A 54,532-nucleotide genomic window follows, 5' to 3' on the forward strand; every position below is an offset into this window, starting at 1 on the left:
CCCGCCTCGTCGGTGACCACGTCGGCCAGGCCCAGGGCCAGGGCGAGCGAGGCGAAGAAGGTCTCGCCGCCCGAGAGGGTGGCGGTGTCGCGTTCGCTGCCGGTCCAGGAGTCCACCACGTGCAGCCCCAGGCCGGAGCGGCCGCGACCGCTCGCCCGGGCGTCGGAGTGGACGAGGGTGTAGCGGCCGCCGGACATGCGCAGCAGGCGTACGGTCGCGGCGGCGGCGACCTGCTCCAGCCGGGCGGCCAGCACGTACGACTCCAGCCGCATCTTGCGCTCGTTGTCGGCGGAGGTCCCCGCGGTGAGCCCGGCGAGGCGGGCCACGCGCTCGTAGGCCTCGCGCAGCGGGCCCAGGGCGCGCAGTTCCTGTTCGACCTGGCGGGAGAGCCGGTCCAGTTCGGCGCAGCGGACGCGGGCGGCGTCCACGGCCGAGGCGGCGGTGCGCAGCCGGGCGGCGGCCCGTTCCCCGGCGGCCTCGGCCGCGGCCGCGTCGGCCGGGGGCAGGGCGGCAGCCGCGGCGGTGTCGGTCTCGGCGCGCCGGTCGGCGAGCATCGCCTCCTCGGCCTGCCAGGCGTCCAGGCGGTGCTGGAGGGCGGTGCGCTCGTACTCGGGGAGCACGGCCTCGGCGGCCGCCTCGGTGGTGTCGAAGCCGGCCTTGAAGGCGGCGTCGGCGAGCCGGTCGTCGGCCTCCTTCAGCCGGGCGGTGGTCTCCTCGGCGCGGCGCAGGGCGGCGGCGGCCGTGGTGACCATCCGGATGCGGTCCTCCAGGGTGCGGGCACGGGCCGCGACGCTGGGCGAGTCGCCCCGGACGAGGACGAGTTCGGCTTCGAGGGCGGCCTGTTCCTCGTCAAGGGCCTCGCGCCGGGAGGCCCGGGCGGCGGCCCGGCGCTCGGCCTCGAGCCGGTCGGAGCTGCGCGCCTCGTGCTCCCGTTCGGCGCGGGCGAGGCGTTCGCGGGCCGTGTGGAGTCCGGCGGCCTCGGCGTGGGCGGTGGCGTGGCGGGCGCTCAGGTCGGCGGTGAGGGCGAGGAGTTCGGCGGTGGTGGCGTCGCCCGCGGCGCCGGCCGCCTCGGCCTCGGCCTCCCGGACGGCGGCGAGGCGCCGTTCGGCGGCCGTCCGGCGTTCCTCGGCCTGCTCGAAGCGGGCGTGGGCGGCGTCCTCGGCGGCCCGGTCCACATGGCCGGGGGCGGGGCGGGCCGGAGCGGGATGCTGCGCCGATCCGCACACCGTGCAGGGCTCCCCCGGGGTCAGGGCGGCGGCCAGCTCGGCGGCGATGCCGCGCAGCCGGGCCTCCTTGAGGTCCAGCCAGCGCTCCTTGGCGGCGAACGACTCCTCGCGTGCGGAGTCCAGCTCTGCGGCGGCGGCTGCGGCGTCGGCGGCGAGGGAGTCACGGCGCCGGGCGGCGGCCAGCTGCGTCCGGGCGGGCTCCAGCCGGCCCGCGAGCTGCTCGGCGAGGGTGAGGGCCTGCTGGGCGGCGTCGACCCGCTCCTGCAGGGCGGCGCGGGTGGCCTCCCAGCGGGCCAGCCACTCGGCGGACTCCTGGTGCTGCTCGTCGGCGTCACGGGACTCGCGCTCCAGCGTGGCCCGCTCGCGGCCGATCTCGGCGCTGCGCTGTTCCGCCCGCTGGGCGGCGCCGGCCGCGCCGAGGTCCTCGCGCAGGCGCTGCTCGACGGCGCCGAGCTGCTCGGCGCCCGCCCCGGCGAGGGCGGGGGGCAGCTCCGCCCGGGCCAGGCTCTCGGCGTGCGCGGCGGTGAGGTGGGCGGCGGCCGCGGCCCCGCGCAGTTCCAGGGCGGGGGCCACGAGGGCGCCCCGGCGGGCCCGGTCCAGCAGCTCCCGCACCCGGGCGCGCTCCGGCTCGGCCTGCGCCAGCAGGTCGGCCCGGCGGGCGGTTTCGGCGTGGCGGCGCTGGAGCCGGTCGAGTTCCCGGGCCTCGTCAGCGGCGCGCCGGGCCGCGGCGTGCCGTCCCTCGGCGGCCGCCAGGGCATACTCGGCGACGGTGAGCCGCTCGCGGGCGGAGCAGCGGGCGACGGCGGCCCAGGCCCGGACGGCGCCGGCGAGGCCGGGGTCGCCGGGCTGGTGGGCGGGCAGGGGCCAGGCCCGCAGGTCGGCGCTGTCCCCGGCGGCCTGGGCGAGGCGCTGGGCGGCGGCGAGCACCTTCTCGTCGCCGGCCCGCACCTTGGCCTCGGCGGCCCGGCGGCGTTCGGCGAGCAGGGTTTCGACGGCGGCGAAGCGGCGGGTGTCGAAGAGGCGGCCGAGGAGCCGGCCGCGGGCTTCGGCGCCGGCCCGCAGGAACTGGGCGAACTCGCCCTGCGGGAGGAGGACCACCTGGCAGAACTGCTCGCGGCTCATGCCGAGGAGCTGTTCGATCTCCTCGCCGATCTCCTGGTGGGAGCGGCTGAGCGCGGTCCAGCCCGCCCCGGTGTGCTCGCGCAGCCAGGACTGGGCCTTGTCCTTGGTGGTGCCGGTGCCGCGCTTCTTGGGGCGGTCCTGTTCGGGGCGGCGGGTGATCTCGAGGCGGCGGCCGCCCACGGTGAGTTCGAGGGTGACCTCGGTCGGGGTGCCGGGGGCGGCGTGGTCGCTGCGCAGGGTGGTGCCGGGGGCCTGGCGCGAGCCGGGCACGGAGCCGTACAGGGCGTAGCAGACGGCGTCGAGCACGGAGGTCTTGCCGGCGCCGGTGGGGCCGTGCAGCAGGAAGATCCCGGCGCCGGAGAGGGCGTCGAAGTCGATGCTCTGGGGTGCGGCGAAGGGTCCGAAGGCGGTGATCTCCAGCCGGTGCAGCCTCATCGGCCGGCCTCCAGACGGCCGTCCTCGGCCCGTACGTCCTCGAACGCGCCGCGCAGGACGGCCCGTTCGGCCTCGTCGGCGGTGCCGCCTCCGCGGACGTGGGCGACGAAGTCCTCGGCGATCTCCTGGTCGCTGCGGCCCCGCAGGCGCTGGGCGTAGGAGGCGTCGCCGTCGTCCTGGCGGCCCTCGGGTTCGAAGGCGAGGCTGAGGGTGTGGGGGAAGCGGGCGGTGAGCCGGGCCATGGGGTCCTGGGGGCGGACGGGGTCGGTGAGGACGGCCTCGATCCAGCTGTCCTCGCGGCCGGTGAGCGCGGGGTCGTCCAGAAGGTCCTCCAGGCGGCCGCGGAGCCGGGCGAGCGGGCGGGGGACGGGGGTGTCGAGCCGTTCGGCGGTGATCTCCCCGGCGGGGCCGAGTTCGACGAGCCACATGCTCTTGCGGTGGTCGGCCTCGGAGAAGGAGTAGGCGAGCGGGGAACCGGAGTAGCGGACCCGTTCGTTGATCGTCTGGCAGCCGTGGAGGTGGCCGAGGGCCGCGTAGTCGACGCCGTCGAAGACGCGGGCGGGTACGGCCTCGACCCCGCCGACGGCGATGTCGCGTTCACTGTCGCTGGCCTGCCCGCCGGTGACGAAGGCGTGCGCGAGGACGACGGAGCGGGTGCCCTCGGGCCGGCCGGCCAGGTCGGCGCGGATCCGGTCCATGGCGGCGCCGAGGACGGCCTCGTGGCTGACCTTCTCCGTGGCGAACTCGTCCTTGACCAGGGCCGGTTCGAGGTACGGCAGCCCGTAGAGGGCGACGTCGCCGTGCGCGTCGGCCAGCAGCACGGGGGCGGCGCAGCCCGCCGGGTCGGTCCTGAGGTGGATCCCGGCCCGGCCGATGAGTCCGGCGCCGACGCCGAGCCGGCGGGCGGAGTCGTGGTTGCCGGAGATCATCACGGTGGGCACGCCGAGGTCGGCGAGCCGGTGCAGCGCCCGGTCGTAGAGCTCGACGGCGGGCAGCGGGGGCACGGCCCGGTCGTAGACGTCCCCGGCGACGAGGACCGCGTCGACCCCGTGTTCGCGCACGGTCTCGACGAGGTGGTCGACGAAGGCGGCCTGGGCTCCGAGCATGTTCACGCGGTGGAACGACCGGCCGAGGTGCCAGTCGGAGGTGTGCAGGAACTTCACTCGACCGCTCCGACCCGCACGTCCGCTCTCCTCCACGCCTGCCGCCCGCACCGGCGCACCCCTGCGCGCCGGCCATCCAAGGTAACCCGTCCCCGCCCCCGCCCCGGCCGCCTGCGCCCGGACTCAGCCCTCCCCGTAGGCCTCTCCGCCGAGTGCGAACCCGGCGGTTCCCGCGGTGACGTCGTTGAGCCACGCCCGGAAGGACTCCACGTCCGCCTCGGGCAGGCCGATGTCGATCGAGACGGCCTCCCCGTAGCGCACGTCCAGCACGGCGCGGCCGGTGGAGCGCAGGTCGTTCTGCGTCTTGCCGGCCCGCTGGTGGTCGACCGTGACGGTGGCCAGCCGGTAGCGGTGGCGGGTGACGGTACCGAGCGCGTCGAGGGCCTCCCCGACGACCCCGCCGTACGCCCGGATCAGCCCGCCCGCACCGAGCTTCACGCCGCCGTAGTACCGGGTGACGACGGCGACGGCGTAGCGCACGTCGCGCCGGGTGAGCATCTGCAGCATGGGCACACCGGCGGTACCGCCCGGCTCCCCGTCGTCGCTGGCCTTCTGGATGGAGGCGTCGGCGCCGATCACGTAGGCGAAGCAGTTGTGCGTGGCGGTGGGGTGCTCGCGCCGGATGCGCGCGATGAACTCCTGCGCCTCCTGCTCGGTCGCGGCGGGCGCGAGCGAACAGAGGAAGCGCGACCGGTTGATCTCGGCCTCGTGCGACCCCTCACGGGCCACCGTCTCGTACTGGTCTGCCTTCACCGCTCCACCCTACGGGGAATCGGGCTGGGGTCCTTTTCGTTGATCCGGCGGAACCGGTGGGACCATCCGCCGGGGCAGGCGGCAGCAGGAGGCGGCACGTGTACGGCGATCAGGAGACCATCCGCAGGATCCTCACCGAGCTCGGCGACACCTGGGCGGTGGTGGGGCTGTCCAACAACGAGGACCGGGCGGCCTACGGTGTGGCCAAGGTGCTCCAGCGGTTCGGCAAGCGCGTCGTGCCCGTCCACCCGAAGGCGGAGACGGTGCACGGGGAGCCGGGCTACCCCTCGCTGGAGGCCATCCCCTTCAAGGTGGACGTGGTGGACGTCTTCGTGAACAGCACGCTGGCCGGTGAGGTCGCGGACGAGGCGGTCGCCGCCGGGGCCGAGGCCGTCTGGTTCCAGCTGAACGTGATCGACGAGGCCGCCTTCGCCCGGACCCGCGAGGCCGGGCTGGCGATGGTGATGGACCGCTGCCCCGCCATCGAGATTCCGGCGCTCTAGCCCCCGTCAGCGGTGGCCGTCCGCCCCCTGCACGGGCGGGATCGAGACGGCCATGGTCATCTCCATCGCCACCGCGCCCTCGTTGCGGTAGGCGTGCGGGACGTTCGCCTCGAAGGAGACGGCGCCGCCGGCCGGCACCACGTGCCGGGCGTCGGCGACCTCGAGGGTCAGCTCTCCCTCCGTGACGTGCAGCATCTCGAACGTTCCCGCCGGGTGCGGGTCGGATGAGGTGCCGTCGCCGGGCTCCAGCCGGTAGGTCCACATCTCCACCGGGCCGCGCCGGTCGTCGCCCAGCAGCATGCGCGCCTCGCTGCCCGGTTCGCCGGACCACATCCGGACCCCCTGCCCCGGGAGCACCACGTGCACCTGCGGGCTGCGGTCGTGGTCGAGCAGGGTGGTGATGCTCACCCCGAGGGCGTCGGCCAGTTTGACCGTGGTGCCGACGCTCGGGTTCGTACGGGCCTGCTCGATCTGGATGATCATGCCGCGGCTGACCCCCGCGCGGGCCGCGAGCGCGTCCAGGGTGAAACCGCGCTCCCCGCGCCACCGCTTGAGGTTCCGGGCGAGCGCCTGGGTGAGCTGTTCGAGATCCGACACCATTCCGTCCAATATTTTGGATGACACAGTTCAACAGACTGAACTAACCTGCGGTGTATTCGATGCTGCACTCCACCGTTCACCGAACTGTACTGCGAGGTCCTGCCATGACCGCCCTCTTCGCCCTGGCCACAGCCCTGCTCTGGGGCCTCGCCGACTTCGGCGGCGGGCTGCTGACGCGCCGCCTTCCGGCGCTCACGGTGGTCGTGGTCTCGCAGATCGCCGCCGTCCTCGTGCTCGGCTCCGTCGTCCTCGCCACCGGCGCCTGGCGGGAGGCCGGCCCGCAGCTGTGGTTCGCGGTGGCGGCGGGCCTGGTCGGACCGGCGGCGATGCTCAGCTTCTACAAGGCGCTCGCCCTGGGCCCGATGGGCGTGGTCTCGCCGCTGGGCTCCGTCGGTGTCGTCGTGCCGGTCGGGGTGGGGCTGGTGCTCGGCGAGCGGCCGGGGGCGGGCCAGTTCGCGGGGATCGCGGTGGCCGTGGTCGGCATCGTGCTCGCGGGCGGACCCGAGCTGCGCGGCGCGCCCGTCCAGCGGCAGGCGGTGGTCCTGACCCTGGTCGCCGCCTTCGGCTTCGGCGCGGTGATGGCGCTGATCTCGCAGGCCTCCACCACCGTCACCGGACTGTTCCTCGCGCTGTTCGTCCAGCGGGTCACCAACGTCGCCGTCGGCGGGTCCGCCCTGTGGGCGCAGACCCGGCGCGGCGTCCCGGCACTGCCGGAGGGCACCGGCCCGCACGTCCTGTGGGGGCTGCTGCCCGCGCTGGTGTTCGTGGGCCTGGCGGACGTCGCGGCCAACGGCACCTACTCGCTCGCCGCGCAGAACGGCCCCGTCACGGTGGCCGCCGTGCTCTCCTCGCTCTACCCGGTGGTCACGGCTCTCGCCGCCTTCGCCGTGCTCAGGGAGCGGCTGCGCAGCATCCAGGCGGCGGGCGCCGGCCTGGCCCTGGCCGGCACGGTCCTGCTGGCGGCCGGCTGAGCCCGGAACCGTCGTCGGCCCTCGTCGGCTCACCACCGCTCCACGGGCCTCCCTCGGCGGTACGAACCCACGCCGCGCCCGGCCGGACCGAGGCCGGCCGGGCCGAGGCCGCGGGCCTGCGCCCCGCACCGCCGGGCCCGGCGCCGCCCGGACCGCGCCGACGGGGCGCTACTGCTCCGCGGCCTCCGCCAGCGCCGCCAGGCCGCGCAGCTGCGCCGAGGTCACCCCGTCGGGGATCGGCACCGGCGCCGGGGTGCGCAGCGGCGGCTGCCAGCCCGTCTCCGGCTCCCAGCGGCGCACGATCCGGGCCGGGGCCCCCGCCACCACGGCGTGGTCCGGCACCTCTCCCCGTACGACGGCCCCCGCGGCCACCACCACGTTGCGGCCCAGCTTCGCCCCGGGGAGGATCACCGCCCCCGTGCCCAGCCAGCAGCCCGGGCCGATCTCCACCGGGGCACTGCGCGGCCACTGCTTGCCGACGGGCTCGTGCGGGTCGTCGTAGCTGTGGTTGGTGGAGGTGATGTAAACCCCGGGCCCGCAGAACGTGTCGTCGCCGATGCTGATGCGGGCGTCCGCGATGACGTGGCTGCCCCGGCCGAGGACCACGCCGTTGCCCAGGACCAGTACGGGGTCGGGGCCGAGGTCGAGGTCGGGCATCATCCCGGCGGTCAGCGTGACCTGCTCGGCGATGATGCAGTGGCCGCCCATCCGGATCCACGGCTCGCCGAAGACGGTGCCCTGGGGGAAGGCGAGCCGGGTGCCGTCGCCGATGGCCCCGAACCGCAGCCTGCCCGGGTTCTGCGCGGTGACCGCGCCGGCCTGCTGCATCCAGCGCCAGCCCGCGTGGACCGCGCGGCTGGCGACGCGGCGGCGCAGGGCGGCCAGGGATGAGAACGTGTTCTGGTTCTTCGGCACCCGGCCACGGTAGTGGGCCGCGCGGCGGACGTCGGGACCGCGTTCCTGTGATCTTCACCCCATCGCCGCCCGAGGGCGGCCCGTGCCCTACCGTGCCGGTAGCGCGGCATCCGGAAACAGAGGGAAACGATCATGACGAACCACACGGGCCACACGGGCCACACGGGCCAAGGTGGTCAGGCCGGTCAGGGAGCTCTCATCGCGGCCGTGGGCGACCGTCGGCCGTCCGTGGACCCGACCGCGTTCACCGCCCCGACCTCGGTCGTGGTCGGCGACGTCACCCTGGGCGCCGGCGCCAGCGTCTGGTACTCGGCGGTGCTGCGCGGCGACTGCGGCCCGATCACGCTGGGCGCCGACAGCAACGTCCAGGACAACTGCACGCTGCACGTGGACCCCGGCTTCCCGGTGTCCGTCGGCGAGCGGGTCTCCATCGGCCACAACGCCGTCGTGCACGGCTGCACCGTGGAGGACGACTGCCTGATCGGAATGGGCGCGACCGTGCTGAACGGGGCCGTGATCGGTGCCGGTTCGCTGGTGGCGGCGCAGGCCCTGGTCCCCCAGGGGATGGTGGTCCCGCCCGGCTCACTGGTCGCGGGCGTGCCGGCCAAGGTGCGGCGGGAGCTCACCGCCGAGGAGCGCGAGCACATCAAGGTGAACGCCGCGATGTACACGGAGCTGGCGCAGCAGCACCGGGCCTCGGTGACCCCGGAGTCCTGACGCCGCCGGGCTCCCGGGGCGGGCGGCCCCGGGAGCCGTGGGTCAGTCCGCGGCGCCCGCCGGGGCGGTCACCCGCTGGGCCGCTTCCGCGCGGGCGGCGGCCGCGGCCTTCTTCATCCGGCCGCGGACCACCAGCGTGACGACGAGCCCGAGCAGCAGGGCCGCCACCAGGGCCAGCCAGGAGAACCGCTTCAGCCACGGCTCCGCCACGATGCCGACGGTGTAGATGACCGCCGTGGTGCCGCCGGCCCAGAGGATGCCGCCGAGGACGTTGGCGATCAGGAAGCGCCAGTACGGCATGCGCAGCACACCCGCGAGCGGCCCGGCGAAGATCCGCAGCAGGGCCACGAACCGGCCGAAGAAGACGGCCCACATCCCCCACCGGTCGAACGAGCGCTCCGCCACGGCCACCTGCTCCGGCCCGAAGTGCTTCGGGAACCGCCGGCCCAGCTTCTCCAGCAGCGGCTTGCCGCCGCGCCGCCCGATCGCGTACCCGATGGAGTCGCCGACGATCGCCCCCGCGATCGCGCAGAGCCCCAGGACCACGGGGTCGATGTGCCCTTGCTGCGAGGCCAGCAGGGCCGCGCTCACGAGGATGATCTCTCCGGGCAGCGGGATGCCCAGGCTCTCCAGTCCGATGACCAGACCCACCAGGAGATAGACACTGATCGCCGGAATCGTCTCCAGCCATTCCTGGACGTGCACCGGTTCGCCCTCCCTCGTCGTCACCGGCGCGCCCGGGGGACACGCCGAACGAGCAGCCTATCCGCTCCCCACCACAGGCTTTGCCCGCAGCACGGGTTCCCGGGGCGAACGACCGGCGAACACCTCACGACGACCTGAACCGCACGGTGGGCGCGCGGCGCGCGCCAGGCGGCCGCCCGCCCCGCTACGTCACCGCCCCGCTACCGGCCCGTCAGGCGGTGGCGTTGGGACGCAGCGTCCAGACCACGGTCATCTCGCCCGTGACGGCCTCGTCCTCGCGCTGGATCGCGATGGTGACCGGGAACTCCGGGCGGCCGCCCGCGTCGAGCTCGGCGACGACCTCGGAGGCCGGGCGGCCGAGGGTGGCGGTGGCCGTCACGACGCCCTTGGCGAGCTTCTTGTAGCCGATCTCGGCCTTGACGGCCAGCGGCACCGCGCGCGAGAGCTGGTCGCCGAAGGCGGCCAGGACGATCGCGCCGCTCGCGGACTCGGCCAGGGTGAACATCGCGCCGGCGTGCGGGCCGCCGACGTGGTTGTGGAAGTCCGGCTGGTCCGGGAGCCGGACGACGGCGCGCTCCGCGGTGGTCTCCAGGAACTCGAGGTTGAGGGTGCGGGCCATCGGCACGGTCTGGGCGAGCAGTTCGCCCACGTTCATCTGTTCTGCGCTCATGGCACGCGATGTTACCCACGAGTAGATGAACTTGGCCAGAGCCTGCGAGGGGGCGGACGTGGCTCCCGCAGGCCGCTCCCACTATGGTTACCGGCCATGTGGCCAGGACAGCAGCAGCCGCCCGGGGGACAGCAGGGCCCCCAGGACGCGCAACAGAACCCGTACCAGCAGCAGCCGGGACAGCCGAACCCGTACCAGCAGCAGCCCCAGCCGGGTTTCGGTCAGCAGCAGCCCGGCTACGGCTACCCCCAGGCGGGCGGTTACCAGACCCCGCCGCCGGTCCAGCCGTGGGGTCAGCCCACCCCGCAGCCGCCCGCACCGCGGGCTTCCGGCGGGAGCCCGTTCTCGACGAAGACCGTGGCCATCGTGGCCGCCTCGGCGGTCGTCGTGACGGCGGCCGCGACCGGAGCCTTCGTGCTCACCCGGGACGACAAGGGGAGCAACCAGGCGAGCAACAAGCCGGCCGCCGCCTCCTCCGCGCCCGCCACCTCGGCCGCACCGCCCGCCCCGAGCGACAACCCGCGCGGCGGCGGCGACGCCAAGCCCGTCATCCCGGGCTGGAAGGTGGTCATGAACCCGAAGCACGGCACCGCCTTCGACGTCCCGCCGGAGTGGAACGTGGCCGGCTCCGGGGTGATCGCCGGCTTCGAGGACACGAAGAAGGGCGACGGCTCCCCTCTCGTCACCTTCTCCGCACCCGCCTTCCTCAAGGAGGACTGGTGCAAGGTGGACTCCAACAAGGACGGCAAGGAGGAGAGCACCGGGCTGGCCGGCACCGGCACCAAGGGCGGCCAGGGCGCCAAGGACACGGCCGGGGCCGCACACAGCGAGGCGGGCACCTGGGTGTTCGCCGCCTTCTCGCAGAAGCTCCCCGAGGACAGGGTCAAGATCTCCCCGTCCAAGGAGTTCACGACCCTCTCCGGCCTCAAGGGGCACTACGCGACGGCGACCGTCAGCGACATCCCCAAGGAGAACAAGTGCTCCACGGACGGCAAGAGCATCGCCTTCAGCTTCCGCAACTCCAAGGGTGACTTCGCCAGCTGGGTCCTGTGGAGCGCGGCCGGGGTCCCCGGCGAGGTGGACCAGGCCACCGAGGAGAAGATCATGAGCTCGGTCCGCCTCCTCGGCAACTGACCTCACGCACCACCCCACCCCCGGGCCGATTATCCGTTTTCCGGTTATTCGTTTGGATTCTCGGCCCGGGGCAGGGATAGTCCCCGGGTGAGCTCTCCCCCCGCCGGCTTCCCCGCCCCCTCACGCCGCCTGCCCTCCTGGGCGGGCCGCAACTACGCCCTGCTGACCGGCGCCGCGGTCGTGACGAACCTCGGCAGCCACGGAGCGCTCATCGCCTCCGCCTTCGCCGTCATGGACGCGGGCGGCTCCGGCGGCGACGTCGGCCTCGTCGCGGCGGCCCGTACGCTGCCCCTCGTCCTCTTCCTGCTCGTCGGCGGCGCCCTCGCCGACCGGCTCCCGCGCCACCGCGTGATGGTCGCGGCCAACGCCCTCAACTGCCTCTCGCAGGCCGCTTTCGCGGTGCTGGTCCTCACCGGCGAGCCCCGGCTGTGGCAGATGATGCTGCTCACCGCCCTCTGCGGCACCGGCACGGCGTTCTTCAACCCGGCCGCCGAGGGGATGCTCCTCTCCAGCGTCTCGGGCGAGCACTCCAACCGCGCGTTCGCGCTCTTCCGGATGGCGATGAACGGCGCGGGCATCGGCGGCGCGGCCCTGGGCGGCGCCCTGATCGCGGCGATCGGCCCCGGCTGGGTCCTGGCCGTGGACGCGGCCGCCTTCGCCGTCGCGGGCGCCCTGCGCGCCTTCCTCGACGTCGGCCACATCGCCGAACGGCCCCCGGGCGGGGGCCTGCTGGCCGACCTGCGCGAGGGCTGGGTGGAGTTCCGCTCCCGGGCCTGGCTGTGGAGCATCGTGCTCCAGTTCTCCGTCGTCGTCGCCGTCGTCGGGGCCGCGGAGTCGGTGTACGGGCCCCTCGTCGCCCGCGACCGGCTGGGCGGGCCGGCCCCCTGGGGGGTGGCCCTGGCCTTCTTCGGCCTGGGCACGATCGCCGGGGCCGTCCTGATGATGCTGTGGAAGCCGCGCCGCCTGCTGCTGGTCGGCACCCTGTGCGTGTTCCCGCTGGCGCTGCCCTCGGCGGGCCTCGCGGTCCCGCTGCCCGCCTGGGGGCTGTGCGCGGTGATGCTCGTCAGCGGCACCGCCGTCGAGGTGTTCGGCGTGAACTGGATGACGACGATGCACCAGGAGATCCCCGAGGAGAAGTTCTCCCGGGTCTCCGCCTACGACTGGTTCGGCTCGCTCTCCCTGCTCCCCCTGGCCACCGCCCTGGCCGGCCCGGCCGAGACCGTCTTCGGGCGCACCCCGGCCCTGTGGGGCTGCGCGGCCCTGGTGATCGTCCCCACGGCCCTGGTCCTCCTCGTTCCGGAGGTCCGCCACATCACCCGCAGGCCGGTCCCCGACAAGTCCGCCGCGGCCGGGTCCAGCCTCGCCGGCGTGTGAACCCCCACCCGTCACTGCGCCCGTCCACACGCGTGACCCCCGCCCGTCACCCGACGCTGAACGCCCCCTCCGGCGGCTCCGGCGAAGCGACGGCATCGGCGTCCGCCACCGCGACCGCGCCCCGCATGAACCGCCGCAGCCCCTCCCCTGTCTCCACCCGCGCCGCGAACGCGTCCCCGGCACACCGCCGGGCCAGAGCGGCCACCGGCAGCGGGGCGTCGGAGGCCAGCAGCACCGCGTTGCCGAAGCGCCGCCCGCGCAGCACCCCCGGCTCGGCGATCAGCGCGAGCTCCCCGAACACGGCGGCGAAATTGGCCAGCTGGGCCTTGAGGAAGCCGAACGGCGCCCCGTCGGCCAGGTTCGCCGCGTAGAGGCCGCCGGGCCGCAGCACCCGGGCGGCCTGCCGGGCGTACTCCACCGAGGTCAGCTGGGCCGGTACCCGCGAGCCCCCGAACACGTCGGCGACCAGGACGTCCGCGCTCGCCCCCGGGGCCCGCTCCAGCCAGGCCCGGGCGTCGGCGGCGTGCACCTCCACCCGCGCCGCGGCCGCCAGCGGCAGGTGCTGCGCCACCAGCTCCACCAGCCCCGCGTCGAACTCGACCACGGTCTGGCGGGAGCCCGGCCGGGCCGCCGCCGCGTAGCGGGGCAGGGTCAGCGCGCCGCCGCCCAGGTGCAGCAGGTCCAGCGCCACCCCCGGTTCGGCCGCGCAGTCCAGTACGTGCGCGAGGCGCCGCACGTACTCGAACTCCAGGTGCTCCGGCTCGTCGAGGTCCACGTAGGACTGCGGAGCCCCGTTCACGGTGAGCAGCCAGGCCCGCTCCCGGTCCACGTCCGGCATCAGCTTGGCGGTGCCCTGGGCCGTTTCCCGGATCACCGGGATCTGTTCGTCGCTCACCCCACCATTGTCGGGCCCGCCGCAGGCCCCCTCAGGCCGACGTCCAGACGGCGGCCGCCTCGGCCACGTGCGCGGCGGCCTGGGCCAGCCCCGCCCGCGCCGCGGGGGCCCGCCGGGCGGGGTCGAGCAGGTTGCGGCCGAAGGCCTTGCGGGCCTCCGGGGACGAGACGATCAGCAGCACCCGGGCACCCTCGGCCCGCAGCCGCTCGGCCTGCTGGACGGGAGAGGGGAGCTTCCCCACGCCGACGGGCAGCGGGGCGAGGATCACCACGCGCCGGTAGCCGGCCGCCAGGTCGGCGTTGACGGCGGAGCGGACGCCGCCGTCCACGTACCGGCGGCCGTCGATGGTGACGGGCGGCCAGACCCCGGGCACGGCGCAGCTCGCCGCGACGGCGTCCACCAGCCCGGCCCCGCGCTCCCGGTCGAAGAGGGCGCTCTCGCCGGTCAGCGCGTCGACGGCGGTGACGACCAGCCGCCGCTCGGGCCACTCGTGCGAGACGAGCCGGGCCGCCAGGACCGCGCGCCGCTCCGCCTCGTCGGGGGTGTCGGCGGCGAGGGCGATGGTGCCGACCCGCCTGCCGTACTCGGCGGCGTCGCGCGAACGGACCATGGCGAGGGCGTACCGGGCGATCAGGCCCGCGCCGAACTTCGCCGCGATCTCCCCGGCGGGGTCGGCGAGCTGGCGTTCGTACAGCTCGCGCGGGGTGAGCAGCCCGGAGGCGAGCTGGGCGCCGACCACCGAGCCGGCGGAGGTGCCGACGACGAGGTCGGCGCCGGTGAGGTCCACTCCGGCGCGGGCGAGCCCGTAGAGGATCCCGGACTCCCAGCCGACGCCGGTGAGCCCGCCGCCTCCGAGCACCAGTGCCGTCTCGCGTGCCGTGTCGCCGCTCATCGCCGCCCGCCCCTCGCTCCCCCCACGGGCCACCCGTGTGGTGACGGCAGTCTGGCAAAGCCGGACCGCCGCCACCACAGCCGGGGGCCGCTACCCGAGGACCTCGGTCACCGTCCCCGCGCCGACCGTGCGCCCGCCCTCGCGGATCGCGAAGCCGAGGCCCGCCTCCAGGGGCACGTCCCGGCCCAGCTCGACGGTCATGGTGACCGTCTCCCCGGGCCGGGCCACCCCGGCCGCGCCGAGGTCCACGTCCCCGACCACGTCGGCGGTGCGGATGTAGAACTGCGGCCGGTAGCCGGAGGACAGCGCCGTCGTCCGGCCGCCCTCGCGCGCGGAGAGGACGTACACCTGCGCGGTGAAGCGCCGCCGCGGAGCCACGCTGCCGGGCGCGGCGACCACGTGGCCGCGGCGCACCCCGTCACGGTGCACCCCGCGCAGCAGCAGCGCCACGTTGTCCCCCGCCTCGGCGGCCTCCATCGGCTTGCCGAAGGTCTCCAGGCCCGTGACGACGGTCTCCACGGGCTCGCCCTCGCCCCCGAGGAGCGCGACGCGGTCGCCGAGCCGGACGGTGCCGCGCTCGACGGCGCCGGTCACGACGGTGCCGCGGCCGGTGATGGTCAGGACGTTCTCGACCGGCAGCAGGAACGGCGCGTCCGTGTACCGCACGGGCGTCGGCACGTACGTGTCCACCGCGTCGAGCAGCGCCTCGATCGCCGCGGTCCAGCGCGGGTCGCCCTCCAGTGCCCCGAGCCCGGAGACCCGGACGACCGGGGCCTCGTCGCCGCCGTAGCCGTGGGCGGTGAGCAGCTCGCGGACCTCCAGCTCGACCAGGTCGGTCAGCTCCGGGTCGCCGGCGTCGGCCTTGTTGAGGGCCACCACGATGTGGTCCACCCCGACCTGCCGGGCGAGGAGCACGTGCTCGGCGGTCTGGGGCATGACCCCGTCGAGGGCGGAGACGACGAGGATGGCCCCGTCGAGCTGGGCCGCGCCGGTGACCATGTTCTTGATGTAGTCGGCGTGGCCGGGCATGTCGACGTGGGCGTAGTGGCGGGTGCCGGTCTCGTACTCGACGTGGGTGAGGTTGATGGTGATCCCGCGCCGGGCCTCCTCGGGGGCGCGGTCGATCCGGTCGAACGGCACGAAGGAGGCGCCGCCGCGCTCGGCGAGGACTTTGGTGATGGCGGCGGTGAGGGTGGTCTTGCCGTGGTCGACGTGACCCATGGTGCCGATGTTGAGGTGCGGCTTGGTGCGGGCGAAGGCCGTCTTGGCCATGGTGTCTTTCCCGTGTCTCGAAGCTGGAACGGGACCCCTGGAGCGAACCGACCCTCCCCCTGCGGGGTCCGCCGGACGATCCGGGAAGGGTCAGCTTCGTGCGCCGTCGAACGCGGCGGGTGCCGCTGCGGCGAAGGCCTCTGCCAGGGCGAGTGCCGGGGAGGCGGGGAGGGCAGCCTTCGGCGCGTCCGCGACTGCGGACGGCGCTGCGGTGAAGGCGTACCGGGACATGCCCCTGATCCTGCCCCAGGGGGCGGGGCGCGTCGAACGAATTACCGCCGGGCCGGGGTCCGTTCGCCGGCGCGGTGCGTGCTCCGGCCGTCGGGCTCCGTTCGTCCGGATGAGGCCTGGATTACGGCGGGGTGCCGCGCCGGTCGGTTAATCTCCCCGGATGTCCCTCCTCCTCGCGCCGTGGACGCGGCTGTCGCTGCTGCTCGTGCTGCTCGTGGCGGCCGGGGTCTGCGTCCTGGTCTACGAGCCCCAGCGGCTGCTCTCCCAGGGCTGGCCGACGGGGCTCCCCGTCGGCGTGGCCGTGCTGCTGTTCGCGGCCGCCTACGGGCTGTGCACGGCGGCGTTCGTGCCGCGCCCGCTGCTGAACCTCGCCGCGGGGGCGGTCTTCGGCACCTGGTTCGGCCTGGTGGCGGCCGTCGGCGGCACGGTGCTGGGGGCCGGGATCTCCTTCGGCCTGGGCCGCGCGATGGGCCAGGAGGCACTGCGCCCGTTCCTGCGCGGGCGCTGGCTGAAGGCGGCCGACGCCCAGCTGAGCGGGCACGGCTTCCGTTCCGTGCTGGCGGTCCGGATCTTCCCCGGGGTGCCGTTCGCCGCGGCCAACTACCTGGCGGCGGTGTCCCGCTGCGGCTGGCTCCCCTTCTTGCTGGCCACGGCCCTCGGTACGGTGCCCAACGCGGCCGCGTACGTGATCGCGGGAGCCAGTGCCTCCTCCCCCGGATCCCCCGCGTTCCTCGTCTCGTCCGGGTTCATCGCCGTCTCCGGGGTGGTCGCCGCCGCGGTCGCCTGGCGGGGGCGCCACCGCCTCGCGGCCCCCGCCGTGTGCGAGCCCTCGCCGGTGCACCCCCCTGTGGTCGGTGCCGCTCCGCACGGGCCCTAGCATCGGACCCGAACTGCCCGACGATCACAAGGACGAGCACCCACCGACATGAGCTGGTTCGAATCCCTAATCCTCGGTCTCGTCCAAGGTCTCACGGAGTTCCTGCCGATCTCCTCCAGCGCACACCTGCGGCTGACGGCCGCTTTCGCCGGCTGGCACGATCCGGGTTCGGCCTTCACGGCGATCACGCAGATCGGCACCGAGGCCGCCGTGCTGATCTACTTCCGCAAGGACATCGCGCGGATCGTCTCGACCTGGTTCCGCTCGCTCTACACCAAGTCGCTGCGCTCCGAACAGGACGCGCGGATGGGCTGGCTGGTCATCGTCGGCTCCATCCCGATCGGCGCCCTCGGCGTCGCGTTCAAGGACCAGATCACCGGCCCGGCCCGTGACCTGCGGCTGACCGCCACCACCCTGATCGTGATGGGCCTCATCCTCGGCTTCGCCGACTGGCTGGCCTCGCGGGACGAGCAGGGCGGCCGGCACCGGGTGGTGAAGCAGCGCAAGACGCTCAAGGAGCTGGGCGTCAAGGACGGTCTGATCTTCGGCGTGTGCCAGGCGATGGCGCTGATCCCGGGCGTCTCGCGCTCGGGTGCGACGATCTCCGGCGGTCTGCTGCTCGGCTTCACGCGTGAGGCGGCGGCCCGCTACTCCTTCCTGCTGGCCATCCCGGCCGTGCTGGCCTCGGGCGCCTTCGAGATCAAGGACGTGATCGAGACCCCCGGCCACATCACCTGGGGGCCGACGATCTTCGCCACGGTGATCGCCTTCTTCGTGGGCTACGCCGTCATCGCGTGGTTCATGAAGTTCATTTCGAGCAAGAGCTTCATGCCGTTCGTGATCTACCGGATCCTGCTCGGCATCGCGCTGTTCGTCCTGATCGGCATGGGCGTGCTGGCGGCGGAGGCGGGCGCGTCCGGCAGCTAGCCCGGCCGCGAGGACCCACGTGTGCGCGACGGAGGGCGCCCGGGAACGTTCCCGGGCGCCCTCTGCGTCGTTGTGCCCGGTGAGACCTGAACGGCGAGCGACTGGGGGTGTCCCATGGGTCGGGTGGTACTGGAGCGTTTTCCGGCCGGAAGTCCGCGCGGCAGCTGGCCCGCGGAGGAGTACGCGGCCCAGCGGATGCGCGAGGGCGTGCCGGCGGAGGTGGTGATGGACCTGGCCAGTGACGCCTTCCTGGTCGTGATCCGGAAACGGGAGGCGCATTCCGGCCACTGAGCCCCATCCGGAAGATCCCGTGGCCGCACGCCCCTTGGCCTCGTGGTCCGCCGGCCGCACACTGACCCGATGACGCAGCGTGTGGACCTGGCGACGGTGATGGACCGGCTGGCGGTCGACGAGGTGGTCTCGGGGTACGCGGCGGCCGTCGACGACGGCGACTGGGCGGCCTACCGCGCCCTGTTCACCCCCGGCGGGCGGGCCGACTACGGCTCGGCGGGCGGGATCGAGGGGCCGGCCGGGGAGGTGGCCGACTGGCTCGCGGAGACCATGCGGCTGTTCCCGGTGCGCCAGCACCTCATCGTCAACCGGCGGATCCTGCTGGAGGACCGGGACGGCTCCCCCGGGGACACCGCGCGCGTGCTGGCCGACTTCCTGAACCCGATGCGGCTCGCGGGCGACGGCGACCAGGGCACCTCCCCCAACTTCGTCGCCGCCGGGCGCTACACCTTCACGCTCGCCCGCACAGCGGCCGGCTGGCGGCTCACCGGGGTGACCGTGCACGAGAAGTGGCGCCACATGCAGGCCTGAACGCCGGCCGGAGTTTGCGGGCGCGGCCCGCCGGATGCGGTCCCACACTGGAGGCGGAGGCACGTCATGGTCGCGGAGCTGAGCGGGCGGAGCGGGCGGAGCGGGCGGAGCGGGGCCTGCCGGCCGGGCGGGCCGGCCCGGCTGCGCGGACGGGGCGGGCGCACCGGGCCGGACCTGCCGGGCCCGCGCAGCCGGTGGTGGCGGGCTTCGGGGGCGGTCGCCGCCGGGGCGCTGCCGTGCCTGGCCTTCCCCGCCCCGGCGCTGTGGTGGCTGGCGTACGTGGCCCTCGTGCCCTGGATGCTGCTGCTGCGCTCCGCCCCCACCGGGCGGCGGGCGGCGCTGGAGGGCTGGCTCGGCGGGGCGGGGTTCATCGTCGCGGTGCACCACTGGCTGCTGCCCAGCCTGCACGTGTTCCTGGTGCCCCTCGCCGCCCTGCTGGGGCTGCTGTGGATCCCCTGGGCGCTGCTGGTAAGGGAGTTGCTGGGCGGGGCGCCGGATCCGGGCCGGGCCGCGGTGGCCCTGCTGCTCGTACCGGCGGGGTGGCTGCTGTCCGAGCTGGCCCGGTCCTGGCAGGGGCTGGGCGGGCCGTGGGGGCTGCTGGGGGCCAGTCAGTGGCAGGTGCCCGCGGCGCTCCGGCTGGTCTCCGTGGGCGGGGTGTGGCTGGTGAGCCTGCTGGTGGTGGCGGTGAACTGCGCGGTGGTGCTGCTGGTCGCCGCGCCGGGTGCGCGGGTGGCGGCGGTGGCCTCGGTCGCGGGGTGCGCGGTGCTGACGAGCGTGGTGTGGCTGTGGCTGCCGCGCCCGGAGCCGGCGGGCGGGCTGCGCGTGGCCGTCGTGCAGCCCGGCCTGGTGGACGCGGCGGACGGCGCGGAGCGGCGGTTCGCCGTCGGGGAGCGGCTGACGTCGGACCTGGCGGGCACGCACCCCGATCTGGTGGTGTGGGGCGAGAGCAGCGTCGGCGCGGACCTGGCGGCGCGGCCCGACCTGGCCCGGCGGCTGGCGGAACTGTCCGCGCGGGTCGGAGCCCCGCTGCTGGTCAACGTGGACGCCCGCCGCTCGGACCGGCCGGGAATATACAAGAGCTCGGTGCTGGTCGGACCCCAGGGGCCCACCGGCGACCGGTACGACAAGATGCGGCTGGTGCCCTTCGGGGAGTACATACCGGCCCGGTCGGTGCTGGGCTGGGCCACCTCGGTGGGCAAGGCGGCGGGCGAGGACCGGATGCGGGGCGACGGGCCGGTGATCATGGACCTGCCCGGCGGGACCCGGATCGGCCCGCTGGTGTGCTTCGAGTCGGCCTTCCCCGACATGAGCCGCTACCTGGCCGACGAGGGGGCCGGGATGCTGGTCGCCCAGTCGTCCACCTCGACCTTCCAGCGCAGCTGGGCCCCCGCCCAGCACGCCTCGCTGGCGGCCCTGCGCGCCGCCGAGACCGGCCGCCCCATGGTGCACGCCACCCTGACCGGGGTCAGCGCGGTCTACGGCCCGTCGGGCGAGCGGATCGGCAGGGCCCTGCCCACCTCGGCGAGCACGGCAGCCGTGTACGAGGTGCCGCTGGCCCGGGGCACGACCCTCTTCGTCCGGTTCGGGAACTGGCCCGGCGGCGCCTCGCTGGCCGCGCTCGGCCTGTACTGCGCGGCCCGGGGCGCCCGGGCGGTCAGGGCCGCGAGGTCTGCTCCAGCGCCGTCAGCACCACCCGCTCGCACAGCTCGTGGGTGAGCAGGGCGTCCCGGGCGCTGAGCACCTTGCCGCCCTCCACGGCCTCCAGGAAGGTGTCGACGGCCTGCTCGATCCCGCGCTGGCGGGCCACGGGGACCCAGTCCCCGCGCCGGCGCACCGTCGGCTGCCCCTTGTGGTCGATGACCTCGGCGAGGTTGACGACCTGGCGCTTGGAGTCCTGTCCGGAGACCTCCAGCACCTCCTCGGTGGAGCCGGAGAGCCGGTTCATGATGCCGAGGGCGGTGAATCCCTCACCGGACATCTGGAGCACCACCTGTGACATCAGCCCCTCGCGCACCACGGCGCGGACGTCGATGTGGTCGGCCTCGCCGGGCAGCAGGAAGCGCAGGGTGTCCACGACGTGGATGAAGTCGTCGAGGACCAGGGTGCGCGGGTCCTCGGGGAGCCCGACCCGGTGCTTCTGCATGACGATCAGATCGCGCGGGAGGTCGGCGCACTGCGCGTACCCGGGGGCGTGACGGCGGTTGAAGCCGACGAAGAGGGAGGTGCCGCGCTCCTCGGCCAGCTCGACCAGGCGGCGGGAGTCGGCGAGTTCGTAGGCGAGCGGCTTGTCCACGTAGGTGGGCACGCCCGCCTCCAGCAGCCGCTCCACGATCTCGGGGTGGACGCCGGTCGGGGCGTGCACGAAGGCGGCGTCCAGGCCCTGGGCGATCAGCGCGCCGAGGGAGGCGTGGCGGCGGCCCTCGGGGACGTGGTGGACCGCCCCGAGCCGCTCCAGCGTGGCGTGGGTGCGGGTCTGCAGGTGCAGTTCGACCCCGGGGCGGGTGGTGAGCACGGGCAGGTACGCCTTCTGGGCGATGTCGCCGAGTCCGATGACGCCGACCTTCACCGGGAGCCTCCTGGTATGTGCCGTATGCCGTATGGGACTCCGCAGCATAATCGCTGGTCGCCGATGGCGCGTTCGACCAGGATGGCGGCCATGACCACCTCCCAGGGAAACCACCGCCACGAGCCCTCCACGACCGCCGGCGAGCGCGAGATGCTGGACGGCTGGCTGGAGTACCACCGCGCCACCCTCGCCTGGAAGTGCGAGGGCCTTTCCGGCGAACAGCTGCGCGCCACCCCGCTGCGGCCCTCGGCACTGAGCCTGATGGGCCTCGTACGGCACATGGCGGAGGTGGAACGGTACTGGTTCCGGGAAATCTCCCTCGGCGAGGACCTGCCCGACCTCTACAGCACCCGGGAGAACCGGGACGGGGACTTCGAGTTCACCGGCGCGGACACCTGGGACGACGCGGAGCAGGTCTGGCACGAGGAGGTCGAGCTGGCCCGCCGGGCCGTCGCCGGCCGTTCCCTCGACGCGGTCTCGGACGCCGCGAGCCACCACCGGGGCGAGGTCTTCAGCCTGCGCTGGATCTACACGCACATGATCGAGGAGTACGCACGGCACAACGGGCACGCCGACCTCCTGCGCGAGCACATCGACGGGGCCACCGGCGAGTAGCGGGGGTGCCGGGGCGGGCGGTGTCCGCCGGACACCGCCTCCGCGTCACCCGTGCGGGGTGAATATCGGCCCAGGGTTTTCGCAACGGGGCCCTCGCACAGCAGAGTTGCGCGGGTGCATCCAACCCGAACCTCGACGAAACTGCTCCTCGGAGCCGCCTGCGCCGTTTCGGCGGTCTCGGCGGTCTCCGGCTGCGTGAACGTGAGCCCCGCGCCGATGCGGCCCGCCGGGGCGCCCTCCGGCGCGGCGGCGCCCCGGCACGAGCCGCGCGGGGGACCCGGGGCGCTGCCGGTGGTGGTCCAGGCGCCCGCCCTGGAGGCGCTGAAGGCCGTCCCCCGGGACCGTGCCGCGCGTCCTTCGGCGCCCACGGCCGCCGGCCGGGGCACGGCGCGCTCCGCATCGGGCGGGCCCGAGCGGGCCGTGCCGGCGGAGGAGGCCCCGGAGGCCGTACCCGACATCCCCGAGCCGCGCAGGCACGCCGGGCACGCCGAGCGGCTGCCCGGGGGCCTTCCGGGGGCGGTACGGCCCGACGCGCGGGTGCCGCGCGAGCTGGTGCGGGAGTTCCCGGTCCGCCCGGCCGACGTGTGCGCTCTGGGCCGCCGGCACGGTCACTGGAAGCCGGACAGCCCGGAGGCCCGCATCTGCGCGGGCGTCCACGAGGGCTGAACGGTCCCTAGGGCGACTGCTCGGGGAAAGGCCGGGGGCCCGGGCCCGCCTCCGCCACGAGCCGTCTCTCCAGGCGGGCGATGGCGTCGCGGACGCCGTCGCCGTACTCGTCGTCGGGCAGGGCCCGGGTGGCGGCGCGGGCCCGCGCGAGGTGCACGCGGGCCGCCTCGGGGCGGCCCAGCTTGACGTAGTCGGCCGCGAGGCTGAGGTGCAGCGAGGGGTAGAAGACGCGCACCGCCTCGCCGAGCCCGTCGGCGGCGCTCAGGGCCCTCAGGTCCCAGGCCAGTTCGTCGGCGGGGTCGTCCTGGGTGTCGGCCATGTAGTGGGCGAGGGTGCAGCGGTGGAGCAGGTCGCCCTCCTCGCCGATCTCGGACCAGATCTCGCAGAGCCGGTTGCGGGCCTCCTCGCGGTCCCCGGCGTGCAGCAGGATGACCGCCTGGCCGATCCTGGTCATGACGGCGTCCTCCGACGCCTCCTGCTGCTGCTCCGTCAACGGGGCCTCCGGCTTGCTCTGCCGGACCTGATTCCGGTCCGATCATCAAGAAGCTAGCCGGAGGCACCGGCTCTGACGCCGAGGCGCGGTGGGGTGTCAGCCCAGGTCCGGGATCCGCCAGTCGATCGGCTCATGGCCCTGCGCGGCGACGGCCTCGTTGATCTGCGTGAAGGGGCGGGAGCCGAAGAACTTCTTGGCCGACAGCGGCGAGGGGTGGGCGCCCTTGACGATGACGTGCCGCTCCTGGTCGATCAGCGGGATCTTCTTCTGGGCGTAGGCGCCCCAGAGGACGAACACGGACGGGTCGGAGCGGTCGGACACGGCGCGGATCACCGCGTCGGTGAACTTCTCCCAGCCCTTGCCCTTGTGCGAGTTGGGCTCGGCCTCACGGACGGTGAGCACGGCGTTCAGCAGGAGGACGCCCTGCCGGGCCCAGGGCATCAGGTACCCGTTGTCCGGGACCTCCAGGCCCAGCTCCTCCTTCATCTCCTTGTAGATGTTGCGCAGCGAGGGCGGGGTCCTGACCCCGGGCTGCACGGAGAAGCACAGGCCGTGCCCCTGGCCGGCGCCGTGGTACGGGTCCTGGCCCAGGACGAGTACCTTCACCTTGTCGAACGGCGTGGCCTCCAGGGCCGCGAAGACCTGCTCGCGCGGCGGGTAGACCGGCCCGTTCGCCCGCTCCTTCTCGACGAACTCGGTGAGCTCCTTGAAGTAGGGCTGGTCCAGCTCCCCGCCGAGGACGGGCAGCCACGACTCGGGCAGCATCTGGGTCACGTCGACAACCTCCGGTACAAGTTCGTGCAACTCCTCAGAACCTACCGGGCACCACTGACAACGCTACGCCCCGGGCGCCAGCGCACCCGGGGCCCGCCGTCACCAGCTGGTCTTGCGGTACAACTCCCACATCTGCATGGCGGTCTGGGGGTCCAGGGCCCGCTCGGCCCCGGCGATGTCCTCGCGGGCGCCGACGTAGAGCTTGCCCTGCCACAGCGGCAGCAGCCGGACGTCCTGCGCGAAGATCTGCTGGGCCTGCTCGAACTCCCGGACGCCGGCCGAGCGGTCGCTCTCGCGGCGGGACTTGGGCAGGATCTCGTTCTGGATCGTGGCGTTCTCGTACGGCGTGCCGACCGCGTTCTCCTTGCCGACGAACGGCGCGATGAAGTTGTCCGGGTCCGGGAAGTCGGGGAACCAGCCGCGGCCGAAGACCGGGTACTCGCCGTTCTTGTAGCCGACCTGGAAGTCCTTCCAGGGCTTGCTGCGCAGCGTGATCTTGAACAGGCCGCTCTCGTCCAGCTGCCGCTTGATCTCGGTGAACTCGTCGGCGGTGGAGCCGCCGTAGCGGTCCGTGGTGTACCAGAACGTGAGGTCCACGGGCGTGGGGATCCCGGCGGACTGCAGGAGCTTGCGCGCCTTGGCCACGTCGGCGTTGCCGTACATGTCGTAGAAGGGCGTCTTGTGGCCGACGACCCCCTTGGGGACCATCGAGTACAGCGGCTCGGCGGTGCCCTGGTAGACCTTGGTGACGAGCGCTCCGCGGTCGATGACCTGGGCGATGGCCTGGCGCACCGGCAACTTCGCGACCTGCGGGTCCTGGGGGTTGAAGACCAGGTAGCGGATCTCGGAGCCGACGTTCTCGACGACCTGGACGCCCTGGTTGTGCGAGGCGGTGCTCTGCAGGTCCTTGATCTCCGCCGCCGACAGGCCTCGGTAGGTGGCGTCGATCTCCTTGTTCTTGAGGGCCGCCACCATCTGGTCGGACTTCTTGAAGTAGCGGATGGTGACCGCGTCGTTACGGCGGTTGGCGAAGCCCTGGTAGCCCTCGTTGCCGTCGAGGACCGCTTCGGAGCCCTCCTTGTACGAGGCGAGCAGGTACGGGCCGGAGCCGGTGACCTTGCCGTCCGAGCGGACCTTGTCGGCCGGGTACTCCTTGGGCGCGACCAGCGAGGCGGCGGGCGAGCCGAGGACGTACGGGAAGGTCGCGTCGGGGGTCTTCAGGTGGAAGACGACCGTGAGCGGGTCGGGGGCCTCGATCTTGTCCAGGCTCTCGAAGAGCCCCTTGGGGCCGACCTGGGAGTTGATCGTCCTGATCCGGTCGAGGGAGTGCTTGACCGCCTTGGAGTCGAGCGGCTCGCCGTCGGAGAACTTCAGGCCCTTGCGCAGGGTGCACCGGTAGGCCATGTTCGCCGTGTCGGTGAAGTCGCAGCTCTGGGCGGCGTCCGGCTGGGGCTTGGTGCTGCCCGTGGGGAACGCCAGGAGGGTCTGGTAGATGTTCCGGTAGAGCTCCCAGGAGCCGTCCCAGGCCGCGGCGGGGTCGAGGGTGCTCGGCGCGCTCGTGGTGCCGACCGTGATCCTCTTCGCCGCGGCGTCGGCGTCGTCCGAAAGCAGACCGCATCCGGCGAGCAGGGATATGGACGCAAGGGCCGCAGTGATCTGCAGGCATCTGGTCCGGTTGAACACGTGCACGCTCCTCGATCAGCCACCGGGTGCGGCAGACCCTACCGCAGAGCGTCACAGTTCCAAGGGGCAGGTTTCATGAGGCTCTTGACCGATTTCGCGCGTGTTCGATACGTATTTGCCTCCCCTGGGGAGGCAAATACGTCCGGTTATCGGTCAGTGCACACCGGCATTCAGGAACATTCCCCCGTCGACGACCAGGGTTTGTCCAGTAATCCATTCCGCTTGTGCAGATGTAAGAAATGCGGCCGCTCCCCCGATGTCCTCCGGGACCCCGAGCCGGCCGAGCGGATAGGCCGCCGAGGCCTCCTGCTCGCGGCCCTCGTAGAGCGCCTGGGCGAACCTCGTCTTGACCACGGCCGGCGCGATCGCGTTGACCCGGACCCGGGGCGCCATCTCGTGCGCGAGCTGGAGGGTGAGGTTGATCATCGCGGCCTTGCTCATCCCGTACGCCCCGATGAAGGGCGAGGCGGAGAGCCCGGCGATCGAGGCGATGTTCACGATGGCCCCGCCGTTGTCCTTCTGCCAGGCGTGCCAGGTCCGCTGGGCGAAGCCGAGGGCCGAGATCACGTTGGTCTCGAAGACCTTGCGCGCCACCTGGAGGTCCAGGTCGGCGATGGGTCCGAAGACCGGATTGGTGCCCGCGTTGTTGACCAGGAAGTCGACGCGGCCGAAGGCCTCCATCGCCCGCTCCACGGCGACGGCCTGGTGGGCCTCGTCGTGCGCCTTCCCGGCCACCCCGATCACCCGGTCCGAGCCGAGCCGCTCGACGGCCTCCTTGAGCGCGTCCTCGTTGCGCCCGGTGATCAGGACCCGGTCGCCCCGGGCGACCAGCGCCTCGGCGATCCCGTAGCCGATGCCCCGGCTCGCCCCGGTGACCAGTGCGGCCTTGCCGCTGTCCGTGCCGTTGTACGTCATGCCGTACGCCCTCCCTCTCCGGGGTGTGGTCAGTTGAGCGGGCCGCCGGCCACGTAGAGCACCTGGCCGGAGACGAAGCCCGCGTCCTCGCCGGTGAAGAAGGCGATGGCGTTGGCCACGTCCGCGGGGACGCCCACGCGCTGCACGGGGATCTGCGAGGCGGCGGCGAGCTGGAACTCCTCGAAGCCCATGCCGACGCGGGCCGCGGTCTGCGCGGTCATCTCGGTCGCGATGAAGCCGGGGGCGACGGCGTTGGCGGTCACGCCGAACTTGCCGAGCTCGATGGCCAGGGTCTTGGTGAAGCCCTGCAGCCCGGCCTTGGCGGCGGCGTAGTTGGCCTGGCCGCGGTTGCCGAGCGCGGAGCTGCTGGAGAGGTTCACCACGCGGCCGAACTTGGCCTCGACCATGTGCTTCTGACAGGCGCGCGCCATCAGGAACGCACCCCGCAGGTGCACGTTCATGACGGTGTCCCAGTCGGTGTCGCTCATCTTGAAGAGCAGGTTGTCGCGGAGCACGCCCGCGTTGTTCACGAGGATGACCGGGGCGCCCAGCGTGCTCGCGACCCGCTCGACGGCCGCCTCCACCTGGGCGGCGTCCGAGACGTCGCAGCCGACCGCCAGGGCCTTGCCGCCGGCCGCCGTGATGGCCTCGACGGTGTCCTTGCAGGCCGCCTCGTCCAGGTCGATCACGGCGACCGCCCGGCCCTCGGCGGCCAGGCGCAGGGCGGTGGCCGCGCCGATGCCCCGGGCCGCCCCGGTGACGATCGCGACGCGCTGCTCGGTGGTGGACATGCTGGTTCTCCTCGCCCTTGAGAGACGGCCGCCCGAGGTGAGCAACCGCTTAGTAGCTTCAGCTGAGGAGACGCTAGGAGTCGCGGCACCGCGTGTCAACGGGGTCCCGGCCCGGCGGCGTTCGCGCCGCGGGCCGGCCGGTCCGCCGTCCGGGGCCCGGGCGCCCCGGACGGCGGACCCCGGGCGCGCGGATCAGCGGACCAGCAGGTCCAGCAGGCGCTCCACCTCCGCGGCGGGATCGGCCGTCAGGCCGGTGTGCACCGGTCCGGGCTGGACCACGGTGCTGCGGGGGGCGATCAGCCAGCGGAACCGCCGCCCCGGGTCGTCCCCCGCCGCCTGGCCCGCCCGCTCGCCGCCCTCGCACAGCCCCTCGACCCCGCGCAGCGCCGCCCGGACCCCGGCCACGTCGGCCTCCGGGTCCAGGGCGAGGAGCTTGGCCTCGTCCAGGTGGGTGCGCGCGGCGACGAAGGAGTGCGCCCGGCAGTAGACGATGACCCCGGCGTTGAAGCACTCGCCGCGCTCCATCCGGGGCACCACGCGCACCAGCGCGTATTCGAACACGTCCCGCTTGGTCACTCGTCGCCGCTCTTCTGCTTGTTCTTGCTCTTGTCCGACTGGGGAGGGAGGCGCTCGGCGAGCCAGCCCGGAGGGCCGGACCGCGGACGGACCTCGGCCTCCATGGTGATCCTCTCGTGGATCGTGGCCGCGCGCGGCAGCAGCGCCTCCACGTAGGCGCGCCGTACCGCGTCGGTGGAGTCGAAGCCGGGCTCGTCGACGAGCCACTCGTCGGGGACGTCCGCGGCGACCTCGGTGAGCAGCTCTTCGGTGACGAGGGGGGCCAGCTCGGCGGCGGCGGCCGCGATGTCCGGGCCGACGGGGGCCAGGACGTGGTCGGAGGCGTTGTAGGGCTTGGCGGCGGCGGCATGGGCGGTGGGCCAGTTGTGGTGCCAGATCATCGTGGCGCCGTGGTCGATGAGCCAGAGGTCCCCGTGCCAGACCAGCATGTTCGGATTGCGCCAGGACCGGTCGACGTTGTTGATCAGGGCGTCGAACCAGACCACGCGCCCCGCCTCGACCGGGTCCGCCGAGTAGGCGAGCGGGTCGAAGCCGATCGAGCCGGGCAGGTAGTCCATGCCGAGGTTGAGCCCGCCGCTGGCCTTGAGCAGTTCCTGGACCTCCTGGTCGGGCTCGGCGAGCCCGATGACGGGGTCGAGCTGCATCTGCACCAGCCGGGGGACCCGCAGCCCCAGGCGCTGGGCGAGCCGCCCGCAGACGACCTCGGCGACCAGGGTCTTGCGGCCCTGGCCGGCTCCGGTGAACTTCATGACGTAGGTACCGAGGTCGTCGGCCTCGACGATTCCCGGGAGCGAGCCGCCCTCACGCAGGGGCGTGACGTAGCGGGTCGCGATCACTTCGGACAACATCCGCCCAGGTTACGGGGGTCAGCGGCGCGGAGCCCACTGCGAAAGCAGTTCCTCGGCCGTGGTGACCGACGCCACCAGGACGAGCGAGTTGCGGATCACCTCGGCGGTGCAGGAGGCGGGCACCCCGGCGATGGCGTCGGCCGGGACCACGACCTCGTAGCCGAGGTTCACGGCGTCGAAGACGGTGTTCGGGATGGCGATGTTGGAGGAGACCCCGGTGACGACGAGGGTCCGGATCCCGAGGTTGCGCAGCAGGGCGTCCAGGTCGGTTCCGGCCATCGGGGAGAGTCCGTGCAGCCGGCGGACCACGAGGTCCCGCGCCTCCACCGTGACCGGGGCGGCCACCTCCACGGCCCGGCTGCCGGTCAGCTGGCGCACGGGCAGCTTCCCGGCCGCCCGGAACAGCCGCGCGTTGGCATTGGCCGCGAGCCCGTCGGGGCGCCGCTCGGCGACCGCGTGGACCACCTGCACCCCGGCCGCGCGCGCGGCGGCCACCAGCGCCGCCACCCGGTCGAGCATTCCGGAGCCCCGGGCCTCCTTGGCCAGCTCGGGCAGGGCGCTCTCCTCGCCGACGACACCGTTCTGGCATTCGACGGTGAGCAGCGCGGTGGTGGCGGGATCGAACTCCGGCATGGCTCCCCCTGGTGCGTAGACGGAAGAGGACGCATGATTCCTGACACCTAGTCAGATGTGAAGGGGTGCGGGTCGGATGGACGCGACGAGGACGGGCGGGCAGGGGGCGCAGCGGCGGGGCCGCCGCGTCATGATGACCGGCGAGGAGGTGGACGCGTTCCTGCGCGAGCAGCGCACCTGCCGGGTGGCCACGGTCTCCCCGGACGGGCGGCCGCACGTGGGGGCCCTGTGGTTCGCCTGGGACGGCACCTCGCTGTGGCTGTACTCGATCACCCGCAGCCGCCGCTGGTCCGACCTGCGCAGGGACCCGCGGATCTCGGTGGTGGTGGACGCGGGCGAGTCGTACGGGGAGCTGCGCGGGGTCGAGCTGTCCGGGACGGCGGTCTTCGTCGGCGAGGCGCCGCGCACGGGGGAGCCGTGCCCCGAGCTGGAGGAGGCGGAACGGCTCTTCCCCCGGAAGAACTTCGGCCTGGAACAGATGCCGCACGACGGCAGGCACGCCTGGATCCGCCTGACCCCGGAAGCGATCGTCTCCTGGGACTTCGGCAAGCTCTAGGCCCTGTCAGCCGGGGAGGCGGCCGCGACCGCGGCGGCCGCCTCCCGCAGGGCCTCGACGGCCGCACGGATGGAGGGCCGCCGGTCGGCGTCGGCGCGCCAGACGGCGTACACGTGACGCCGTACGGTGTCACACACCGGCAGCAGGCGCACCCCCGGCGGCACCGGCCCCCGGCCCAGCCGGGGCGTCACGCAGACGCCCAGCCCGGCCTCGACGAAGGCGAGCTGGGTGTGGTGCTCCTCGGCGATGTGCGCGACGCGCGGTTCGATGCCCGTGCCGCGCAGGGTGAAGACCAGCCACTCGTGGCAGAACTGCCCCTCGTTCCAGGAGATCCAGTCGTCCCCGGCGAACTCGGCGAGGGAGATCTGCGTCCGGCCGACGAGCGGGTGGTTCTCCGGTACGGCGATGTCGGCGCCGTCGTCCAGGAGGTGGGTCCGGGTCAGCTCGGCCGGGACCGGCATCCGCTTGTTGTGCCAGTCGATGGCCAGGGCCATGTCGAGGTCGCCCCGGACCACGGCGGCCATGCTCTCCTCGGGCTCCTTCTCCCGCACCAGCACCCGCAGCTCGGGGTGGTCGGCGCGCAGGGAGGTCAGGGTCCGGGGCAGCAGTCCGCGCATGGCCGTGGGGAAGGCCCCGATCCGCAGCTCCCCCACCGCGCGGCCGCGCTGGGCCTCGACGTCGGCCTGGGCCAGCTCCACCTGGGAGATGATCCGGGCGGCGTGGCCGGCGAGGATCCGCCCGGCGTCGGTGAGGCGGACCCCCCGGCCGTTCTTGGCCAGCAGGGGCTGGCCGACCTCGCGCTCCAGCTTGGCCATCTGCTGGGAGACCGCCGACGTGGTCACATGGAGGCCGCAGGCCGCCCCGCTGACCGAGCCGTGGCGGGCGAGGGCGTCGAGGGTGCGCAGGCGTTCCAGGTTCAACATGTAAGCGATGCTACGCCGTCGTTCGCAGGAAATCTCGCTTGTCCTACGAGGTCGTGCCCAGGAGAGTGAGCTCCATGAGCGCACCCGCCACCCCTCGCCGAACCTCCGCCCCCGCCCCCGCCTCCTCCGCCCCCTCCGTCTCCTGCGCCCCGCCGCGCGGGTCCGCCCGTACCGGCGGCCTCGACTGGCGCGTCCGGTTCGCCTTCCTCTCGGTGGTGTGGGGCTTCAGCTTCCTGTTCATCAAGGTGGGCACGGGCGCGTTCGCACCCTTCCAGGTCGCCCTCGGCCGGGTGTTCTTCGGGGCGCTCGCCCTGCTGGCGGTGCTGCTCGTGCGCCGCGAGCCGCTTCCCCGGGGCCGGCGCACCTGGGGGCACCTGACGGTGGCCGCGCTGCTGCTCAACACGGCCCCCTTCGCGCTCTTCGCCTACGCCGAGCAGACCATCACCTCGACCCTGGCCGGGATCTGCAACGCGACCTCCCCGCTGTGGGGTATGGCGCTCTCCCTGGTCGCGCTCTCCGAGGACCGCCCCACGCGCCGCCGGTTCGCGGGACTGGGCGTCGGCTTCCTCGGGGTGCTGACCGTCCTCGGCGCCTGGCAGGGCTTCACGGGCGTCGACGCCACGGGCACGGCCCTGGCCCTGCTGGCCTCGCTCTGCTACCCGATCGGCTGGATCTACGTCCGCCGCACCCTGGCCGGCAGCTCCGGCTCGCCGGTCGCGATGACCGGGGCGCAGCTGATGATCTCGACGCTCCAGCTGGCCGCCGTCAGCGCCCTGTTCACCCCGGCCCCCACGTCCTTCCCGCTGTGGCCCACCCTCGCGGTGATCACCCTGGGGGCCCTGGGCACGGGGACGGCCCTGCAGATGCAGTACGGCCTGGTGTCGGAGATCGGGCCGACCACCGCGCAGATGGTCACGTATTTCATCCCGGTGATCGCCACGACGGCGGGCGTCCTGGTCCTCGGCGAGCAGCTGCACTGGAACACCCCGGTCGGCGCCCTGATCGTCCTCGCGGGCGCGGCCCTGACCCAAGCCCGGCCGCAGGCCCGCACGAGGGCCTGACCCTTCCGGCGGCACCGCCGGACCCCCGCCGCACCGCGCGGTGGGGGTCTTGGCGTGCGTGCGCTCAGTCGAAGCGCGCGCCGGCCGCCGGGCGCACCGCCGCGGCCACGGCGTCGGCGAGGGGTTCCACGTCCCGCCGGTGCAGGGTGGAGACCGTGATCCGCACCCCGGGCCCCGCCTCCACGCGGTAGACGGCCCCGGGCCGTACCGCCCAGCCCGCCGTCAGCAGCCGCGTGACCACCGCCGTCTCGTCGGCCACCGGTACCCATACGTTCATCCCGCTGCGCCCGTGCGCCGCCACTCCCCGCTCGGCCAGCGCCTCGACGAGTCCGTCGCGCCGCAGCCCGTACGAGCGGGCCACCGCCGCCCGGTCCACCGCGCCGTCGGTCCACAGCTCCGCCACCGTGCTCTGGAGCAGACGGCTGACCCACCCCGGGCCCAGCCGCTGCCGGCCCCGCACCCGGTCCATCGTCACGGCGTCGCCCGTGAGCACGGCGAGCCGCAGGTCCGGGCCGTACGCCTTGGCGGTGGAGCGGATCAGCGCCCAGTGCCGGGTGGCCCCGCCCAGCGGGCAGAGCGGCAGGTCCACGATGCCGTGCCCGTGGTCGTCCTCGATGAGCAGCACCTCGGGACGGCCGGCCAGCAGCTCCCGCAGCAGCGCCGCCCGCTCCGGGCCGACCGCGGCCCCGGTCGGGTTCTGGGCGCGGGCCGTCACCACCAGGGCCCTGGCCCCGGCCTCCAGCGCCCGGGCCACCGCCTCCGGCCGCGGTCCCTGGTCGTCGACGGCCACCGGCAGCACCCGAAGGCCCAGCGCCGGGGCCAGGTCCAGCACGCTGCCCCACCCGGGGTCCTCGACCGCCACCGCGTCCCCCGGCCGCAGGTGCGCGGCCAGGACCCGTTCGATCCCGTCGAGCGCCCCCGAGGTCACCGCCAGGGGCCCGGCCGGGACCCCGTCGGCCTCGAACCCGGCGCGGGCGAGGCGGGCGAGGCCGGGGAGGAGCGGGTCGTCCCCGTAGAGGGTGGGGGCCTGCGCGTACCGGCGGGCCGCGGCGGCCAGCGGCCCGTCCAGGGAGGGCAGCAGCGAGACGTCCGGGTTGCCGTGGGTGAGGTCCCGTACGCCTTCGGGCACCTCGGGGAGGAGCGCGTCGCGGGGTGCGCTGGCAGGCCGTCCGCGCACCCGGCTGCCGCGCCGCCCGTCGGTCTCGATGATCCCGCGCTCGCGCAGCGACCGGTATGCGGCCGCCACGGTGTTGGGGTTCACCCCCAGCTCACCGGCCAGTTCCCGCATCGGCGGCAGCAGCGCTCCGGGCGCGAGGGCGCCCGATCCGACGCCCGCCTCGATGCTGGCCGCGATTTCCGATGCGCGGCGCCCACTGATCGTATATTCTCCTAGCACAAAGCCAATTATGCACTAGTACAACGGAGTCCGCACCATGAGCGTCACCCCCGTCGACTACGCGCCGACCGAGCGCACCGTCCCGAGCCGCTCCCGCGAGCGGGCCCGCTACGACCGCGAGACGGTGCACTCGATACTCGACCAGACCTACCTCTGCCACCTGGGCTTCGTCCGCGACGGCGCGCCGGTGGTCCTGCCGACGCTGTTCGGCCGGGTGGGCGAGACCCTCTACGTGCACGGCTCCACCGGCTCCCGCCCGCTCCTGGCCGCCGGGAAGGCGGACCCGGGCCTGCCGGTCTGCCTGACCGTGACGCACGTGGACGGCCTGGTGCTGGCCAAGTCGGCCTTCCACCACTCGATCAACTACCGCTCGGTGGTCGTCCACGGCACGGCGTACCAGGTCACCGACGAGGCGGAGTGCCGCATGGCCCTGGACGCCCTGGTCGACCACGTCGTGCCCGGCCGCTCCGCCGACTCCCGGCCGGCCAACGCCAGGGAGCTCGCGGCGACGGCGGTGATCCGCCTGGACCTGAACGAGGTCTCCGCGAAGCTCCGTACGGGCGGCCCCAACGACGACGCCGAGGACCTGGACCTGCCCCACTGGTCGGGCGTGGTCCCCGTGGCGCCGGCGTACGGCACGCCCGTCCCGGCCGCCGGCCTGGCCCCCGGCATCGCCGTCCCGGACTACGTCAGCGCGCTCTGAGCCTCACGGGCGCGCCGGTCCGCGGGCCGGTCCACCCCGCCCGCGGGGCGGCGCGCCTCCGCCACGATCAGCGCGCCGACCGCCGACAGCAGCAGTACGGTGCCCAGCACCACGGCGCCGGTCAGCCGCTCCCCCAGCACCACGACGGCGATGACGGCCGCGCTCACCGGCTCGATCAGCATGATCACCGACACCGTCGCGGCCCGTACCACCGCGGCCCCGGTGAAGTACAGGGCGTACGCCAGGGCCGTGGGCACCACGGCCACGTACACCAGCAGCCCGGCCACCCGCACCGGCTCGGCGGTGTGCGGCAGCAGCCCCTCCACCGCGGCGAGCGGCAGCAGGCACACCGTGCCCACCCCCACCGACCAGGCGGTCGTCACCAGCGGGTCCCCGCCCGCCCCGCGCCGCCCGAGCCACCGCGCCCGCAGCGTCATCCCCGCGTACCCGGCAGCGGACAGCAGGGCCCAGCCGACCCCCAGCGGCCTCACCTCGCCGCCCCCGGAACCCAGCACCAGGACCGCGAGCCCGCCCAGGGCACCGCCGACGGCGGCCGCTCCGCCCCAGCCGAGCCGCTCGCCCATCCAGTACCGCGCGCCCAGCGCGATCAGCACGGGCCCCGCGCCCAGCGTGACCACGGTGCCGACGGCCAGGCCGGTCTCGCGCACCGCCCCGAAGTAGGCGGCCTGGAAGAGGGTGAACATCAGACCGGTCCCGATCAGCGAGAGGACCGGGGTCCGCCGCCCGCGCGACACTCGCGCGGGACGGCGTACGGCCAGCACCCCGAGCAGCACCACCAGCCCGCCGGCGCTGCGCCAGAAGGACAGGGCGAGCGGACCGAGGTCACTGGCCAGGAAGAGGAGGGAGGCCGCCGCCCCGGCGGTGCCCCAGGCGACTCCGGCGACGACGAGGTAGAGCAGGCTGCGCCCGGTGGCGGGCGAGTGGTTCGACACGTGATTCTCCGCGCTTGCGTGAAGGATGAGGACTGCGGGTCATCGCTTCGCGGGCAGCACGAACCTGCCCGGGAACTTCCCCTGGCAGGTCTCTCGTTCGGCGGCGGCCGCCCGCGCTAGGCGGCCGGCGGCGAAAGCACGGTGTCGTACATGCCGAGCACCCTACGCCCTGCCCGCCGTCCGGACCAGGGCGTTCCGGAGCGAACCGGGCCCCACCGGCCCTACGCGCTCGCCCTCTCGGGCTCGGCGTCCGGCTCGGCCGCGGCCCCGGCCCCCGCCCCCGCCCCGGCCTCCGGCAGAACGGATTCCCCCGCCACCACCGGGGCCGGCCGCGAGGACTGCGCGATGAAGGCACCGCCCAGCACCAGCGCCCCGCCGGCCATCTGCCAGGTCGAAAGGTGCTCGTGCAGCAGCACCCAGGCCAGCACGGTGGCGACGACGGCCTCGAGATTGGCCACCACGCCCGCGACCTGCGGCGAGAGCATGCGCACCGAGACCACACCGGTCAGGTACGCGGCCACGGTGGCGACCAGCACCACCCAGCCGAGCAGCACCAGTGCCGGCACCCGCAGGTCCCCGAGCGCCGCGTACCCGCCCAGCACCTGCCAGTCCATCTGCCAGGGGCGGGCCAGCACGGTCATCACCAGGGCGCCGACGATCATGCCGTACGCGATCACGCCCATCGGGTCGGGCACGTCCTCGCCGTCGGTGCCCTGGTCGGCGAAGACGAAGTAGAAGGCCTGGCAGCAGGCGGCGGCGAGGCCGAGGAGCACCCCGAGCGGGTCCAGGCTCAGCCCGGCCCAGATCTCGACCACGCAGGCCAGCCCCGCCACGGCCACCGCCGCGCCGGCCGCGGCCGCCCGGGTCACCGGCTTGCGCTGCACGAAGCGGATCCAGCCGAGCAGCAGCGCCGGACCGAGGTATTCCAGGAGCAGGGCCACGCCGACCGGGATCCGCGACAGGGAGGCGAAGTAGAAGGCCTGCACACCGGCGACGGCCACCAGCCCGAAGCCGGCCAGCAGCAGGGGCCGCCGCCGTACCAGGGCGCGGTGCCGCCAGGCCAGGGGGGAGAGCACCAGCGCCGCCCCCGCCACCCGCAGCCACACCATGTGGAGCGGGTCCAGACCCGCCTCGATCAGCGGCTTCGCCGCGACGCCGGAACCACCGAACGCACACGCCGAGACGAGGGCGAGGCCCAGTCCGGCGTTCTTCCCTGACGCTTGCATCGGGCCATCATGACAGGGCGCGTCAGGAGCGTCACCAGGATGACACCTGTTGAGACGCACCCGATACCGAAGGGTCCGGCACCCCCGGTTTCTGACAGTCCATCAGTATTGAATGTTCCGGCCCCCGGGGCTACGTTCCGCCGCACGTACCCGACGAGAAGGGGTGGACGCATGGCTGAAGTCACCGCGGAATCACGCATCGAGGCGCCCGCCGCGAAGCTCTGGGCCCAGCTGACCAACTGGGGCGCGTACGGGCAGTGGAGCATGACCCACACCGACTTCCCCAAGGGCGGCCCCGAGACCCTCGCGGTCGGCGCCACCTTCACCGAGAACATGAAGATGATGGGCTTCCCCGCCGAGGTCCTCTGGACGGTCTCGGAGCTGGAGGACCAGCGCCTGTTCGCCATCACGGGCAAGGGGCCGATGGGGGTCGCCGTCCTGACCCGGTACACCCTGACCCCCGACGGCACGGCCACGAAGGTCCGCATCGACGGCGAGTTCACCGGCGCCGCCGTGTCCCTCATGGCGGGCAAGCTGAAGGACTCGGCCACGGCCGCGCTGAACGAGTCGCTGCGCCGGCTCGCCACCCTGGTCGTCTGACCCCGCGCACACGGCGGCGCGTCCCGCGAGAGGGCTCTCGCGGGGCGCGCCGTCGCCGTCGGCCGGGTCAGTGCTCGTCGGCCAGGATCAGGTACAGCTTCTTGCGGGCGTCGTTGACGACCGCGAGGGCCTTCTCGCGCTGCTCGGGCGTGCCGGTCTTGAAGACCTGCCCGAAGGCTTCCATCAGACCGACGCCGGCGGCACGGATCTCGTGCATCGCCTCGAAGTCGAAGCCGCGCCCGGCGTCCGCCCAGGGGGCGTCCGGGCCCGACTCGGCCTCGCCGCGGCCGGCGTCGGTGAGCGTGAACAGCTTCTTGCCGCCCTCGCTCGCGCTGCTGATCAGCCCCTCGTCCTCGAGCAGCTGCAGGGTCGGGTAGACCGAGCCCGGGCTGGGCTTCCACGCCCCGCCGCTGCGCTCGCCGATCTCCTGGATCATCTCGTAGCCGTGCATGGGCCGGTCGGCGAGCAGCGCCAGGATGGAGGCGCGCACGTCACCGCGCCGCGCCCGCCCGCGCGGTCCGCCCCGCCCGCCCCTTCCCCCGAAGGGCCCGCCACCGAAGCCGGGCCCGAACGGCCCGAAGGCGGCGCGCAGCCCCCTGAACTCCTCCCGACGGTCCGGCCCGCAGTGGCCGTGACCCCGTCCGTGCTCATGCCCGTGGTCGTGCTGTCCGCGTGAACGCATCACTGCGCTCCTTTCGTCTCACTGGGTTTTCCCTGACGTCTTCCACTATCGCTGACCCATCGCGATGCGTCAACGATATATCGGAAACTATCGCAACCGAACCCGGAGCGAGGCGGGTACCTTGTCCTCGGCAGCCGAGTCGGGGTGGCGATGACGCCCTTGCGATCACGTCCGTACGGACTTCGAGCTCGTCCCGCCCAGAGGCGTCGGTCTTCTGCGGATCGGCATGCCCCGCCACGAGGCGGACACGGCCCTCCTGTCGCTGCGCGATCCCACAGCGATTTCCGACTCGGACCGGCCGGGGCAACACGTCTTCCGCCCGAGCGGCCTGATGATCGGCATCAGCTGCGTCCGCGACCAGTTGGAGGCAGTCGAGCTGGGGCGTCCGTCGAGCGCGGTAGATACGGTGCGGTTCGCCGACGTCGACGTGTTCGGCCTGCCTGCAATAGAGGTCGTTCGCCGCATGCGTGAGCGGACCACGATCCTCGCGGATCCAGAAGACCCTGCGTCGTTCGTGGCGCCTGACCTGCTGCTGAGCTTCTGGCGTCCCTTCGCGGCGGACGATGACCCGAAAGAGGAGCAGGGCCACTACTTCAGCTCGGTCCTCCTGGCCCGTCCGGGTTGTCACGACAGTCCCGGACTGTGACAGACGTCGACAGGCTCCGCAGGTGACGGCCGGACTTCGCCGACAACAGCGGCGAGCGGCAGTGCACCCGGTTACACGTCGCCGAGGAACCCAGGATCGGACGGCCCCATCTGCCGGGCGAAGTCCGCAGCCACTCCGATGACCTCGCGCATCGGCACAGGCCGCCGACTCGTCGCCGCGAGATCGGCTTGGGCCTGCGCGGACCACAAGAACGGATACACAGAGATGCCCTGCGGGAAGGCCAGGGCCGCGGCTTCCTCACGCCAGCCGGGCCATCGCAGCCCGTCATAGAACGTCTCCAACCGGCCCGAGAGCAGCCAGGAGACCCACCCGGAGTGGCCCATTTCCATCGCTTCCCACTCAAGAGTGTCGGGAGCGAAGTACGTCATCTGACCAGGGGCCCCAGGCCGGCCCGCAGCCGCAGGATCGCCACCGTTCAGCGCGAAGACCCCGCCGACGACGTCGTGGCCGACGATCAGGCCTGCCGCGGGGTGCCAGACCGGATCGAAGTCTGCGGGGAAACGGTTGACCTGCGCCAGACTCGGGAGCCCCCCACCCGTGACCGAACCCCCGCCGAACACACGCACCCATCCGCTGTCCACGAGCAGACCGCCGGTGTTCAACGCCAGAGCACCCAGCATCGATCGCGCCGTGACCTGCATCTGCAGAAGGCATCGACGACCCTCGTCAACGTCGGCAGGGAGCACCTGAACGGGCACGGCGCCCGCCGAAAGCATCTCCCGAAGCTCCGGCCACGCCGGATCATCCACATGGACCAACTCGTCGATCTCGCGCATCCGGGGATCGTCGCACCCTCCCCCATCGCCTCATCAAGCGGGCTGGACCACCCACCTGCACCCTTTGGGGTGGAATGACGGGGGAACTCCTAGTCGGCGCTCGTCCGTGCGTGCTGTTCTTGCCCCGCGACTCCACGGGAAGACGACGAAAGGGGACATCCGTGCGCCACCAGGGACGGATCAGGAAGTGGCTCGCCGCCGCGGCCGGCGCCGCCGCGCTGCTGTCCGTACTGCACGGCCCGGCGGCCGCCGCCACCGCCGACGGGACACGGACTCTGGCGGGAAACACGCTCAACCTGCACCAATGCGTCTACGCCCCCACCCCGGGGGCCGACTACACGACGATGCTCGTGCCCAGCCGCGACGGACGGTTCGCCACGGGTACCAACACCTCGGCCGCACCGGACCGGAGCCTGTCCTGCGGCAACGGCGACGGGAACTACGCCCCGGTCCTCCCCTGGGCCGCCCTCGAGTCGCTCGACCTGGGCGCCGGCCGCTACCTCAACCTGCACCAGTGCGTCTACTACTCCGACCTCCAGCACGACCACCTCACCGTGATCGTCCCGGGCCGCGGCAGCGGATGGAGCGCCGGGACCAACGTCTCCGACACCCCCGACACCCAGGTCTCCTGCGGTCCCGGCCGCGGGCTCTACTCCCTCGTGCCCCTGCTGTCCTCGGTCAAGGCCCTGGACCTGACCGCGGGGCGCTACCTCAGCCTCCAGCAGTGCCAGTACTACTCCAGCCACCTCACCGACCACTTCAGCACCTTCCTGCCCAGCGGTGACGGCCGCTTCACCACCGGCACGAAGATCTCGAACACGGCCGACACCACCACCGCCTGCGGCTCGGGGGACGGGAACTACACCCCCATCCCCCTCCTGTCCGGCGCCCGGGCCCTCTCCCGGACCTGACCCCGCCGCCACGCCCGCGCCAAGTCCAGTCATCCCGGATTGGCCTTGGCGCGGGTCGGGAGCGGCACCCTACGGTCGGTCCATGCGCCTGCGAATCATCGACGCCTTCACCGACCGCCCCTTCCACGGCAACCCCGCCGGAGTCCTCCTCCTCGACGGCCCCTTCCCCCCGGACGCCTGGCTCCAGCAGGTCGCCGCGGAGGTCAACCTCTCCGAGACCGCCTTCGCCCACCCGCTGCCGCCCGGCGGGGACGCCGACTGGGCGCTGCGCTGGTTCACCCCGGTCGCCGAGGTCGACATGTGCGGCCACGCCACCCTCGCCACCGCCCACGCCCTGGCCACGAGCGGCCTGGCCAAGGGACTGATCCGGTTCACCGCCCGCTGCGGCGTCCTCACGGCCGAGGTCGCCGAGGACGGCACCATCACCATGGACTTCCCGACCTCCTCCCTCACCCCGGTCGGACCCGAGCCGGAGATCGCCCGGGCGCTCGGCGCCGCGATCAGCTCGGTCCACGACACCTCCGCGCACATCGGCGACCTGCTGGTCGAGCTGGCCGACGAGCGGACCGTACGGGAGCTCGCCCCCGACTTCGCGGCCCTGCGCGGCCACTCCCGCCGCGGGGTGATCGTCACCGCCCCCGCCGAGGACCCCGCCCTCGGCTACGACTTCGTCAGCCGCGGGTTCTTCCCCGCCCTCGGCATCGACGAGGACCCGGTCACGGGCAGCGCGCACACGGCCCTGGCCCCGTTCTGGGCGGCCCGCACGGGCCGCACCGAGATGACCGGCCTGCAGGGCGGGGCGCGCCGGGGCCTGGTCCGGGTCCGGCTCGAAGGCGAGCGCACCCTGCTGACCGGCCACGCGGTCACCGTCATCGACGGCGAGCTGCACGCCTCCCCGTGAGCGCCCCCTAAGGGGTGGGCAGCCAGCCGACCTTGCCGGCGAGCAGCGCGTACCCGCCGAAGGCCACGATGTCGAGCAGCGCGTGCGCGGCGACCAGCGGCCCCACCCGGCCCCAGCGCCGGTAGGCGAGGACGAAGACCACGCCCATCACGACGTTGCCGAGGAACCCGCCGATGCCCTGGTAGAGGTGGTACGAGCCGCGCAGCAGGGAGCTGGCCAGCAGCGCGGCCGTCGGCGACCATCCCAGCTGGCCGAGCCGGCGCAGCAGGTAGGCCAGCACGATGACCTCCTCCGCCACGGAGTTCTGCACCGCGGACAGGACCAGCACCGGGAACTTCCACCACACGTCGGGCAGCGCCTCGGGCACCACCGTCAGGTTGAACCCGGTGGCGCGGGCCGCCAGGTAGAAGGCGAGCCCGGCGCTCCCGATCCCGGCGGCCACCAGCGCGCCCCGGGCCAGGTCCGGGCCGGGGCGGGTGCGGTCGAAGCCCAGCACCCGCAGCCCGGGAGCGCCCTCGCGGGTCAGCAGGTGCGCGACGAGCAGCACCGGCACCAGGGCGGTGGCGATCCCGAACAGCTGCCAGGCCAGGTCGAGCCAGGGCCGCCCGGGGGCGTAGGAGCCGTTGAGGGTGGCGGCCTGGTCCTTGAGGCCGCCGGGCTTGGTGAGCGAGCCGATGAAGCTGATCAGCGCCGAGACGCCGCTCGCCCCCAGCGAGAGCGCGAGCACGAGCAGCGTCTCGGTGCGCAGGACACCGCGCCGCCCGTCCTCGCGCAGCTCCACGACCACCGGCTCCGGCTCCGCCCGCACGCCCCGACTCCCGTCCTGCCCCGTCCGTCACGCTCCGACCACCCCATACTGCCCCCTCCGGGGCCGGAGGGGATCACCGGGACATGGCCGGAGCGGATCCGGGAGCGGGGCGGAGGTCAGCGGCGGGCGGCCGCGGGCGCGTCCACCTCCTGGTCCTCCAGCCCCACCGGCCAGGTGTGCACGGGGTCGCCGCGGTGCATCAGCTGGCTGTAGCGGCGGGTGGTGGCCGCCAGGGCCGCGTCACGGTCCAGTCCGCCCGCGAGCGCGCGGTGGTAGGTGTCCACCTGCCAGGTCGCCCCGTTCACCCGGCGCCGGCACCGCTCCTCGATGATCCCCAGGTACAGGTCCCGGTCGGCGGGCTCGATGCCCCAGGCGTCCAGCCCGGCCGCCGCCATCGGCAGCAGCTCGTCCAGCACCAGCCGCACCGCAGGCACGCTCGCCAGTCCGCCCGAGCGCCCCCTGCGGGGCCAGCGGATCCGCGCGTCGATCCCGTACCGGCAGGCGGCGTCGAAGTTGGCCTCCGCCTCCGCGAAGGACAGCCGGGTCCACACCGGACGCTGCTCGTCCGCAAGGCTGCGCACCAGCCCGTAGTAGAAGGCCGCGTTGGCCACGACGTCGGCGACGGTGGGCCCGGCCGGCAGCACCCGGTTCTCCACCCGCAGGTGCGGCGTCCCGTCCGCGACCCCGTAGACGGGCCGGTTCCACCGGTAGACCGTGCCGTTGTGCAGCACCAGCTCCTGGAGGCTGGGCACCCCGCCCTCGGCGAGCACCCGCAGCGGCTCCTCCTCGTCGCAGATGGGCAGCAGGGCGGGGAAGAAGCGGACGTTCTCGGCGAAGAGCTCGTACGCCGAGTCCACCCACTTCTCCCCGAACCAGGTGCGCGGCCGCACCCCCTGGGCCTGGAGCTCGGGCGGCCGGGTGTCGGTGGCCTGCGTGAAGAGCGGCGGCCGCGACTCGCGCCACAGCTCGCGCCCGAACAGGAAGGGGGAGTTGGCCCCCACCGCTATCTGGACGGCGGTCACGGCCTGGGCGGCGTTCCACACGTCCGAGAACCGTGCCGGGGTGACCTGGAGGTGCAGCTGCACGGAGGTGCAGGCGGCCTCCGGGACGATCGACCCGGTGCTCCAGGTCAGCCGCTCGACCCCCTCGATGTCCAGCCGGAAGTCCTCGCCGCGCATCATCAGGATCTGCTCGTTGAGCAGCGAGTAGCGGTCCACGGCGGACAGGTTGGCCAGGGCCAGGTCGGCGCGGGTGATCGTCGGCAGGATGCCGATCATCACCACCCCGGCGTCGATCTCGGCGGCCTGCCGGTGGGCGTAGTGCAGTCCCGCGCTGAGCTCTTCCGCGAGGCGGTCGAATACCCGGCCGTCGAGCCGGTGCGGAAGTACGTTCACCTCCAGGTTGAACATTCCGAGTTCGGTCTGGAAATCCGGGCTCGCTATCCGCTCCAGTACCTGCGCATTCACCATGCGCGGCAAACCGTCGGCACCCGCGAGATTCAGCTCGATCTCCAGTCCCATCATGTTCTTGGGGCGGTCGAACCTCTTCTCCGCCAGAAGCCGCTCCAGCCCCTCCAGGCACTCGTGAAGCTTCCTCCGATACCGATGCCGATCGGACAGGTCGAATCCGCCTGCCACGACCTTCTCCCCCATCGAAGCGTCCCTCCTCGAGCGGGCCTGGCCCGGGACACACCCGGGCGCGCGTTACGGTCGATGATGCCCAGGGCCCGTGATCGATAACGCCGCGGGGGGTGGCTTGGCGGGGAGCGCGCGCCGGTGTGGCCGGATGGGCGCTCCGGCACATTCACCTGGCAACCCGTGGTGCGCAAATTCCGCATGGGTTTTGCCCGTTCGGGATAACCGGCACTTTCCAGCCGAGCCCCCTTCCGGTAACCTCCGAGGTCAGCGCGGGTCCTTCACGCGCGAGCGGCATGAATACCATGACAGCGGGTCCGGTAAGCGCCTTGTCGGCAATAGGCGGGACAGCTAGCCGAAACACTGTGTGAACACATGTCGTATAAACTCCGCAAACGAGGCAGAGAGTTGGCGCGCGGCCATTGCCCCAATGCCCACCTCTGACCCCAGAATGCGACAGCGCCGTCCGCACCTTCCCCTGCACCACAGGTCTCCCAAGTGAGAGGCGACCCACCATGCCGCTGCATGTCCCCCCGGCCCCCGCGCCCGCCCTGCGTAGCGTCCTCGCGGCACTCGGTTCTCCCACCGCCGTCCACGAGGCACACACCCCCGCCCTGCGCGCGGTCCAGGGCCCGCTGACCGCCGAGCTCCCCCTGCCGGTGCACGTGCTCGACCGCCTGGGCGTGTCCGGCCGCGCGGCCGGCGGCAGGCCGCCGCGTACCCGCCTCACCGGATGGCGGTTCCTGATCCGCAGCGGCGACCGCTTCGTGGCGGCGGCCGACACGCGGCTCACCCCTGACGGCTGGGCCTTCTCGCACTTCTTCGAGGGCCCCTACGTCGCCGCCACCGAGCGCGCCCTGCGCCAGGCGGAGCAGCTCGTCAAGGGCTACCAGCCCCGCCTGCTGTCCGTACCGGAGCTGTACATGCTGACCCTGTGGCTGCACGGGGCGGTCGGCGCCGACGCCGCGGCCGGCCTGCCCGCCGCCGCCGACCTGCTGGTGCCGCTGGCCCCGGCCCCGCCGGGGATCGCCCCCTACCGGCCGCATCCCGTCTCGGAGCTGCTGCCCGTCCTGACCCACCGGCTGACTCCGGCGGCCCCGCCCCTGCCGCCCACCCTGGCGGCCCCGGCGGCCTGAACCCTGCGCTCCGCCCACGGCGCGGCCCGCGATCCGGGCCGCGACCGCGGCATGCCCCGGTCCGGCCGGCAGGCCCCCCGAGCGCCGCCTGACCCGCCTTGCCCATTCGGCCTAGTCCTCCGGGACCAGCTGCGAACCATCCGAAAGGACGGGGCAGTTGGCTTGAACCGCCCGCACGAGTGATGCGTCCTCAATCCATGAGGACTGCTGCCGTGAAATCCCTGCGAAGCAGCCGTCATAGGGGAAGACTGAGGACCATCCTCCCCGCAGGTGCGGGGACGACCCAGGGGGACGGCCATGAATCACGCATCGAGCCGTAGCGAACAGACCCGCGAACAGACCACACCGCAGCGAAAGAACGCATCCATGTGCCAGCACCAGCCTGCCTGCCCGTCATCAGAGTCCGCCGACCGGGAGGCCGCGCGCCCGGTGGCCAACCATCCGGAACAGGGCTGGAGCCTGCTGTGCAACGGCGTCCTGCTCTTCGAGGACACCGGTGAGCTGCTGCCGGACGGCAAGATCATCGCTCCGCACCGCCCGCTCGCGGCGGCCTGAGCACGCACCGGGCACGGACGTACGAAGGGGCCGGCCCCGGAGCGGAAAGCTCCGGGGCCGGCCCCTTCGGTGTGGGATCAGTTGTCGTACTCGTCCAGCGGCGGGCAGGAGCACACCAGGTTGCGGTCGCCGAAGGCGCCGTCGATCCGGCGCACCGGCGGCCAGTACTTCCCGTCGGCGGAGACGCCACCGGGGAAGACGGCCTCGTCACGGGTGTACGGGTGGTTCCACTCGCCACCCAGGGACGCCGCCGTGTGCGGGGCGTTGGCCAGCGGGTTGTCGTCCGCCGGCCACTCGCCGCCCGCGACCCGCTCGATCTCGGCGCGGATGGCGATCATCGCGTCGCAGAAGCGGTCGATCTCGGCGAGGTCCTCGGACTCCGTCGGCTCGATCATGAGCGTGCCGGCCACCGGGAAGGACATGGTCGGGGCGTGGAAGCCGTAGTCGATCAGGCGCTTGGCGATGTCGTCGACGCTGACGCCGGTCTCCTTCGACAGCGGGCGCAGGTCGATGATGCACTCGTGCGCGACCAGGTCGCCCGGGCCGGTGTAGAGCACCGGGTAGTGCGGCTCCAGGCGCTTGGCGATGTAATTGGCGCCGAGCACCGCGACCTGCGTGGCGCGCTTGAGGCCCTCGCCGCCCATCAGGCGCACGTACGACCAGGAGATCGGCAGGATGCCCGCCGAGCCCCACGGCGCGGCCGAGATCGGGCCGACGCCCGTCTCGGGTCCGGCGGTCGGCTGGAGCGGGTGGTTCGGCAGGTACGGGGCCAGGTGCGCCCGGACACCGACCGGGCCGACGCCCGGGCCGCCGCCGCCGTGCGGGATGCAGAAGGTCTTGTGCAGGTTCAGGTGCGAGACGTCGCCGCCGAAGTGACCCGGCTTGGCCAGGCCCACCAGGGCGTTCAGGTTGGCGCCGTCCACGTAGACCTGGCCGCCCGCCTCGTGCACCTGGGCACAGATGTCGGCGACGTGCTCCTCGAACACACCGTGCGTCGACGGGTAGGTGATCATGAGCACGGCCAGCTCGTCGCGGTACTGCTCGATCTTGGCGCGCAGGTCCTCGGTGTCGACCTCGCCGTCGTCGGCGGTCTTGACGACGACGACCTTCATGCCGGCCATCACGGCGCTCGCGGCGTTGGTGCCGTGCGCGGAGGACGGGATGAGACAGACGGTGCGCTGCTCGTCGCCGTTCGCACGGTGGTAGGCGCGCACGGCCAGCAGGCCGGCGAGCTCGCCCTGGGAGCCGGCGTTCGGCTGGATGGAGACCTTGTCGTAGCCGGTGACCTCGCAGAGACGTTCCTCCAGCTCGCTGATGAGCGTGAGGTAACCGCCCGCCTGCTCGACCGGGGCGAAGGGGTGCAGCTGGCCGAACTCGGGCCAGGTGACCGGCTCCATCTCGGTGGTCGCGTTGAGCTTCATGGTGCAGGAGCCCAGCGGGATCATGCCGCGGTCCAGCGCGTAGTCCTTGTCCGAGAGCTTGCGCAGGTAGCGCAGCATCGCGGTCTCGGAACGGTGCTGGTGGAAGACCGGGTGCGTCAGGTACGCGTCCGAGCGCAGCAGGCCCTCGGGCAACGCGTCCGCGGTGGTCGCGTCCAGGGCCTCGATGTCGGCGGAGACGCCGAAGGCGGCCCAGACGGCCTCGATGTCGGCGCGCAGGGTGGTCTCGTCGCAGGAGATCGAGACGTGGTCGGCGTCGGCCCGGTACAGGTTGACCCCGCCCTCACGGGCGGCGGCGACGACCTCGGCGGCCTTGCCGGGCACCCGGGCGGTGACGGTGTCGAAGAAGGAGCCGTGCACCAGCTCGACCCCGCCGGCCTTCAGGCCCGCGGCGAGGATCGCGGCGTAGCGGTGGGTCCGGCGGGCGATGGTCTTCAGGCCGTCGGGGCCGTGGTAGACGGCGTACATGCCGGCCATGACGGCGAGGAGCACCTGGGCGGTGCAGATGTTGCTGGTGGCCTTCTCGCGGCGGATGTGCTGCTCGCGGGTCTGCAGGGCCAGGCGGTAGGCCTTGTTGCCGTCCGCGTCCACGGAGACGCCGACGAGGCGGCCGGGCAGGGAGCGGGCGTGCTTGGCCTGGACGGCCATGTAGCCGGCGTGCGGGCCGCCGAAGCCCATCGGGACGCCGAAGCGCTGGGTGGTGCCGACCGCGATGTCCGCGCCGAGGGCGCCCGGGGAGGTCAGCAGGGTCAGCGCGAGCAGGTCGGCGGAGACGGTGACGACGGCACCGAGCTCGTGGGCCTGGTCGATGACGGCCTTGATGTCGCGCACGGCGCCGGAGGCGCCCGGGTACTGCACGAGCACGCCGTAGACGCCGCGCTCGGCGATCTCGGCGGGGATGCCCGCGGAGAGGTCCGCGACGACGACCTCGATGCCGATCGGCTCGGCGCGGGTCTCGATCACGGCGATGGTCTGCGGCAGCGCGTCGGCGTCCACGAGGAAGACGTTGCCCTTGACCTTGCCCACGCGGCGGGCCAGCGTCATGGCCTCGGCGGCGGCGGTTCCCTCGTCGAGCAGGGAGGCGCCGGAGGTCGGCAGGCCGGTCAGCTCGGCGACGACGGTCTGGAAGTTCAGCAGCGCCTCGAGGCGGCCCTGCGAGATCTCCGGCTGGTACGGGGTGTAGGCCGTGTACCAGGCCGGGTTCTCCATGACGTTGCGCAGGATCACCGGCGGCGTGAACGTCCCGTAGTAGCCGAGACCGATCATCGAGGACAGGACCTGGTTGCGGTCGGCGAGCGAGCGGAGCTCGGCCAGCACCTCGGCCTCGGTCCGCGCCTCGGGCAGGTTCAGCGCTTCGGCGGTCTTGATCACATCCGGTACCGCGGCGGCGGTGAGCTCGTCGAGGGAGCCGTAGCCCACCTGGGCGAGCATCTTCGCCTGCGCCTCGGCATCCGGGCCGATGTGACGCTGCTCGAAGGGGATGCCCCGCTCGAGCTGGGAGAGCGGAATGCGGTTGGCGGTCATTACGGAGGCCTCCTGGTCGTATGACCTGCGAGGGGCACCACGGCGCGGGCACCCGGACGGCCTCCCCCTCTGTCATCTCAACCTGAGAGCTTCACCGGAGTCTCGGGGGTCGCCCGTCGTCCGGCTTTCACCGTCGGTGAGGAGTGGGACCGGCACTGCGCGCCCGGCACCCGCTCCTGCTTTCCAGAGTGGCCTCGTCGCGTGCGGTACGTATGCCTGAGAGATTCCGGGGAGGATTTGCTCCTTCGGCGCCTCCGTCGAGCTCACTCGGAGGACTCTCCCGCACAGGGTCAACAGCCGTCACCCAGCCTACCAGCGAGGATCTGGACCCTCCCTCGAGTGGCCCCCTATCCCGATATGCACTTTTGTAGTCATTACGGATGACTGCGACCACGTGGAGGGACCGTGCAGACCGACATCGATCCGCGCAGCCTGATCGGCCGCAAGGCGTTCGACCGGAACGGGGCCAAGATCGGCACCGTGGACGAGGTCTACCTCGACGACGCCACCGGCGTACCGGAGTGGGCCGCGGTCCGCACCGGTCTGTTCGGCCGGGACGCCTTCGTCCCGCTGGAGCCGAGCGAGGTCGACGGCGATGTCCTGCGCGTCCCGTTCGAACGCTCCCTGATCAAAGACGCCCCCGACTTCGGTGTGGGCCGCCACCTCTCCCCCGAGCAGGAGCTCCAGCTCTACCACCACTACGGCCTGGACGTCTCCCTGCCCGGCGACTTCCACCTTCCCCCGCCGGAGAACCACTAGGCCTAAGCGCCGCCCACGAGGGGCAGCGGGTCGGAGGGCTCCAGCTCGGGGTCGTCCACCAGGAAGGTGCGGACCCGGCCGGGCGGCGATCCGGGCTGCTCGAAGCGCACGGTGACCCTCCCGACCCCGCTGCCCTGCACCCACCCGGGCCCGTACACCGCGTGCCGTACGTCGCTGCCCGCGGGCCAGTGGCGCACGGCGGCCTGCGCGGGGTCCTCCCCCGGCGCCAGGGCCGTCTCGGCGGCACCCGGAGCCCCCCGGGCACCGGCCGCCCCCGGCCCCCCGTCGTCCTCCTCCGTCTCCCCGGTCCCCTCCGCGGGAGCGGTCTGCGCCTCCTGGGCCGCGGCGCCGAGCGCCTGGGCGAACAGGTCCTCCTGGGTGTAGTCCGCGAGCCCCGTCACGCCGACCCCCAGCAGCCGCACCCCGCCCGTGGTGTCCACGCCCTCCAGCAGCCGCCCGGCCGCCTCCCGCACCACCGCCGGATCGTCCGTGGGCCCGCGCAGGGTCTCGGAGCGGGTCAGGGTGGAGAAGTCGTAGCGGCGCACCTTCAGCACGATGGTCCGCCCCGAGTGCCCCGAGGCCCGCAGCCGGCCCACGCAGCGGTCCGCGAGCCGCTGCACCTCGAAGCGGATGCGGACCCGGTCGTGGATGTCCACGTCGAAGGTGTCCTCCACCGACACCGACTTCGCGTCCCGCTCCGCGACCACCGGCCGGTCGTCCAGGCCCAGCGCCATCCGGTACAGGCCGACCCCGTGCGCCCGGCCCACCATCCGCACCAGCTCGTCCTCACCGGCCTCGGCCAGCTCCCCCACCGTGGTGATCCCGGCCCGGCGCAGGTGCTCCCCGGTGGCCGGCCCCACCCCGGGCAGGGTCCGCACCGACATGGGCGCGAGGAGTTCCCGCTCGGTCCCGGGCTCGATCAGCAGCAGCCCGTCCGGCTTGGCCTCCTCGGAGGCCACCTTGGCCAGCATCTTCGACCCGGCCAGCCCGACCGAGCCGCTGAGCCCCGTCGCGGCGGTGATGTCGGCCCTCAGCCGCTCCCCCGTGGCCCGGGCGCTCGCCGAGTCGAAGGCCCTGCCGCCCGCCTCCAGGTCCACGAAGGCCTCGTCCAGGCTGAGCGGCTCCACCAGCGGCGACAGCTCGCGCAGCAGGCCCATGACGACCTCGCTGACCTCGCGGTAGAGGAGGAAGCGGGGGATCAGGTAGGCGCCGTTGGGGCAGAGCCGGCGGGCCTGGGCCATCGGCATCGCCGAATGCACCCCGAAGCGCCGGGCCTCGTAGGAGGCGGTGGCCACCACCCCGCGGGGGCCGAGCCCGCCCACGATCACGGCCTTCCCGCGCAGGCTGGGCTTCGACGCCTGCTCCACGGAGGCGTAGAAGGCGTCCATGTCCAGATGCAGGATGGTCGGCGCGGTTCTCACAGCACCGATGCTGCCTCATGCCACTGACAACACGGTGATCCGTCGTCGTCGCCCCGGCCGGCGGGCCGTACGCGCCGCGCCGGCGGCCCCGGCGTCAGCCGGCCCGGTTCCGGCGGGCGGCGAGCTCGTCGGCCGGGTTGTGGCCGACCACGGTCTCCCCCGTGTCCACGCGTTCCCCGTGCAGCTGCGACAGCGCGTTCTCGACGTCCCGCCAGACCACGCCCACCGCGATGCCGAAGACCCCCTGGCCGCCCTGGAGCAGGCTCACCACCTGGTCGGGGGAGGTGCACTCGTACACGGTCGCGCCGTCGCTCATCAGCGTCATCCGCTCCAGGTCCGAGAAACCCCGGCCGCGCAGGTGCTGAACGGCGGTGCGGATGTTCTGCAGGGCCACGCCGGTGTCGAGGAAGCGCTTCACGATCTTGAGGACGACGACGTCCCGGAAGCTGTAGAGCCGCTGCGTGCCCGACCCGTAGGCGGGCCGCACGCTGGGCTCCACCAGCCCGGTGCGCGCCCAGTAGTCCAGCTGCCGGTACGTGATCCCCGCGGCGGCGCACGCCGTCGGTCCGCGGTAGCCGACCTGCTCGGGGGCCGGGGAGTCGCTCACCGGTCCGACCGGTTTCGACACCGGCTGACGGTGCGCGGAACCCGCCCCGCCGCCGAGCAGCGCGGACGGTCCACCGTCACTCCGTACGGGGACTCCCCCGGTCGTACCGTCGCCCGTGATCCTCACGCCGACCCTCCGTCCTTGACCTGCCCCCTCGAAGGTAGGCAGTGACCAGGGGTGCGTCAACGATCGCCACACTCGGCACGCCGAGTGATAATCACCCTGAGAGTGGTTTCCCGTACCCCAACGCCGGGAAAGGCTACTCGAATGGGCTGGGGCTTCCCGGTGGGCGATACGGCCCTCGCCGGGACGGCGCCCGGCCCCTACTGCGGGCCCGTGCCGAAGTCCTCGGGAGAGATCTGGTCGAGGAACTCGCGGAACTTCTCCACCTCGTCCTCCTGCTCGTCGGGAATGGCGATTCCGGCGTCGTCCAGCACGCCGTCACTGCCGTAGATCGGCGTTCCCGTCCGCAGGGCGAGCGCTATGGCGTCGGAAGGCCGCGCGCTCACCTCGACGCCACTGGCGAAGACCAGCTCCGCGTAGAAGACGCCCTCCCGCAGATCCGTGATCCGGACCTCGGTCAGCTCCTCGCCCACCGCCTCCAGCACGTCCTTGAACAGGTCGTGCGTCAGCGGCCTGGCAGGGGCCATTCCCTGCTGCGCGAAGGCAATGGCGGTCGCCTCCCCAGGACCGATCCAGATGGGGAGGTACCGGTCGCCTCCCACTTCACGCAGGAGAACGATCGGCTGGTTGGAGGGCATTTCCACCCGGACACCCACAACGTCGAGCTCGTTCACACAGCAACCCTAGGACCTGCCCGGCAGGTTTGGGTAGTCGGGGCCCGCTCGCGGCGCCCCCGTTCAGTGCAGCCGCACCCCGAGGGCGCTCTGCACGAACGCCTCGTGGAGCCGTACGGAGAGCCCTGCGAGCTCCTTCATCGTGGCCTCGGCATGAGCCCTGGTCTGCGGATTGCGGTGGCGTCGCAGCGGGGCGACCACCTGTTCCACCAGACCGGCCTCCCGGTCGGCCGCGGCCTTCATGGCCCGCAGGTGGCGCGGTTCGAGCCCGAACCGGCCGAGATCGGCGATCAAGCGGGCCACGGCCACCGCCCCGGCGTCGAAACCGCCGCCGGCCTCCTCCGAGAGGAGCCCGTAGGACTCCCACTCGGCGAGCTGCGCCTCGTCCACCTCGGCGGCGGCGATCAGCTCCGCCCGCCCGACCCGGGCCGCGGCCGGACGCTCCCCGCCCGCCTCCCCGTACCCGGCACCGCGCGCTTCGCCCGGCACGGACTCCCCGTGCGCGGCGGGGGCCGGGATCCGGATCTGCTCGCCCCGGTCGAGCGCGTCGAGCTGCTCGCGGATGACCTTCAGCGGCAGGTAGTGGTCGCGCTGGAGGCGCAGGATGCGCCCGAGCCGCTCCACGTCGCCGGTACTGAACTTGCGGTATCCGGAAGGCGTGCGCCGGGGCTCGACGAGCCCCTCCGCCTCCAGGAACCGGATCTTCGAGATCGTGACTTCGGGGAACTCGTCACGCAGCATCGTGAGCACCTGGCCGATGCTCACCAGCTGCCCGGACGAGCCGGCGGTGCCGGCGGCGCCCTTCTTCGGGGCACCGCCGGTCGGGGTGCGCAGCATGGGACCTTCCCTCTGGAGGTCCCCCCGGAGGTTGTCCGGGGGTGGGGGTCAGACGCCCCGCAGGCTGGCGTAGAAGACCAGCCGGTACTTGCCGATCTGCACCTCGTCGCCGTTGTGCAGGGCGACCGAGTCGATCGGCTCGCGGTTCACGTACGTGCCGTTGAGGCTGCCGACGTCGGCGACGGTGAAGCCGCCTTCCGGACCCCGGCGGAACTCGACATGCAGCCGGGAGACGGTGACGTCGTCCAGGAAGATGTCGCTCTGCGGGTGCCGGCCCGCCGTGGTCAGCTCGCCGTCGAGCAGGAAACGGCTGCCCGAGTTGGGGCCGCGCCGCACGATGAGCAGGGCGGAACCGGGGGGCAGCGCCTCCACCGCGGCCTGGGCCTCGGGAGAGAGCGAGGGCGAGACGTGCTGTCCGGTCGCCTCGGCCTCGTAGGCCTCGAGGCCCGAGATCGAGATGGTGGACGTGGTCTCCGAGGCTCGCTCGGGCGTCAGGCCCGGGCGCAGCGGCGCACCGCAGTTGGAGCAGAAACGGCTCGCCGCACCGCTGCGGTGCCCGCACCTGCCGCACGTCTGCTCGGCGGACATGGACGGCTCCTCGCGCCGCGGCTGCCCCGCGGAGGCGTTGGTGGCGTACGGGTCGGGGGCGTACCCCCCGCCCGCGGTCGGGGCTGCCGGCTCTCCGAAACCTATGCGCCCCGCAGCCGACGGGTCGGCCCCCGGGCCGGCCACCTCGTCGCGGAAGAGCGGCCGGTCGCCCTGGCCCTCCCCCTCGCCATGGCCCGCACGGTGACGTGCCGTACCGCTTTCCTCGCGGTTCTTCTTGCCGAACAACTTCTCAAACAACTTCACGGGCGATTCCCCTTGACCGAAACAGACCCGCCCGTGGGGCAGGACGAACTCCGCATACACACACCTGCCGACCCGGACATTCTGACAACGTCCGTAACCACCAGACAGTTTCCACCACGCACCGCGACTTCGGTGCGTCGACCCCCCGCAGGCGTCAGCCCGCGTGGGACCGTCCTCGCGCCGCCCCGTCTCACGGCGATGACGACCGAGCGTAGTCAGGCTGCTTCGCAGCCCGCAAGGCATCCACAACGATCTTCGCCGACCGTGTGACGGCGACCGTGGCCTGTTCCTTCTCCATGGTCTGCACGACACCGCCCGGAATGTTGAGCGCCGGCTCCAGATCCTGCGGCTTGCCGATCACCCTGAACTCATAGGGCTGTGTGATCTTCTTACCGTCGATCGCCACCCCGCCGCCCTCGTCCGAGAAGTACGAGCCCGCCACCACGCGCACGCCGTTGATCTGGATCGCCTCGGCCCCGGCCGCCCGCAGTTCCTGGAGGGTGTCCAGGAGCTGGTCCGAGCGCACCTGGCCCTTGGCGTCGGTGATCCTCAGCGTGATGCCGGGGCCCTGTGCGGCCACGGTACCGGCCAGGATGCCCAGTTGGCGCTCCCGCTCCAGCGTCTGCTTGCGTGCCTCCTCGGCCTGGTTGGAGCTGCTCTGCAGCTCCCTGCGCTGGTCGTCCAGCTTCTGCTTCTCGTCCTCCAGCCGTTTGGTCCGCCCGTCCAGCTCGTCGAGGATCCGCACGAGGTCCTCCTGCCGCGCACCGCGCAGCGGCGCGCTGGAGTCGCTGTTGGAGCGCACCTGGATGGCCAGCCCGAGGCCCAGGACGAAGAGCAGCAGCGCGACGATCAGTTGGGCCCGGCTGAACCTCGGCGGCCACAGGCCGGCCGCCAGCCGCTGCCGGCCCGTCTGCTCCGGCTCCGGCTCCGGCACCGGCACCGGGTCCCCCTGCGGGGTGTTGTCCGTGCTCATCGGCCTCACGCCCGGAAGACGTGCCGGCGGATGGCCGCCGCGTTGGAGAAGATCCGGATGCCGAGGACGACGACCACACCGGTCGACAGCTGCGAGCCGACGCCCAGCTTGTCGCCGAGGAAGACGATCAGCGCGGCGACGACCACGTTCGACAGGAACGACACCACGAAGACCTTGTCCACGAAGATCCCGTCCAGCATCGCGCGCAGACCGCCGAACACCGCGTCCAGGGCCGCCACGACGGCGATCGGCAGATAAGGCTCCACCACGGCCGGCACTTCGGGGCGGACGAGAAGTCCGACCACCACTCCCGCCACGAGGCCCAGTACCGCGATCACGACGCACCCTTCTTCGGCTCTTCTGCAGTGGCCGTCCGCACGGTGAGACTCGACGCGGCCGGCAGCTTCACCTCGCCCACCGGGGACAGGGTGTAGCGGATCCCGTAGCTCTCCTGCAGCACGTGCAGGTACTGCCCGTCCACGGAGTCCTGGAACACCGTGCCGAGCCGTTTCCCGTCCCCGATGGCGAGGACCTCGTACGGCGGCACCAGTGGCCTGTTGTCGACCAGTATCGCGTCACCGGCCGCCCGGATCGCCGACAGCGCCGTGAGCCGCTGCCCGTTGATCGAGACGGCTTCCGCGCCGGACTGCCAGAGCCCGTTGACGATCCGCTGCATGTCACGGTCCCGGACCCGTCCGGTGTCGGAGAACCCGGCGCTCTCGCGCGGGCCGCCTCCGCCGCCCGACGAGGACCCCTTGGCATCGTCCACCACAAGCTTGACGCCAGGACCGTGCACCTCGGTTGCACCCGCCAGCAACGCCACCAGCTGGGCCTGCTGCCCGCCCTGCTGCTTCAGCGCCTCGCGCTGACGGTCCGCGACCTCGGTCCGCAGCCGCTCGATGTCCCGCTCCAGGGTGTCCGCCTGCCGGTCGGCCCGCTCCACCCGGTCGATCAGCTCCTGGCGCTCCTTGGCCAGCACCGGCGCCGTCGCCCGCGCCTGTGCCGCACCCAGCGTGACGACCAGCGCGGCGAGCACCAGCCCCGCGGCGAGCGCCAGCTTGGCCCTGAGCG

General features: G+C 73.2%; 59 protein-coding genes and 1 riboswitch (2 of these 60 running past the window's edge). Of the genes, 22 read left to right on the top strand and 37 right to left on the bottom strand.

Features of this window, described 5'->3' with window-relative positions:
* The 3 genes from BX286_RS07065 to BX286_RS07075 form a co-directional block, all read right to left on the bottom strand.
* Positions 1–2,783, bottom strand: the 5' portion of a protein-coding gene (locus BX286_RS07065) for an AAA family ATPase (RefSeq protein ID WP_121014738.1). The gene continues 229 nt to the left of window position 1, outside the view; only the first 2,783 of its 3,012 coding nucleotides appear in the window; its start codon is at positions 2,781–2,783; the stop codon falls past the left edge of the window.
* Positions 2,780–3,946, bottom strand: coding sequence for an exonuclease SbcCD subunit D (locus BX286_RS07070; protein ID WP_121014739.1), 1,167 nt, complete (start codon positions 3,944–3,946; stop codon positions 2,780–2,782). Before BX286_RS07070 ends, BX286_RS07065 begins: the two co-directional genes overlap by 4 nt.
* Positions 3,947–4,069: 123 nt before the next feature.
* Complete coding sequence (locus BX286_RS07075; RefSeq protein ID WP_079424743.1) at positions 4,070–4,699, bottom strand: YigZ family protein; 630 nt, start codon at positions 4,697–4,699, stop codon at positions 4,070–4,072.
* A gap of 98 nt (positions 4,700–4,797) precedes the next feature.
* On the opposite strand from BX286_RS07075, the gene BX286_RS07080 reads away from it, so the two are divergent.
* Positions 4,798–5,202 carry a CoA-binding protein gene (locus BX286_RS07080; RefSeq protein WP_079424749.1) on the top strand — a complete coding sequence of 135 codons (405 nt, stop codon included), beginning with the start codon at positions 4,798–4,800 and terminating at the stop codon, positions 5,200–5,202.
* A 6-nt stretch (positions 5,203–5,208) separates the two neighbouring features.
* Here BX286_RS07080 and BX286_RS07085 read toward each other — a convergent pair whose 3' ends face one another.
* Positions 5,209–5,799 (bottom strand): helix-turn-helix domain-containing protein, encoded by a 591-nt coding sequence (locus BX286_RS07085; RefSeq protein WP_079431592.1) that lies wholly within the window; start codon positions 5,797–5,799, stop codon positions 5,209–5,211.
* A gap of 107 nt (positions 5,800–5,906) precedes the next feature.
* On the opposite strand from BX286_RS07085, the gene BX286_RS07090 reads away from it, so the two are divergent.
* Positions 5,907–6,773 carry a DMT family transporter gene (locus BX286_RS07090; RefSeq protein ID WP_121014740.1) on the top strand — a complete coding sequence of 289 codons (867 nt, stop codon included), beginning with the start codon at positions 5,907–5,909 and terminating at the stop codon, positions 6,771–6,773.
* A 168-nt stretch (positions 6,774–6,941) separates the two neighbouring features.
* Here BX286_RS07090 and BX286_RS07095 read toward each other — a convergent pair whose 3' ends face one another.
* Positions 6,942–7,688, bottom strand: a complete 747-nt coding sequence (locus tag BX286_RS07095) for a DapH/DapD/GlmU-related protein (RefSeq protein ID WP_079424753.1) — start codon at positions 7,686–7,688, stop codon at positions 6,942–6,944.
* A 132-nt stretch (positions 7,689–7,820) separates the two neighbouring features.
* Between BX286_RS07095 and BX286_RS07100 the strand changes: the two genes are divergently transcribed.
* Positions 7,821–8,405, top strand: a complete 585-nt coding sequence (locus BX286_RS07100; RefSeq protein ID WP_187344102.1) for a gamma carbonic anhydrase family protein — start codon at positions 7,821–7,823, stop codon at positions 8,403–8,405.
* Between the two features lie 42 nt (positions 8,406–8,447).
* Here BX286_RS07100 and BX286_RS07105 read toward each other — a convergent pair whose 3' ends face one another.
* Both BX286_RS07105 and BX286_RS07110 read right to left on the bottom strand, forming a co-directional pair.
* Positions 8,448–9,110: a DedA family protein gene (locus BX286_RS07105; RefSeq protein ID WP_079424754.1), complete on the bottom strand. Its 663-nt coding sequence runs from the start codon at positions 9,108–9,110 to the stop codon at positions 8,448–8,450.
* A gap of 211 nt (positions 9,111–9,321) precedes the next feature.
* A complete protein-coding gene (locus tag BX286_RS07110; RefSeq protein ID WP_187344103.1) occupies positions 9,322–9,780 on the bottom strand; it encodes a DUF4442 domain-containing protein in 459 nt (152 codons plus the stop codon).
* A 96-nt stretch (positions 9,781–9,876) separates the two neighbouring features.
* Here BX286_RS07110 and BX286_RS36455 point away from each other — a divergent pair, with 96 nt between their 5' ends.
* Both BX286_RS36455 and BX286_RS07125 read left to right on the top strand, forming a co-directional pair.
* Entirely contained in the window at positions 9,877–10,914 is a 1,038-nt protein-coding gene (locus BX286_RS36455) for a hypothetical protein (protein ID WP_079424756.1), read from the top strand.
* An 87-nt stretch (positions 10,915–11,001) separates the two neighbouring features.
* Positions 11,002–12,288: an MFS transporter gene (locus BX286_RS07125; protein ID WP_079424758.1), complete on the top strand. Its 1,287-nt coding sequence runs from the start codon at positions 11,002–11,004 to the stop codon at positions 12,286–12,288.
* A 46-nt stretch (positions 12,289–12,334) separates the two neighbouring features.
* Here BX286_RS07125 and BX286_RS07130 read toward each other — a convergent pair whose 3' ends face one another.
* From BX286_RS07130 to BX286_RS36460, 4 genes are all read right to left on the bottom strand, one after another.
* On the bottom strand, positions 12,335–13,126 hold the full coding sequence (locus BX286_RS07130; protein ID WP_167747626.1) for a spermidine synthase: 792 nt from the start codon (positions 13,124–13,126) through the stop codon (positions 12,335–12,337).
* Positions 13,127–13,214: 88 nt separating this feature from the next.
* Complete coding sequence (locus tag BX286_RS07135; RefSeq protein ID WP_079424762.1) at positions 13,215–14,075, bottom strand: patatin-like phospholipase family protein; 861 nt, start codon at positions 14,073–14,075, stop codon at positions 13,215–13,217.
* A gap of 90 nt (positions 14,076–14,165) precedes the next feature.
* Positions 14,166–15,347, bottom strand: a complete 1,182-nt coding sequence (gene tuf / locus BX286_RS07140) for an elongation factor Tu (RefSeq protein WP_121014741.1) — start codon at positions 15,345–15,347, stop codon at positions 14,166–14,168.
* Positions 15,348–15,437: 90 nt separating this feature from the next.
* Entirely contained in the window at positions 15,438–15,578 is a 141-nt protein-coding gene (locus BX286_RS36460) for a hypothetical protein (protein ID WP_167747571.1), read from the bottom strand.
* 160 nt (positions 15,579–15,738) lie between these two features.
* On the opposite strand from BX286_RS36460, the gene BX286_RS07145 reads away from it, so the two are divergent.
* The 5 genes from BX286_RS07145 (at position 15,739) to lnt (ending at position 19,920) form a co-directional block, all read left to right on the top strand.
* Positions 15,739–16,455, top strand: coding sequence for a TVP38/TMEM64 family protein (locus BX286_RS07145; RefSeq protein WP_079424766.1), 717 nt, complete (start codon positions 15,739–15,741; stop codon positions 16,453–16,455).
* A 48-nt stretch (positions 16,456–16,503) separates the two neighbouring features.
* On the top strand, positions 16,504–17,382 hold the full coding sequence (locus tag BX286_RS07150) for an undecaprenyl-diphosphate phosphatase (protein ID WP_079424768.1): 879 nt from the start codon (positions 16,504–16,506) through the stop codon (positions 17,380–17,382).
* Between the two features lie 114 nt (positions 17,383–17,496).
* Positions 17,497–17,673, top strand: coding sequence for a hypothetical protein (locus tag BX286_RS07155; protein ID WP_100865141.1), 177 nt, complete (start codon positions 17,497–17,499; stop codon positions 17,671–17,673).
* A gap of 69 nt (positions 17,674–17,742) precedes the next feature.
* Positions 17,743–18,204, top strand: a complete 462-nt coding sequence (locus BX286_RS07160) for a nuclear transport factor 2 family protein (protein ID WP_079424769.1) — start codon at positions 17,743–17,745, stop codon at positions 18,202–18,204.
* Between the two features lie 66 nt (positions 18,205–18,270).
* Positions 18,271–19,920 carry an apolipoprotein N-acyltransferase gene (gene lnt / locus BX286_RS07165; protein ID WP_121014742.1) on the top strand — a complete coding sequence of 550 codons (1,650 nt, stop codon included), beginning with the start codon at positions 18,271–18,273 and terminating at the stop codon, positions 19,918–19,920.
* Here lnt and BX286_RS07170 read toward each other — a convergent pair.
* On the bottom strand, positions 19,859–20,770 hold the full coding sequence (locus BX286_RS07170) for a Gfo/Idh/MocA family protein (protein WP_079424771.1): 912 nt from the start codon (positions 20,768–20,770) through the stop codon (positions 19,859–19,861). The genes lnt and BX286_RS07170 overlap by 62 nt on opposite strands.
* 90 nt (positions 20,771–20,860) lie before the next feature.
* Between BX286_RS07170 and BX286_RS07175 the strand changes: the two genes are divergently transcribed.
* Both BX286_RS07175 and BX286_RS07180 read left to right on the top strand, forming a co-directional pair.
* Positions 20,861–21,385 (top strand): DinB family protein, encoded by a 525-nt coding sequence (locus BX286_RS07175; protein WP_079424772.1) that lies wholly within the window; start codon positions 20,861–20,863, stop codon positions 21,383–21,385.
* A gap of 114 nt (positions 21,386–21,499) precedes the next feature.
* A complete protein-coding gene (locus BX286_RS07180) occupies positions 21,500–22,051 on the top strand; it encodes a hypothetical protein (RefSeq protein WP_261993378.1) in 552 nt (183 codons plus the stop codon).
* 7 nt (positions 22,052–22,058) lie between these two features.
* Here BX286_RS07180 and BX286_RS07185 read toward each other — a convergent pair whose 3' ends face one another.
* From BX286_RS07185 to BX286_RS07220, 8 genes are all read right to left on the bottom strand, one after another.
* The gene (locus BX286_RS07185) at positions 22,059–22,505 is read right to left on the bottom strand and encodes a hypothetical protein (protein WP_100865202.1); all 447 of its coding nucleotides are present in this window, start codon (positions 22,503–22,505) and stop codon (positions 22,059–22,061) included.
* 135 nt (positions 22,506–22,640) lie between these two features.
* On the bottom strand, positions 22,641–23,309 hold the full coding sequence (locus BX286_RS07190) for a uracil-DNA glycosylase (RefSeq protein WP_079431594.1): 669 nt from the start codon (positions 23,307–23,309) through the stop codon (positions 22,641–22,643).
* A gap of 108 nt (positions 23,310–23,417) precedes the next feature.
* The gene (locus BX286_RS07195; protein ID WP_079424775.1) at positions 23,418–25,001 is read right to left on the bottom strand and encodes an ABC transporter substrate-binding protein; all 1,584 of its coding nucleotides are present in this window, start codon (positions 24,999–25,001) and stop codon (positions 23,418–23,420) included.
* A 153-nt stretch (positions 25,002–25,154) separates the two neighbouring features.
* Positions 25,155–25,916: an SDR family oxidoreductase gene (locus BX286_RS07200; RefSeq protein WP_079424776.1), complete on the bottom strand. Its 762-nt coding sequence runs from the start codon at positions 25,914–25,916 to the stop codon at positions 25,155–25,157.
* Positions 25,917–25,945: 29 nt separating this feature from the next.
* Entirely contained in the window at positions 25,946–26,707 is a 762-nt protein-coding gene (fabG, locus tag BX286_RS07205; RefSeq protein ID WP_079424777.1) for a 3-oxoacyl-ACP reductase FabG, read from the bottom strand.
* Between the two features lie 192 nt (positions 26,708–26,899).
* Complete coding sequence (locus BX286_RS07210) at positions 26,900–27,283, bottom strand: DUF3037 domain-containing protein (RefSeq protein ID WP_079424778.1); 384 nt, start codon at positions 27,281–27,283, stop codon at positions 26,900–26,902.
* The gene (locus BX286_RS07215; RefSeq protein ID WP_079424779.1) at positions 27,280–28,131 is read right to left on the bottom strand and encodes a HipA family kinase; all 852 of its coding nucleotides are present in this window, start codon (positions 28,129–28,131) and stop codon (positions 27,280–27,282) included. The genes BX286_RS07210 and BX286_RS07215 overlap by 4 nt, the downstream gene beginning before the upstream one ends.
* 18 nt (positions 28,132–28,149) lie before the next feature.
* Positions 28,150–28,764: a cysteine hydrolase family protein gene (locus BX286_RS07220; protein ID WP_121014744.1), complete on the bottom strand. Its 615-nt coding sequence runs from the start codon at positions 28,762–28,764 to the stop codon at positions 28,150–28,152.
* A 76-nt stretch (positions 28,765–28,840) separates the two neighbouring features.
* Between BX286_RS07220 and BX286_RS07225 the strand changes: the two genes are divergently transcribed.
* Complete coding sequence (locus BX286_RS07225; RefSeq protein ID WP_079424782.1) at positions 28,841–29,320, top strand: pyridoxamine 5'-phosphate oxidase family protein; 480 nt, start codon at positions 28,841–28,843, stop codon at positions 29,318–29,320.
* On the opposite strand, the gene BX286_RS07230 is transcribed toward BX286_RS07225, so the two are convergent.
* A complete protein-coding gene (locus tag BX286_RS07230; protein WP_100865136.1) occupies positions 29,317–30,243 on the bottom strand; it encodes a LysR family transcriptional regulator in 927 nt (308 codons plus the stop codon). The two genes, BX286_RS07225 and BX286_RS07230, sit on opposite strands and share 4 nt — an antisense overlap.
* Before the next feature lie 74 nt (positions 30,244–30,317).
* Between BX286_RS07230 and BX286_RS07235 the strand changes: the two genes are divergently transcribed.
* Positions 30,318–31,304 carry a DMT family transporter gene (locus tag BX286_RS07235; protein WP_100865135.1) on the top strand — a complete coding sequence of 329 codons (987 nt, stop codon included), beginning with the start codon at positions 30,318–30,320 and terminating at the stop codon, positions 31,302–31,304.
* Positions 31,305–31,368: 64 nt separating this feature from the next.
* Here BX286_RS07235 and BX286_RS07240 read toward each other — a convergent pair whose 3' ends face one another.
* On the bottom strand, positions 31,369–32,700 hold the full coding sequence (locus BX286_RS07240; protein WP_121014745.1) for an aminotransferase class I/II-fold pyridoxal phosphate-dependent enzyme: 1,332 nt from the start codon (positions 32,698–32,700) through the stop codon (positions 31,369–31,371).
* A 37-nt stretch (positions 32,701–32,737) separates the two neighbouring features.
* Here BX286_RS07240 and BX286_RS07245 point away from each other — a divergent pair, with 37 nt between their 5' ends.
* On the top strand, positions 32,738–33,403 hold the full coding sequence (locus BX286_RS07245; protein WP_079424785.1) for a pyridoxamine 5'-phosphate oxidase family protein: 666 nt from the start codon (positions 32,738–32,740) through the stop codon (positions 33,401–33,403).
* Here the strand turns inward: BX286_RS07245 and BX286_RS07250 are convergent.
* Together BX286_RS07250 and BX286_RS07255 are read right to left on the bottom strand one after the other, a co-directional pair.
* On the bottom strand, positions 33,385–34,356 hold the full coding sequence (locus BX286_RS07250) for a DMT family transporter (protein WP_079424786.1): 972 nt from the start codon (positions 34,354–34,356) through the stop codon (positions 33,385–33,387). The two genes, BX286_RS07245 and BX286_RS07250, sit on opposite strands and share 19 nt — an antisense overlap.
* Positions 34,357–34,577: 221 nt before the next feature.
* The gene (locus BX286_RS07255; RefSeq protein ID WP_121014746.1) at positions 34,578–35,582 is read right to left on the bottom strand and encodes a DMT family transporter; all 1,005 of its coding nucleotides are present in this window, start codon (positions 35,580–35,582) and stop codon (positions 34,578–34,580) included.
* Positions 35,583–35,753: 171 nt separating this feature from the next.
* Between BX286_RS07255 and BX286_RS07260 the strand changes: the two genes are divergently transcribed.
* Positions 35,754–36,182, top strand: a complete 429-nt coding sequence (locus BX286_RS07260; RefSeq protein WP_121014747.1) for an SRPBCC family protein — start codon at positions 35,754–35,756, stop codon at positions 36,180–36,182.
* Between the two features lie 67 nt (positions 36,183–36,249).
* Here the strand turns inward: BX286_RS07260 and BX286_RS07265 are convergent, their stop codons facing one another.
* Positions 36,250–36,864, bottom strand: coding sequence for a PadR family transcriptional regulator (locus BX286_RS07265; protein WP_079424790.1), 615 nt, complete (start codon positions 36,862–36,864; stop codon positions 36,250–36,252).
* A 226-nt stretch (positions 36,865–37,090) separates the two neighbouring features.
* Between BX286_RS07265 and BX286_RS07270 the strand changes: the two genes are divergently transcribed.
* Positions 37,091–37,510 (top strand): hypothetical protein, encoded by a 420-nt coding sequence (locus BX286_RS07270; protein WP_121014748.1) that lies wholly within the window; start codon positions 37,091–37,093, stop codon positions 37,508–37,510.
* A 71-nt stretch (positions 37,511–37,581) separates the two neighbouring features.
* On the opposite strand, the gene BX286_RS07275 is transcribed toward BX286_RS07270, so the two are convergent.
* Positions 37,582–38,307 carry a DUF2625 domain-containing protein gene (locus BX286_RS07275; RefSeq protein WP_121014749.1) on the bottom strand — a complete coding sequence of 242 codons (726 nt, stop codon included), beginning with the start codon at positions 38,305–38,307 and terminating at the stop codon, positions 37,582–37,584.
* Positions 38,308–38,468: 161 nt separating this feature from the next.
* Between BX286_RS07275 and BX286_RS07280 the strand changes: the two genes are divergently transcribed.
* Positions 38,469–39,218, top strand: a complete 750-nt coding sequence (locus tag BX286_RS07280) for a hypothetical protein (RefSeq protein ID WP_121014750.1) — start codon at positions 38,469–38,471, stop codon at positions 39,216–39,218.
* Positions 39,219–39,300: 82 nt separating this feature from the next.
* Complete coding sequence (locus BX286_RS07285) at positions 39,301–40,119, top strand: PhzF family phenazine biosynthesis protein (RefSeq protein ID WP_079424796.1); 819 nt, start codon at positions 39,301–39,303, stop codon at positions 40,117–40,119.
* A gap of 7 nt (positions 40,120–40,126) precedes the next feature.
* On the opposite strand, the gene BX286_RS07290 is transcribed toward BX286_RS07285, so the two are convergent.
* On the bottom strand, positions 40,127–40,927 hold the full coding sequence (locus tag BX286_RS07290; protein WP_187344104.1) for a CPBP family intramembrane glutamic endopeptidase: 801 nt from the start codon (positions 40,925–40,927) through the stop codon (positions 40,127–40,129).
* Between the two features lie 116 nt (positions 40,928–41,043).
* Positions 41,044–42,579 (bottom strand): glutamate-cysteine ligase family protein, encoded by a 1,536-nt coding sequence (locus BX286_RS07295; protein ID WP_121014751.1) that lies wholly within the window; start codon positions 42,577–42,579, stop codon positions 41,044–41,046.
* A gap of 497 nt (positions 42,580–43,076) precedes the next feature.
* Between BX286_RS07295 and BX286_RS07300 the strand changes: the two genes are divergently transcribed.
* Positions 43,077–43,697, top strand: a complete 621-nt coding sequence (locus tag BX286_RS07300) for a hypothetical protein (protein WP_079424801.1) — start codon at positions 43,077–43,079, stop codon at positions 43,695–43,697.
* A 366-nt stretch (positions 43,698–44,063) separates the two neighbouring features.
* Entirely contained in the window at positions 44,064–44,252 is a 189-nt protein-coding gene (locus BX286_RS07305; protein ID WP_042809437.1) for a DUF5999 family protein, read from the top strand.
* A gap of 77 nt (positions 44,253–44,329) precedes the next feature.
* Here the strand turns inward: BX286_RS07305 and gcvP are convergent, their stop codons facing one another.
* Positions 44,330–47,215: an aminomethyl-transferring glycine dehydrogenase gene (gcvP, locus tag BX286_RS07310; RefSeq protein ID WP_079424804.1), complete on the bottom strand. Its 2,886-nt coding sequence runs from the start codon at positions 47,213–47,215 to the stop codon at positions 44,330–44,332.
* Between the two features lie 194 nt (positions 47,216–47,409).
* Positions 47,410–47,508, bottom strand: a riboswitch (glycine riboswitch).
* 112 nt (positions 47,509–47,620) lie between these two features.
* Here gcvP and BX286_RS07315 point away from each other — a divergent pair.
* Complete coding sequence (locus BX286_RS07315; protein ID WP_079424806.1) at positions 47,621–47,974, top strand: PRC-barrel domain-containing protein; 354 nt, start codon at positions 47,621–47,623, stop codon at positions 47,972–47,974.
* Positions 47,975–47,976: 2 nt separating this feature from the next.
* Here BX286_RS07315 and BX286_RS07320 read toward each other — a convergent pair whose 3' ends face one another.
* From BX286_RS07320 to BX286_RS07355, 8 genes are all read right to left on the bottom strand, one after another.
* Positions 47,977–49,395, bottom strand: coding sequence for a DNA polymerase IV (locus tag BX286_RS07320; RefSeq protein ID WP_079424808.1), 1,419 nt, complete (start codon positions 49,393–49,395; stop codon positions 47,977–47,979).
* A gap of 94 nt (positions 49,396–49,489) precedes the next feature.
* Entirely contained in the window at positions 49,490–50,128 is a 639-nt protein-coding gene (locus BX286_RS07325) for a MerR family transcriptional regulator (protein ID WP_079424810.1), read from the bottom strand.
* A gap of 197 nt (positions 50,129–50,325) precedes the next feature.
* Positions 50,326–50,799: a bifunctional nuclease family protein gene (locus BX286_RS07330; RefSeq protein ID WP_007262890.1), complete on the bottom strand. Its 474-nt coding sequence runs from the start codon at positions 50,797–50,799 to the stop codon at positions 50,326–50,328.
* A gap of 63 nt (positions 50,800–50,862) precedes the next feature.
* Positions 50,863–51,636 carry a MerR family transcriptional regulator gene (locus BX286_RS07335; RefSeq protein WP_187344105.1) on the bottom strand — a complete coding sequence of 258 codons (774 nt, stop codon included), beginning with the start codon at positions 51,634–51,636 and terminating at the stop codon, positions 50,863–50,865.
* Between the two features lie 48 nt (positions 51,637–51,684).
* Positions 51,685–52,548: an FHA domain-containing protein gene (locus tag BX286_RS07340; RefSeq protein WP_079424811.1), complete on the bottom strand. Its 864-nt coding sequence runs from the start codon at positions 52,546–52,548 to the stop codon at positions 51,685–51,687.
* Between the two features lie 130 nt (positions 52,549–52,678).
* Positions 52,679–53,461, bottom strand: coding sequence for a DUF881 domain-containing protein (locus BX286_RS07345; RefSeq protein ID WP_261993379.1), 783 nt, complete (start codon positions 53,459–53,461; stop codon positions 52,679–52,681).
* 5 nt (positions 53,462–53,466) lie between these two features.
* Entirely contained in the window at positions 53,467–53,799 is a 333-nt protein-coding gene (locus tag BX286_RS07350; RefSeq protein ID WP_030158423.1) for a small basic family protein, read from the bottom strand.
* Positions 53,796–54,532 carry the 3' portion of a DUF881 domain-containing protein gene (locus BX286_RS07355; protein ID WP_121014753.1) on the bottom strand. The gene runs 169 nt beyond the window's last position, so the window shows 737 of its 906 coding nt (coding positions 170–906); the start codon falls outside the window, past its right edge — the gene reads right to left on this strand; the stop codon is at positions 53,796–53,798. The genes BX286_RS07350 and BX286_RS07355 overlap by 4 nt, the downstream gene beginning before the upstream one ends.

It is taken from the genome of Streptomyces sp. 3211.6, from assembly GCF_003634815.1.
Lineage (GTDB): Bacteria > Actinomycetota > Actinomycetes > Streptomycetales > Streptomycetaceae > Streptomyces > Streptomyces katrae_A.

What these genes read in the sequence shown, in the direction of transcription:
- BX286_RS07090 (WP_121014740.1), top strand. Translation starts at nt 5,907, where the DNA reads ATGACCGCCCTCTTCGCCCTGGCCACAGCCCTGCTCTGGGGCCTCGCC.
- BX286_RS07100 (WP_187344102.1), top strand. Translation starts at nt 7,821, where the DNA reads ATGACGAACCACACGGGCCACACGGGCCACACGGGCCAAGGTGGTCAG.
- BX286_RS07110 (WP_187344103.1), bottom strand. Translation starts at nt 9,780, where the DNA reads ATGAGCGCAGAACAGATGAACGTGGGCGAACTGCTCGCCCAGACCGTG.
- BX286_RS36455 (WP_079424756.1), top strand. Translation starts at nt 9,877, where the DNA reads ATGTGGCCAGGACAGCAGCAGCCGCCCGGGGGACAGCAGGGCCCCCAG.
- BX286_RS07130 (WP_167747626.1), bottom strand. Translation starts at nt 13,126, where the DNA reads ATGCCGGACGTGGACCGGGAGCGGGCCTGGCTGCTCACCGTGAACGGG.
- BX286_RS07135 (WP_079424762.1), bottom strand. Translation starts at nt 14,075, where the DNA reads ATGAGCGGCGACACGGCACGCGAGACGGCACTGGTGCTCGGAGGCGGC.
- tuf (WP_121014741.1), bottom strand. Translation starts at nt 15,347, where the DNA reads ATGGCCAAGACGGCCTTCGCCCGCACCAAGCCGCACCTCAACATCGGC.
- BX286_RS36460 (WP_167747571.1), bottom strand. Translation starts at nt 15,578, where the DNA reads ATGTCCCGGTACGCCTTCACCGCAGCGCCGTCCGCAGTCGCGGACGCG.
- BX286_RS07145 (WP_079424766.1), top strand. Translation starts at nt 15,739, where the DNA reads ATGTCCCTCCTCCTCGCGCCGTGGACGCGGCTGTCGCTGCTGCTCGTG.
- BX286_RS07150 (WP_079424768.1), top strand. Translation starts at nt 16,504, where the DNA reads ATGAGCTGGTTCGAATCCCTAATCCTCGGTCTCGTCCAAGGTCTCACG.
- BX286_RS07155 (WP_100865141.1), top strand. Translation starts at nt 17,497, where the DNA reads ATGGGTCGGGTGGTACTGGAGCGTTTTCCGGCCGGAAGTCCGCGCGGC.
- BX286_RS07160 (WP_079424769.1), top strand. Translation starts at nt 17,743, where the DNA reads ATGACGCAGCGTGTGGACCTGGCGACGGTGATGGACCGGCTGGCGGTC.
- lnt (WP_121014742.1), top strand. Translation starts at nt 18,271, where the DNA reads ATGGTCGCGGAGCTGAGCGGGCGGAGCGGGCGGAGCGGGCGGAGCGGG.
- BX286_RS07175 (WP_079424772.1), top strand. Translation starts at nt 20,861, where the DNA reads ATGACCACCTCCCAGGGAAACCACCGCCACGAGCCCTCCACGACCGCC.
- BX286_RS07185 (WP_100865202.1), bottom strand. Translation starts at nt 22,505, where the DNA reads ATGACCAGGATCGGCCAGGCGGTCATCCTGCTGCACGCCGGGGACCGC.
- BX286_RS07190 (WP_079431594.1), bottom strand. Translation starts at nt 23,309, where the DNA reads ATGCTGCCCGAGTCGTGGCTGCCCGTCCTCGGCGGGGAGCTGGACCAG.
- BX286_RS07200 (WP_079424776.1), bottom strand. Translation starts at nt 25,916, where the DNA reads ATGACGTACAACGGCACGGACAGCGGCAAGGCCGCACTGGTCACCGGG.
- fabG (WP_079424777.1), bottom strand. Translation starts at nt 26,707, where the DNA reads ATGTCCACCACCGAGCAGCGCGTCGCGATCGTCACCGGGGCGGCCCGG.
- BX286_RS07215 (WP_079424779.1), bottom strand. Translation starts at nt 28,131, where the DNA reads ATGTTGTCCGAAGTGATCGCGACCCGCTACGTCACGCCCCTGCGTGAG.
- BX286_RS07220 (WP_121014744.1), bottom strand. Translation starts at nt 28,764, where the DNA reads ATGCCGGAGTTCGATCCCGCCACCACCGCGCTGCTCACCGTCGAATGC.
- BX286_RS07225 (WP_079424782.1), top strand. Translation starts at nt 28,841, where the DNA reads ATGGACGCGACGAGGACGGGCGGGCAGGGGGCGCAGCGGCGGGGCCGC.
- BX286_RS07230 (WP_100865136.1), bottom strand. Translation starts at nt 30,243, where the DNA reads ATGTTGAACCTGGAACGCCTGCGCACCCTCGACGCCCTCGCCCGCCAC.
- BX286_RS07235 (WP_100865135.1), top strand. Translation starts at nt 30,318, where the DNA reads ATGAGCGCACCCGCCACCCCTCGCCGAACCTCCGCCCCCGCCCCCGCC.
- BX286_RS07245 (WP_079424785.1), top strand. Translation starts at nt 32,738, where the DNA reads ATGAGCGTCACCCCCGTCGACTACGCGCCGACCGAGCGCACCGTCCCG.
- BX286_RS07255 (WP_121014746.1), bottom strand. Translation starts at nt 35,582, where the DNA reads ATGCAAGCGTCAGGGAAGAACGCCGGACTGGGCCTCGCCCTCGTCTCG.
- BX286_RS07260 (WP_121014747.1), top strand. Translation starts at nt 35,754, where the DNA reads ATGGCTGAAGTCACCGCGGAATCACGCATCGAGGCGCCCGCCGCGAAG.
- BX286_RS07265 (WP_079424790.1), bottom strand. Translation starts at nt 36,864, where the DNA reads ATGCGTTCACGCGGACAGCACGACCACGGGCATGAGCACGGACGGGGT.
- BX286_RS07270 (WP_121014748.1), top strand. Translation starts at nt 37,091, where the DNA reads ATGCCCCGCCACGAGGCGGACACGGCCCTCCTGTCGCTGCGCGATCCC.
- BX286_RS07275 (WP_121014749.1), bottom strand. Translation starts at nt 38,307, where the DNA reads ATGCGCGAGATCGACGAGTTGGTCCATGTGGATGATCCGGCGTGGCCG.
- BX286_RS07285 (WP_079424796.1), top strand. Translation starts at nt 39,301, where the DNA reads ATGCGCCTGCGAATCATCGACGCCTTCACCGACCGCCCCTTCCACGGC.
- BX286_RS07295 (WP_121014751.1), bottom strand. Translation starts at nt 42,579, where the DNA reads ATGGGGGAGAAGGTCGTGGCAGGCGGATTCGACCTGTCCGATCGGCAT.
- BX286_RS07300 (WP_079424801.1), top strand. Translation starts at nt 43,077, where the DNA reads ATGCCGCTGCATGTCCCCCCGGCCCCCGCGCCCGCCCTGCGTAGCGTC.
- BX286_RS07305 (WP_042809437.1), top strand. Translation starts at nt 44,064, where the DNA reads ATGTGCCAGCACCAGCCTGCCTGCCCGTCATCAGAGTCCGCCGACCGG.
- gcvP (WP_079424804.1), bottom strand. Translation starts at nt 47,215, where the DNA reads ATGACCGCCAACCGCATTCCGCTCTCCCAGCTCGAGCGGGGCATCCCC.
- BX286_RS07335 (WP_187344105.1), bottom strand. Translation starts at nt 51,636, where the DNA reads ATGCTGCGCACCCCGACCGGCGGTGCCCCGAAGAAGGGCGCCGCCGGC.
- BX286_RS07345 (WP_261993379.1), bottom strand. Translation starts at nt 53,461, where the DNA reads ATGAGCACGGACAACACCCCGCAGGGGGACCCGGTGCCGGTGCCGGAG.